Here is a 57671-nt window from a genome sequence, read left to right on the forward strand (position 1 = left end):
CGCACCTCGTCCGCGCGCATGACGTTGGTCAGCGGCAGCGGGTGGGAGGTCGGCGGGACGTCCTGTCCGGCGACCTCGGAAACGCGGGCGACCGCGCCGATGATCACGTCGAGCTGCTCGGCGAAGTGGTCCAGCTCTTCGGGCTTCAGCTCAAGACGCGACAGCCGGGCGAGGTGGGCGACCTCCTCGCGCGTGATGCCAGGCATGCAGCGATCCTCAGGGTGAGTTCTGGTGAGGCCCGGCGGCGCCTGCCGGCGTGCCGGGCCCGGGCAGGAGCAGCCGGGTTCGGCGCTCCGTCCTCGTGGTCTTTGGACCCCATCCTATGGGGCGCGGCCCGGCCACCGGCCAACGAGTGACCCCGGGGCCGCGTCACCGCGGCCGCGCACGGCCCCGCCCCCGCTCCCCCGACCCGCCCGGGGTGCCGGCCGACCGACGGCCGGCCGACGCCCGGGGCGCTCTACTGCGGCCGCACGCGGGCCCACCCCTGGGCGCCGGGCGCCTTGAACTCCAGCTGCGCGGCGGACACCGGCTGGGGCCGCGGCGCCGCCGGGAGGTGGTTGACGTGCGGGGCGTGCTGGACCTGCCTGCCGCTCGGCAGGTGCGGAACGAGCGGGACGTGCTGGGCGGCGGCGGCCGGCGGCAGGACCGGGGGCCGGGCCGGCGGAATCACGGGCGGCAGGACGGGCGGCAGGACGGGCGGCAGCACCGGCTGGACGGCGGCGGCCGCGGGCTGCGCCACCGGCTGGGCGAGCGGCTGCGCCACCGACTGGATCACCGGCTGCGCCACCGGCTGGATCGCCGGCTTCCCGCAGCCCGGCTGGTTCACCGGCCGGGTGACCGGCGAACCGGCCGGGGCGATGCCCAGCCGCTCCGCCGGCGGGGCGCCGGCCGTGCGGTGCACCCGCAGCCAGGCGGTGGCCTGCTCGGCCGGCAGCGCGGCCGACACCAGCCAGCCCTGCACCGCGTCCACGCCCAGCCCGTGCAGCCGCTCCCAGGTCTCGTCGTCCTCGACGCCCTCGGCGACCACCGTCAGCCCGAGCGAGTGGGCGAGCTCCACCGAGCAGCGGACCACCGCCGCGTCGTGGTCGTCGGCGACCATCCGGGAGACGAAGGAGCGGTCGATCTTGAGCTCGCCGACCGGCAGGCTGCGCAACCGCACCAGCGAGGAGTGCCCGGTGCCGAAGTCGTCCAGGGACATCCCGACGCCGTAGCCGCGCAGTTCGGCCAGGGTGTCGGCGGCGCGGCGGGAGTCGTCCAGCAGCAGCCGCTCGGTGATCTCCAGCTGGAGCGCGTGGGCCGGCACCCGGTGCCGGACGAGGTGCCCGGCGACGCGCTGGGCGAAGCCGGGGTTGAGCACGTCGCGCGGCGAGACGTTCACCGCGACCTGCACCTCCAGGCCCTCCTGGCGCCAGCTGGCGAGCTGGCCGACCGCCGCCTCCAGCACGTAGTCGGTGAGCCGGGGCATCAGGCCGCTGGACTCGGCGAGCCCGACGAACTCGTCCGGCGAGACCCTGCCCTGCCCGGGCCGCTCCCAGCGCAGCAGCGCCTCCAGGCCGACCACCCGGCCGTCGAAGGCCACCTTGGGCTGGTAGTGCAGCTGCACCTCGCCGGTCTCCAGCGCCCGCCGGAGGTCGCCGAGCAGCCCGATCCGGTACGGCGTGTCGACGTCCTGCGCCTCGTCGTACTGGGCGACGCCGCTGCAGCCGCGCTGGGCGTGGCCCATCGCGACGTCCGCGCGGCGCAGCAGCGCCTCGGCGTCCTGGGCGTGCTGCGGGTAGACGCAGACCCCGGCGCTGGCCTCCAGGACGAGCAGCAGCCCGTCGAGGCGGATCGGCGCGGCGAGTTCGGCGATGAGCGCCTTGGCGACGCGCTCCAGGCTGTCCGGGCAGTTGATGCCGGGCAGCAGGACGGCGAACTCGTCGCCGCCCATCCGGGCCACCATGGGCCGGCCGCGCCGGTAGTACCGGGGCAGGCCGGCGAAGACGTCGTCGATGGACTCCCGGGTGGCGCTGCCGGCCGGGCCGCCGGAGCGCAGCGCGCGGTGCAGGCGGCGGGCGATGTGCACCAGCAGCCGGTCGCCCGCGGTGTGTCCGAGCGTGTCGTTGAGCGATCGGAACCGATCGAGATCGAGCAGTATCAGACCGACGCTGCACTTCTCGCCGTGCGCGACGATCGCCTCCTGAGCCGCCAGGAGTAACGCCTGACGGTTCGGCAGGTCGGTGAGCGGGTCGGTGAGCTGGTCGCGGGCGCGGTCCCGGGCGATCCGCCAGGCCGCGACCAGCACCGCGAGGGGCACCGCGAACAGCGGCAACAGCTCGGGTTCGTACCGGTAGACCAGGACGGCGAGCGGGATGAGCGGCGCAGCACCGGCCAGCAGTACGCCGAGCAGCAGGACCGCACCTGCCACCCCCTGCGGCGGGCGTGTGGGAGCGCCGCCGGTCGTACGATCCATAAGCCCTGTCCTCCGTCGGGCCCGCCCCGTCAGGCCGCCTTAACGGTGAGGCACCGTGCCGGTACCGACAGCTGCCGGGCATGGAGCGACCCCGAGGAGCCCCGGCTCAGCCGGTGCCCCCACCCCTGCTGACACTCTGTTGCGCTCCAGGGTATGCCGGGGTCCACCCGGTGGGCAGACTTTCGGACAACCGGAAACGCACCACCGCGCCGGGTACCGCACGGTGAAACAATGCCCGATTTCACGATGCGGCACCCGGTGACGTTGCATCAGGACGATAACAAGACGGATTCGGCCATGTGTTGATCGGGTCGGAACTCCGTCCGTCCGGGGGTCAGGACCCGGCCGGGGCGTCCCCCTTCGGCTCCTCGGCCGCCGCCTCCGGCTCGGGCAGCCCCAGGTGGGCGCGGGCCGCGGCCGGCCCGTCCGCGAGCAGCACGGCGAAGCCGGCGTCGTCGAGGACCGGCAGGCCGAGCTGAACGGCCTTGTCGTACTTGGACCCGGGATTGTCACCGGCGACCACGAAGTCGGTCTTCTTCGACACCGATCCGGTCACCTTCGCTCCCCGCGAGGTCAGGGCCTCCTTCGCGCCGTCCCGGGTGTGCCCGGCCAGCGTGCCCGTGACGACCACCGTCAGGCCCTCCAGCGGGCGCTCCGCCTCCTCCTCGTCCGCGAACTCCTCGACGAAGCGGACGCCGGCGGCACGCCACTTCTCCAGGATGTCGCGGTGCCACTCCTCCTCGTGCCACTCCCTGATCGAGCGCGCGATGGTCGGGCCGACGCCCTCGGCCGCCGCCAGCTCCTCCTCGGTGGCCGAGAAGATCCGGTCCAGGTCGCGGAACTCGCGGGCCAGCTCCTGCGCCGCGACCGGCCCCACGTGCCGGATCGAGAGGCCGTTGAGGAAGCGCCAGAGCGGGCGGTCCTTCGCCGCCTCCAGGTTGTCCAGCAGCGTCCGCAGCGACTTCTTCGGCTCGCCCTTGGTGGTCGCGAAGAAGAAGACCTCCTTCTCCTCGCCGGTCTTGTCGTCCAGCTTGGGCATGCCGGTCTTCTGGTCGCGCACCAGCACCCTGATCGGCAGCAGCTGCTCCTCGGTCAGCCCGAAGACGTCCCCCTCGTTGCGCACCGGCGCCTCGGCCGGCTGCAGCGGCTGGGTCAGCGCGGTGGCCGCGACGTAGCCCAGCCCCTCGACGTCCAGGCAGGACCGCCCGCCGAGGAAGGCGATCCGCTCGCGGATCTGGGCCGGGCAGAACTGCGCGTTGGGGCAGCGCAGGTCGATGTCCCCCTCGGACATCGGACGCAGCTCGCTGCCGCACTCGGGGCAGTGCGAGGGCATCACGAAGGCCTGCTCGGTGCCGTCCCGCAGGTCGTAGACCGGGCCGAGGATCTCCGGGATGACGTCACCGGCCTTGCGCAGCACCACGGTGTCGCCGAGCAGCACGTCCTTGGCCTTGACGATCTGCTGGTTGTGCAGCGTCGCGTACTGCACCATCGAGCCGGCCACCTTCACCGGCTCGGCCAGCACCGCGTACGGGGTCGCCCGGCCGGTGCGGCCGATGCCGACCTTGATCTCGGCCAGCTTGCCGGTGACCTCCTCCGGCGGGTACTTCCAGGCGATCGCCCAGCGCGGGGACTTGGAGGTCGCGCCGAGCCGGCCCTGCAGGGCGATCTCGTCCACCTTGACCACGACGCCGTCGATCTCGTGCTCGACGGAGTGCCGCTGCTCGCCGAAGTGCTTGATGAAGGCCCGGACTTCGGCGAGCGTGCCGACCACCTTGTTGTGCCGGGCGGTGGGCAGGCCCCAGTCGTGCAGCAGCTGGTACGCGTGCGACTGGTTGTCGATCTCGAAGCCGACCCGGGCGCCGATCCCGTGCACCACCATGTGCAGCGGGCGGGAGGCGGTGACGTGCGGGTCCTTCTGGCGCAGCGAACCGGCCGCCGCGTTGCGGGGGTTCATGAACAGCCGGATCATCGCCCGGGGCCGCTTGCCCTCCTTGGCGCGCTCCTCGTTCTCCTGCCGGCGGCGCTCGTTCTCCTCCGCGAAGGAGGCGTTGAGGGCGTCGAAGGCCTCGGTCGGGAAGTAGACCTCGCCGCGGATCTCCACCAGCTCGGGGACGTTCTCGCCCGCGAGCTGGTGCGGGATCTCCTTGATGGTGCGGACGTTGGCGGTGATGTCCTCGCCGACCCGGCCGTCGCCACGGGTCGCCGCCTGCACCAACTGGCCGTTCTCGTACGTGAGGTTGACGGCCAGGCCGTCCACCTTCAGCTCGCACAGGTAGTGGTAGTCGATGCCGTGCAGCTCGGTGGCGACCCGGTCGGCCCAGGCGCCCAACTCCTCGTCGTCCATCGCGTTGTCGAGGCTGAGCAGCCGCTCGCGGTGCTCGACGGCGGCGAACAGCGCGGTGGGGGCGCCGCCGACCCGCTGCGTCGGCGAGTCCGGCGTGACCAGGGCCGGGTGCTCGGCCTCGATCCCCTCCAGCTCGCGCATCAGCGCGTCGAACTCGGCGTCGCTGACGACCGGCGCGTCCTGCTCGTAGTAGCGGGCGCGGTGGTCGGTGATCTCCACCGACAGCTCGGCGTGCCGCCTGCGCACCTCCGCCGGGACGTCCTCCCAGCCCTCGACAGCCGTCACCGCAAGCCCTCCTACGTTCTCATTCCGGGTTGTCCACCAGGCTCCGCGCCGCCCGCGCCGCGAGCGACAGCGCCCTGCGCGCGTACTCCGGGGACGCCCCGGCCAGCCCGCAGGTCGGCGTCACCAGCACGCGGCGGCCCAGCAGCTCCGGAGCGAACCCGAGCCTGCGCCACAAGGTCCTGATTCCCTGGACACTACCGGCAGGGTCCGACACTGCCTTTGATTGAGAGGCCGGCTGGTCAGTGGCGGGGACGACGCCGGCGAAGATCGCGGTGCCCGCCTCGACCGCCTCGCCCAGGTCGTCGTCCTGGCGCTCGGTGAGCAGCGAGAAGTCGAGCGAGACGCCGGCCACCCCGGCCCGGCGCAGCAGCGGGATCGGGACGTCCGGCGCGCAGGAGTGCACGACCACGGGCGCGTCCAGGCCGCGGACCAGCTCGCGCAGCACCTCCTCGGCCACCTGCCGGTCCACCGAGCGCAGCCGCTGGAAGCCGCTCGCCGTCTTCACCCGGCCGGCCAGCACGGCGGGCAGGGACGGCTCGTCGAGCTGGAGGACGAGGTGCGCGCCGGGGACCCGCTTGCGGACCTCTGCCAGGTGGCGGCGCAGGCCCTCGGTGAGCGAGCCGGCGATGTCCCGGCAGGCGCCGGGGTCGGCCAGCGCCTTCTCGCCGTGCTTCAGCTCGATGGTGGCCGCCAGCGTCCACGGCCCGACCGCCTGCACCTTGAGCGCGCCGCGGTAGTCCTGGGTGAACTCCTCCAGGGCGTCCAGGTCCTCGCCGAGCCAGGAGTGCGCGCGCCGGGTGTCCCGGCCGGGGCGGTCGGCGAAGCGCCAGCCGCTCGGCTCGGTCTGCGCGAACAGCTCGACGAGCAGGCCGGCGCTGCGGCCGATCATGTCCGCCCCCGGCCCGCGGGCCGGCAGCTCGGGCAGGAACGGCAGGTGCTCGAACGCCCCGGTGGCGGTCCTGGCCGCCTCCCGGGCGTCGGTACCGGGCAGCGAACCGATGCCGGTCGCGGCGCCGATCAGGTCGGGGAACTCGGCCAAGGAGTGCTCGTTGCTCACCCCTCCGAGCCTAGTGCCCGGGGGCGTCAGCGCCCCGGGCGGACGGTGATGTCGGTGATCTCCGCGTCCCGCGAGGCGTCCAGCGCGGCGAGGACCGCCTTCGCGACGGACTCCGGGTCGATCCAGCGGTCGGCGTCGTACGCCTTGCCCTCCTGCTGGTGCACCTTCACCTGCATCGCGGTGGCGGTGCGGCCCGGGTAGACGGAGGTGACCCGGACGCCGTTCGCGTGCTCCTCCTGGCGCAGCGAGTCGGCGAGGGCGCGCAGACCGTGCTTGCTGGCGGCGTAGGCCGACCACTCGGCGTGCGCGTGCAGGCCGGCGCCCGAGTTGACGAACACCACGTGGCCCTTGACCAGGCGCAGCGAGGGCAGCAGCAGCCGGGTCAGCTCGGCGGGGGCGACCAGGTTGACGTTCAGCTGCTCCTGCCAGGCCTTGACCGGCAGTTCGCCGACCCGGCCCAGCTCGACCACGCCGGCGACGTGCAGCAGCGAGTCCAGCTCGACGGGCGGCTGCTGGTGCCCGAACGCCCAGGACAGCTTCGCCGGGTCGCCCAGGTCGCCGACCAGGGTCCGCGCGCCGGGGAACCGCTCGCGCAGCTCGGCGGCCCGCCGCGCGTCCCGGGCGAGCAGCCACAGTTCGTCGCCGCGCTCGGCCAGTCGCTCCGCCAGGACGGCGCCGATGCCGGAGCCCGCGCCCGTGATCAGATGTGCAGCCATGGCCCCGATCCTCTCAGGCCTTGAGCTGCTCGAACACCTCGGCGGGCGTGTCGGCGAAGGTGACCAGCTCGGCGAGCGGCTTCGGCAGGAAGCCCTCGGCGTCCATCCGCTCCAGCTGGGTGCGCATGCCGTCGTAGAACCCCTCGGTGTCGAGGACGACGACCGGCTTGTCGAACATCCCGTGCTTCTTCAGCTCCAGCACCTCGGTGACCTCGTCCAGCGTCCCGAGCCCGCCCACGAGCACCACGATCGCGTCCGCCCGGCCCGCCAGCTCGGCCTTGCGCTCCGCGAGATCGGCCGTCCACACCAGCTCGTCCGCCCCGGCGTACGCCTTGTGCCGCAGCATCTCGACCATCACCCCGACGAGCTTCCCGCCCGCCGCCTTGACGTTGTCGGCCAGCAGCCCCATCAGCCCGGCGTCAGACCCGCCCCACACCAGCGTGTGCCCGCCCTCACCCAGCAGCCGCGCGAACTCGGCGGCGGGGGCGGTGTAGCGGTCGTCGAGCGAGTACGCGGAGCAGAAGACGCAGATGTTCATAGTGCTGACTGGTCTATCACGCCCGGCCGCCCCCACTCATCCCCTTAATCCGGGTACGGCACGAGCTCGGACAGGCCCAGGCTGAAGCCGAACGGCTCCGGGACGGTGATCGCGTCCCCGAACTTCCGGCTGCTCGAACTGCCGGCGCACCTGCGCCACGTTGAGCTGGTGGATGTTGGACGGCGACGCCTGCACGATCAGCGTGTCTCCGGACCACTCGATCCGGACGCCGTCCGGGGCGATCCGCTCCAGCTCCTCGATGAAGTCGCGGTGCTGCTCGTAGAAGGTCATGCCGTCCCCTTCGGATGCGGTTTCCCACTGCCCCCGGAGCCTAGGCCTGAAGGGCGGGCCGTTCGGTCGTGGCGATGGTGGCCGAGCCGACGACGCGGGTGCCGTCGTACAGGACCACGGCCTGGCCGGGGGCGATGCCGCGGGCGGGGGTGTCGAGCCGCACCCGCAGTTCGCCGTCGACGACCGCGGCCGTCACCGGCACCTCCTCGCCGTGGGCGCGGAGTTGGGCGGTGTAGCGGCCGTCGACGAGGGGCTCGGTGCCGCACCAGCGGGGGCGGATGGCGGTGAGCCCGACGACGTCGAGGCCTTCGACCGGGCCGACCGTCACGGTGTTGTTCACCGGGGAGATGTCGAGCACGTAGCGCGGCTTGCCGTCCGCCGCCGGGCGGCCGATGCGCAGGCCCTTGCGCTGGCCGATGGTGAAGCCGTAGGCGCCGTCGTGCTCGCCGAGCTTGGTGCCGTCGACGTCGAGGATGTCGCCGGTGGCCGTACCGAGGTGCCGGGCGAGGAAGCCCTGGGTGTCGCCGTCCGCGATGAAGCAGATGTCGTGGCTGTCGGGCTTCTTGGCCACCGCGAGGCCGCGCTGCTCGGCCTCGGCCCGGATGGCGTCCTTGGTGGTGTCGCCGAGCGGGAAGAGGGAGTGGGCGAGCTGGTCCGCGTCCAGCACGCCGAGGACGTACGACTGGTCCTTGGCGCCGTCGACGGCCCGGTGCAGCTCCCGCGAGCCGTCCGGCAGGTCGACGATGCGGGCGTAGTGGCCGGTGCAGACGGCGTCGAAGCCGAGCGCGATCGCCTTGTCGAGCAGGGCCGCGAACTTGATCTTCTCGTTGCAGCGCAGGCACGGGTTGGGCGTGCGGCCGGCGGCGTACTCGGCGACGAAGTCGTCGATGACGTCCTCGCGGAAGCGCTCGGCGAGGTCCCAGACGTAGAACGGGATGCCGATGACGTCGGCCGCCCGCCAGGCGTCGCGGGAGTCCTCGATGGTGCAGCAGCCGCGGGCGCCGGTGCGGAAGGACTGCGGGTTGGCGGAGAGCGCCAGGTGGACGCCGGTCACCTCGTGGCCGGCTTCGACGGCGCGGGCGGCGGCGACGGCGGAGTCGACACCGCCGGACATGGCCGCGAGCACGCGCAGTCGGCCGGTGGACGGGGTGGTCGGGGCGCCCGGGAAGTCAGTCATGGTGACTACAAGGGTACGGGGCGCCCGAACATGCCCGACAGCCGGAGAGTCACCGCCGGACCGAGGCCAGCCCCGCATTGCGGGCCCGCTGCACGGCCGGCCCGATGGCGTCCGTGAGCGCCGTCACGTCCTCCCGCACCGAGGTGTGCCCGAGCGAGAACCGCAGCGCCGAGCGCGCCAGCAGCGGGTCGACGCCCATCGCGAGCAGCACGTGGCTGGGCTGCGGCACCCCGGCGGAGCAGGCGGAGCCGGTGGAGCACTCGATGCCGGCCGCGTCGAGCAGCATCAGCAGGGCGTCGCCCTCGCAGCCGGGGAAGGAGAAGTGGGCGTTGGCGGGGAGCCGGCCCCCGGCGGCCGGGTCGCCGTTCAGGACGGCGTCGGGGACGGCGGCGAGCACGCCGGCGACGAGCTCGTCGCGCAGTCCGCCGAGCAGGACGGCGTGCTCCTCCCGGTGTTCGACGGCGACGGCCGCGGCGGCGGCGAAGCCGGCGGCGGCGGGGGCGTCCAGGGTCCCGGAGCGGACGTCGCGCTCCTGTCCGCCGCCGTGGAGCAGCGGGACGGGCGTGGCGCCGCGGGTGAGCAGCAGGGCGCCGATGCCGAAGGGCCCGCCGATCTTGTGGCCGGTGACGGTGAGCGCGGTGAGGCCGGACTCGGCGAAGGAGACCGGGACCTGACCGAGCGCCTGCACCGCGTCGGCGTGCATCGGGATGCCGAACTCGGCAGCGACGGCGGCGAGTTCGCGGACGGGCTGGACGGTGCCGACCTCGTTGTTGGCCCACATCACGGTGACCAGGGCGACGGAGGACGGGTCCCGTTCGATCGCGGCGCGCAGGGCTTCGGGGTGCACCCGGCCCAGGGGGTCCACCGGCAGGTACTCGACGTCGGCGCCCTCGTGCTCGGCGAGCCAGTGGACGGCGTCCAGCACCGCGTGGTGCTCGACGGGGCTGCACAGCACCCGGGTGCGGGCCGGGTCGGCGCCGCGGCGGGCCCAGTACAGGCCCTTGACGGCCAGGTTGTCGGACTCGGTGCCGCCGCCGGTGAGGACGATCTCGCTGGGGCGGGCGCCGAGCGACTCGGCCAGCGACTCGCGGGACTCCTCGACCACCCGGCGGGCCCGGCGGCCGGCCGCGTGCAGGGACGAGGCGTTGCCGACCACCCCCAGGTGCGCCGTCATCGCGGCGATCGCCTCGGGCAGCATCGGCGTGGTCGCCGCATGGTCCAGGTATGGCATAACCATCCGATTGTAGAGGGCGGCCGCAAGCAACCGCCGTCGCCTACGCAGCTATCCGGCCACCGGCCGGGCCCGGTGCCGGACATGGGGCTCCGGGTCCGGTTTGCACCACCGCGCCACCGAGCGGCTAGCCTGACGAACGCTTCGCACCGGATCGACGAGCACCGGATCGGCGAGCACCGGACGAGCATCAGACGAGCACCAGACGAGACCACCCCGGGGGGCCGCCATGTCGCAGTCGGTCGACCGCGCGCTGACCCTGCTCGCCGCGCTCGGCGACGGCCCGCTGTCGCTGGAGCAGGCCGCCACCCGCCTGGGCGTGCACAAGTCCACCGCGCTGCGGCTGCTGCGCGACCTGGAGGAGCACGGCTTCGCCCGCCGCGAGCCGGACCTGCGCTACCGGCTGGGCGGCCGGGTGCTGTCGCTGGCGCACCGGGCGCTGGAGGAGATCGACGTCCGGCAGGTGGCCGCGCCGTACCTGGCGGCGCTGAACGCCCGCTGCGGCTTCACCGTCCAGTTGGCGGTGCTGCACGACGGCGAGGTGCTGTACGTGGACGAGGTGGCCGGGCAGCACGCCGCGCGGCCGCCCCGGATCGGGCGCCGGGCGCCGGTGACCGGGACGGCGGTCGGCCGGGTGCTGCTGGCGGGGCTGCCGGAGGACGGGGAGCGCGTGGACGGGCTGCCGCCGGAGCTGGCGGCGGTGCGCCGGCGCGGCTGGGCGGCGGAGTCGGCCGAGCACCGGGAGCCGGTGACGTGCGTGGCGGCGCCGGTGGCCGGCAGCGGCGGCCGGACGGTGGCGGCGTGCGCGCTGAGCGCCCCGGCGAGCCAGGTGCCGCCGGCCGAACTGGCCCGAATGGTGCCGGAGCTGCTGTGCACGGCGGAGGCGATCTCGCTGGCGTACGGCGGCTCGCCTACTCCTCGCTGGTGCGAGAACCGTTGCGGTGCCAGGCCCGCGGGGCGCGCCAGCCGTACTTCAGGGCGAGCATCCGCAGCACGAAGGCGGTGAGCGCGGCGGCGGTGCCGGTGGCGCCGGTGAGGCGGTCCGCGCCGATGAGGAGGGCGACCAGGCCGGAGCCGACCAGCGCGGGGACGGCGTAGATCTCGCGGTCCCAGCGCAGCAGCGCGGGGATCTCCCCGGCCAGCACGTCGCGGATCACGCCGCCGCCGGCGGCGGTCACCATGCCGAGGGCGATGGCGGCGACGGCGCCGAGCCCGTAGTCGTGGGCCTTGGCGGTGCCCGTGACGCAGAACAGGCCGAGGCCGAGCGCGTCGAGGGTCTGCACGGCCCGGTTGATCCGCTCGACCTCGGGGTGCAGGAAGAACACCACGAGCGCGGCGGCGAGCGGGGTGACGAAGTACCCGAGGTTGGTGAAGGCGGCGACCGGGGTGGCCCCGATGACCAGGTCGCGCATCACTCCGCCGCCGAGCGCGGTGACCTCGGCCAGGACGCAGATGCCGAAGATGTCCATGTTCTTGCGGACGGCGAGCAGGCCCCCGGAGAGGGCGAAGACGAAGATGCCGGCGAGGTCCAGGGACTGCTGCACGTCGGTGGGGAAGATCTGCGAGGTCACGGAGACAACTATGACCCGAGCGGAGACCTCCTCCGGCACGAGCGGAACCGCCCGCTCCGCCCGGCCGGATGGTCACGGTCCGGTGGAGAAGCCGCCCGCTCCGGACATTCCATCTCCCCCGAACGACCCCTGCCCCACCGTTTCGGCTAGCCTCCGCCTGTGAAGCTGATCGAACGCGCATCCAGGCGACGCACCGGCGGCCAGGCCGTCGACGGCGCTCCCCCGTCCCCCGCCCCGTCGAGACTCGCCTGGCTCGACGCGCTGCGCGGCATAGCCGCCCTCTCGGTCGCGGTGTACCACCTCGCGCTGCCGTTCTACTGGATACCCCACGGCACCAAGGTCCCCGGCTACGCGGACCCCGGGGTGTTCGGCGTGATGCTGTTCTTCCTGGTCAGCGGGTACATCATCCCGGCCTCGCTGGAGCGGCGCGGTGACGTCCGCGGCTTCTGGGCGGGCCGGTACTTCCGGATCCTCCCGGTGGCCGTCCTGACCGTGGTCGGCAGCCTGCTGATCCTGCCCCGCCCGTACGCGGTGGTCCAGGGCTTCGCCTTCGACCACCCGCTGCTGTCCTCCGTGGCCAACGGCCTGATGCTGCAGGACATGATGGGCGTTCCGAACATCATCGGGGTGATGTGGACGCTCACCTACGAGATGATCTTCTACTACTTCGTGACGGCCCTGTTCGTCATGGGGTGGCACCGCAAGAGCGCGCCCATCGCGATCGGCTTCGCGGGCTTCGCCCTGGTGCTCGGCAGCTGGCTGGCCCTCGGCACCATCTCCACCGACCTGGCCTCGACCCGGCACCTGGTCGCCGCGGCCGCCCTGGTCGTCGTCATGGCGATGGCGTGCATCTTCAGCGGCCGCTTCGACCTGACCCGCTGGGGCGGGCTGATGCTCGGCGGCCTCGGGCTGGCGCTGATCCTGCTGAACAGCCGGGCCGCCGGCTTCGAGACCATGATGATCTTCGCGACGATGTTCGCGGGGACCGTCCTCTACCGGCTGGAGCACGGCCAGATCGACCGGCTCCCCGCCATCCTCACCTGCGTCTTCGTGGCCGCCTCCGGCTTCACGGTCGGCTACCTCTACAACCGCGGCGCGGCCATGGGGCGGACCTTCACCGGCGGCTCGTGGACGTCGTTCTCGTACGCCTACCTCGCCGCCTGGGCGGTGTTCGCGATCGGCATGCTGCTGCGCAAGCGCCGCTGGCCGCGCTGGCTCAGCTGGCTGGGCGCGATCAGCTTCTCCGTCTACCTGCTGCACAACCCGCTGATCCACGGCATGAACTGGATGCTGCAGGGGCACGCGCCGATCGTCACCTGGAAGGACCGGAGCATCCAGTTCGCCGCCTTCATGGGCGCGCTGCTGCTGATCAGCTGGATCGCCTACCGGCTGGTCGAGATCCCGTTCCAGAACCTGGGCCGCAAGGCCGTCAAGGCGCTGAACCGCCGCTTCCCGGCGGGCTTCACCCCGCCGCCCGTCGCCGGCGAGCGGCCGGCCGCCGGCACGGTGGTCGCCCAGGCGGCGCCGATCGAGCCCGAGAAGGCGCTGTCCGGCACCGGCAGCTGACGCCCGGACGAAAGGAGTCCGCCCGCCCCCGGCTGCCGGGGGCGGGCGGACTCCTTTCGCTCGACGACGCTCGGCTCGCCGCGTCAGCCGGGTTCTCCGGGCTGTGCTACTCGTTCCCCTCGCTCCGCTCGGGGAAGTGGCACGCCACCTGGTGCCCCGTCTTCAGCGTCGCCAGCGGCGGCTCCTGCGCGGCGCAGACGTCCTGCGCCTTCCAGCACCGGGTGCGGAAGCGGCAGCCGCTGGGCGGGTTGATCGGCGAGGGGACGTCGCCCTTGAGCAGGATCCGCTCGCGGCCGCCCTGCTGGCGGCGGCGCGGGTCGGGGACCGGCACCGCGGACATCAGGGCGTTGGTGTACGGGTGCATCGGGCCGCTGTAGAGCGAGTCGCGGTCGGCGATCTCGACGACCTTGCCGAGGTACATCACCGCCACCCGGTCCGAGACGTGCCGGACCACCGAGAGGTCGTGCGCGATGATCAGGTAGGTCAGACCGAGCTCCCGCTGGAGGTCGTCGAGCAGGTTGACGACCTGGGCCTGGATCGAGACGTCGAGCGCCGAGACCGGCTCGTCCGCGACGATCATCTTGGGCCGCAGGGCGAGCGCCCGGGCGATGCCGATGCGCTGGCGCTGGCCGCCGGAGAACTCGTGCGGGTACCGGTTGTAGTGCTCGGGGCTGAGCCCGCACAGCTCCAGCAGGTCCTGGACGGCCTTCTTGAGCCCGCCCTCCGGGACCGCGTCCTGCAGCTTGAAGGGCGCGCCGACGATGGTGCCGACGGTGTGCCGCGGGTTCAGCGAGGAGTACGGGTCCTGGAAGATCATCTGGATGTCGCGGCGCAGCGGCCGCATCGCGCCGACGCCCAGGTGGGTGATGTCGGTGCCCTCGAACTCGATCTTCCCGCCGGTGGGCTCGTCGAGCCGGGTGACGAGCCGGCCCATCGTCGACTTGCCGCAGCCGGACTCGCCGACGACGCCCAGGGTCTCGCCGGCGTTGACGGTGAAGTCGATGCCGTCGACGGCCCGGACGGCGCCGGTCTGGCGCCGCAGCAGCCCGCCCTTGATCGGGAAGTGCCGGGTCAGGCCGGTCACCTTCAGCAGCGGCTCGCGCACGTCGGCGGGCGTGGACGACGGGATCGCCGCCGCCTCTGTCGCCTGAGTGTCCGTCATCGGTTCTCTCCAGAATGGTGGTACGAGGCCGGGCTCGCGGAGGCCGTCCTCACAGAGGCCGGGCTCACAGCCGGGGCGCGATCTCTTCGGCGAAGATGCGGTGCCGTTCGGCCACCGGGAGGTGGCAGGCCGCGTGGTGCCCGGGGGCGGCCTCGGTCAGCACCGGCAGCTCGCTGCTGGAGCGCCCGCCGGTCAGGTCGGCGTACGGGCAGCGCGGGTGGAAGGCGCAGCCGCTCGGCACGTTGATCAGGCTGGGCGGGGTGCCCTTGACCGGGACGAGCCGTTCCTGCAGCTCCCGGTCGAGGCGCGGCATGGAGCCCAGCAGACCCCAGGTGTAGGGGTGTTCGGGCGCGTCGAAGAGGGTCTCGGCGGGGCCGCGCTCGATGCACTTGCCGCCGTACATGACCAGGATGTCGTCGGCGAGCTCGGCGACGACGCCGAGGTCGTGCGTGATGATGATGACGGCGGAGCCGAACTCGGCCTGGAGGTCGCGGATCAGGTCCAGGATCTGGGCCTGGACGGTGACGTCGAGGGCGGTGGTGGGCTCGTCGGCGATCAGCAGCGAGGGGTCGTTGACCAGCGCCATGGCGATCATGGCGCGCTGGCGCATGCCGCCGGAGAACTGGTGCGGGTAGTCGTCCACCCGGCGGTCGGGCTGCGGGATGCCGACCCGGTCGAGCATCTCGACGGCGCGGGCGCGGGCCTGCTTCTTGGAGGCCTGGGGGTGGTGCACCCGGTACGCCTCGACGATCTGCTGCCCCACCGTGTAGTAGGGGTGCATCGCGGTCAGCGGGTCCTGGAAGATCATCGCCAGTTCCCGGCCGCGCAGTTGGCGCACCCGGTCGGGGCCGGCCGCGATCAGGTCCTCGCCGTCGAGCCGGATCTCGCCGGTGATGCCGGCCCGCTTGCTGCGGTGCAGGCCCATGATGGCGAGCGAGGTGACGGACTTGCCGGAGCCGGACTCGCCGACGATGCCGAGGGTGCGGCCCTTGTGCAGGTCGAAGCTGACGCCGTCGACCGAGCGGACCAGGCCGTCGTCGGTGTCGAAGTGGACGCGCAGGTCGCGGACGGAGAGGAACGGGTCGCCGGCCGGGGCCGGGTTCCGGGGGGCGTCCTGCACGGCGTCCGCCGCGGTCTTGTTGAGGTCGGTCACGAGAGCCTCACCCGGGGGTCGACGAGCGCGTACAGGAGGTCGACCACGAGGTTGCAGACGACGATGAAGAAGGCGGCGAGCAGGGTGACGCCGAGGATCTTGGGCAGGTCGTTGTCGGAGATCGCCTGGACGGCGAACTGGCCGACGCCCTTGAGCGAGAACACCTGCTCGGTGATGAGCGCACCGCCGAGCAGCAGGCCGAGGTCCATGCCGAAGATGGTGATGATGGGCGTGAGCGCGGAGCGCAGCCCGTGCTTGACGACGACCTTGCGCTCGGCCAGGCCCTTGGCCCGGGCGGTGCGGATGTAGTCCTCGCTCATGGTCTCCAGCATTCCGGCGCGGGTGAGCCGGGCGTAGAGCGCGGAGTAGAGGAAGGCCAGCGAGACCCACGGCAGGATCAGGTTGCGGGCCCACATCAGCGGGTCGTCGGTGAAGTCGACGTACTCGAGGTTGTCCAGGATCGGCCACTCGTAGCTGAACAGCGTCAGCAGCAGGGCGCCGGTGAAGAAGACCGGCAGCGAGACGCCGGCCAGGGCGACGCCCATGGAGAGCCGGTCGAAGATCGACCGCGGCTTGAGGGCGGAGATCACGCCGGTGGTGACACCGGAGACCAGCCAGAGCACCGCCGCGCCGATGGCGAGCGAGATGGTGACCGGGATCCGGCTGGTCATCTCGGGCCAGACCTCGAGGTGGTTCTTGAAGGAGTAGCCGAAGCAGGGCACGTGGCAGGTGGCCGGTTCCGGGCCGAACTTGTACTCGGCGCCGCTGACCAGGGCCTTCAGGAAGTTCCAGTACTGGGTGTACAGCGGCTGGTCGAGGCCGAGGTTCGACTTGACCGCCGCGATCGCCTCGGGGGACGGGTTCTTCCCGATGTACTGGGCGGCCAGCTGGTCGGTGGTCTCGCCGGCGAAGCGCGGGAGCAGGAAGAAGATCGCGAAGGTGACCGCGCTGACCACCAGCAGCAGCACGACGGCCGCGAAGATCCTGCGAATGATGTAGGCAAACACAGTTGGGCGGCTCGGGCGCCCGCCGCCGTCCGGGATCTTCCGGACGGGCGGCGGGCGCCGCTGCCTTCACCTGCCTTCAGGGATGCGGAGCCGCTCGTGCTCTCGCTCGGGCTCTTACTTGGTGGTGCCGATGTTCAGGTAGTCGTACTCACCCGAGAAGGCCGGGGTGGACGCGATGTTGGTCGCGTTGTCCGGGCGGTAGAGGAAGACCTTGAAGTCGGTCAGCGGGACGTAGGTCGCGGACTCCATGACCTTCTTGTCGATGTCGCCGTAGATCTTCTCGCGGGCGGCCCGGTCGGGGTTGACCGCGGCGTCGTCGAGCAGCTTGTTGACCGCCGGGTCGTTCAGCTGGGCGAGGTTGCTGTTGCCGGAGGGCTTGATCGCCCGGCCGTCGACGATCTGCTGCAGGAAGCCGTAGCCGGTCGGCCAGTCGGCGCCCCACTGCATCATCATCAGGCCGATGTTGTGGTCCTGGGTGAACTGCGGCGCGCCGGCCGAGTCGGTCAGGTACTTGCCCTGCGGGAACTGCTGGATCTCGACGTTGATGCCGACCTTCTTCAGCTGCGCCTGGATCTGGGTGGCGGCAGCGACCTCGGTGGCACGCTCGGTGCGGGCGGACAGGACGGTGCTGATGCTGTCCTTGCCGCAGGCCTTCAGGGCGTCCTTGGCCTTGGCCTCGTCACCCTTGTTGTCCTTGGTCTCGTACAGGTTGAAGTCCTGGTGGCCCGGGATGTCCGGCGGGAGCACGGTGTTGGCCACCTGGCCGCGGATCGGGCCGCCGAGCGCGGTCTGCACCGCGACCTTGTCGATCGCGAACTGGACGGCCTTGCGGCACTCGATGTTGTCGAACGGCGCGACCTTGCTGTTGATCGCCATGTAGACCAGGCGGCCGCCGTAGGCGTTGTCGGTCTTGGCCTTGAGCTTGTCGTCGCGCAGGATCTGCGCCTGGGTCTGCGGGTCGACGCCGCCGCCCACCAGGTCGACCTGGGCGTTGCCGGCCAGCAGGTCCTTGTCGATGGTGGCCTGGTCGATGTTCATCTTGAGCACGATCTTGTCCGCGAGCTGCTTGCGGATCGGGTCGGTGCTCTTGTCCCAGTTGGTGTTCGGCACCAGGACGGCCTGCTTGCCGTCCTCGTAGGACTCGAACTTGTAGGAGCCCGAGGCCGCGATGTGCTTCACGTAGTCGGCGCCGGTGTCCTTGGCCTGCGGGACCGGCACCGTCTGCGGGGCGCTGACCAGGTAGTCGAAGTCCGCGAACGGGTGCTGCAGGTGGAAGATGATCGTCGTGTCGTCCGGCGTCTCGATCGACTTCAGGTCGCCGGACTTGTCCTTGTACGGGCCCTGGTACTTGTCCGGGTTGTCGACCAGCAGGTCGTGGAAGTACGTCGGGCCGTTGGAGTTCACCTCGGGCGCGAAGTTCGAGCGCTCCACGGCGTACTTGACGTCCTTGGAGGTGATCGGGGTGCCGTCGTCGTACTTCAGGCCGGCGCGCAGCTTGTACGTCCAGGTCAGGCCGTCCGCGCTGGGCTGGCCCAGGGACTCGGCGAGGTCCGGGACGAGCTTGTTGCCGTCCTCGCCCGCGGCCGGGTTGAAGGTGGTCAGCGGACGGCCGTACAGGCGCGAGAAGTTGTAGATGTAGGCGTAGTACGTGTTGCCCGGGTCGAGGGAGTCCGGGGTGCCCTTCATCTCGTAGGTGACCGTCCCGCCCTTCTTGTCCGAGGCGTTGACGATGTTCTTGACGGCCGCGTTGGCGCCGCCGGCGTTGGCGTCGTTGGCGCCGGCCGAGGACTTGCCGCTGCCGCCCTTGGCGCTGGACGAACAGCCGGTGACGACCATGACCACGGCGGCGGCCGCGGCGGTCAGCGCGAGGGTGCGGGACCTACGCATGGGTGAGATCAACCCCTTGAGGATGTGGAGGAGGGAGGTTCCTGACGCAGAGTCAGTTGCTCTTGGGATCGAGGGCGTCACGCAGCCCGTCGCCGAGCAGGTTGAACGCGAGCACGGTGATGAAGATCGCCAGGCCGGGCACCACCATGTACTGGGGGTCCACCTGGTAGTAGTTCTTCGCGTCGGCCAGCATGCCGCCCCAGGAGGACTGCGGGGGCTGGATGCCGACGCCGAGGAAGCTCAGACCGGCCTCGAAGAGGATGTTGGTCGGGATCAGCAGGGTCGAGTAGACCAGGATCGGACCGACCAGGTTCGGCAGCAGCTCCTTGAACAGGATGAACGGGCCGCGGGCCCCGAGGCTGCGGGCCGCGTGCACGAACTCCCGCTCGCGCAGCGAGAGGGTCTGTCCGCGCACGATCCGGCCCATGTAGGGCCAGTTGAAGAACCCGATCACGAAGATCAGCACCATGATGTGCAGCGGGAGGCCGTGCAGGCCGAACGCGCCGCCCTGGAGCGAGGCGGAGATCGCGATGGCGAACAGCAGCAGCGGGAACGCCAGGAAGACGTCCATCAGCCGGCTGATCAGGGTGTCCACCCAGCCGCCGTAGTAGCCGGCCATCACGCCGAGCACGGCGCCGAGGGTGTTGGACAGGAGGGTCGCGCCGAAGGCGACCAGCAGGGAGACCCAGGAGCCGTCGATCACGCGGGCGAGCAGGTCACGCCCCTGCAGGGGGTCGACGCCGAGCGGGTGGTCGCCGCTCATCCCGCCCCAGTCGCCGAACGGCAGGCCGCCGAGGTCGGCGTCCAGCAGGTCCGTGTTCGAGGCGTCGGGGTCGAGCCCGAACAGGGACTCGATCGGCTGGGACAGCAGGGCGAGCAGGATCAGCAGGATCACCACGACGCCGCCGGCGACGGCGGCCTTGTCCCGCTTGAAACGGGTCCAGGCGATCCGGCCGAGGGAACGGCCCTCGATCGTCTTGGCCGGGCTCGGGGAGGCCGGTGCCTCCGGCTCGTTCCCGGCGGTAGTGATGGGTGCGGTCATGGTCAGTAGATCCCCTCGCCGACGGTGGCCGGCCCACGGGCGCCGGACGCCGGGGGTCGGCGGTGCGGCTGCGGACGTGCGGAGGTGCAGGAGTTGCTTGGCAGTTGTGCGCGGCGGTGCGTCGTGCACGAGTTACTTCCCCCGTGCGGGATGGGCGTCACACGGCGGATCGAGCGGTCGGCGTGCGCGTTCACCTTCGTGGGGTAACCAGTACGCGCTTTGCGTTGCGCAGAACTCTCTGCCATCCGAACTGGCTTGCGCCAGCCCTGACAACCGACAGATGCCCAACTGTGATCTGCGTGCATGCACCACGGGATTCGGTGGCATATCCCTCTTCACACCGCTGTAACAGCCATGTCAAGATGCCTGGACGGCAATCGACCCGAATTCGACCGGAAAACACCGAAGCCGACCTGATGCGAAATCAAGTCGGCTTCGTGCGAACGTGTTTGGTGATTCAGCGCCCCGGGTATCCGGGCCACTGCCCCGGCGGCGGCTGCTGCCCGGTCCAGCCCGGCGCGGGCGGCTGCGTGCCGTAGTAGCCGGGCTGCCCGTGGTACGGCGGCGCCGGCGGGTGGTACGTCCCGGCCGGCGGGCGGCCCGCCTCCCGGTCGAAGAACGGCCGCGCGTTGGCGCGCATCCACAGCGCCACCGGGTCGTACTCGTCCGCCATCGCCACCGTGGACACCGCCAGCCCCTCCGGGGCCACCGCGATCGCCCGCTGCATCAGCGCGCGCACCGCCTCCACCGCCGGCGGCGAACTCTCGTACAGCTCCAGCCCGATCGCCAGGTACGGCTCCCCCACCGCCGGCTGCACCCAGGCCCGGCGCAGCGCGCGCACCGCGCGCACCTCGCCCGCCTGCCGCGCCAGCAGCGCGAAGAACTGCTCGGCGTTCACCTGCGGCTCGCTCAGCTTCAGCGGCCCGGCCGGCAGCCGGTCCAGGCCCGCCGCGATCCGCCGCAGGTCCGCCCAGGGCACGCCGACGCCGCCGCCCGGCGCGTGCGGGTTGAGCCACAGGCCCCAGCGGGTCCGGTACAGCGAGGCGGCGATCTCCCGACCGGAGATGACCTCGTGGGCCCTCGCCCAGCCGGAGGCGGTCAGCTGCTCGGCCGAGGTGACGGCCGGCGCGTAGCCGTGGCCGCTGATCTCCATGTTCCCGTACTGGGCGTCCGGGCTGCCCGGCGTGCCGTGCCAGAGCAGCATCCACACCTGGCCGTCCGCCAGGGCGCGGAGCAACTGCTCGTACGCGTCGTAGCGTTCCGGCGCGACCTCGCGCAGGGCGCGCTCCAGCGCACCCGGGTCCGCCCCGGGGCGCCCGGTCGGCGCCTGGCCCCAGGGCCCCGGTCCACCCACCGCTCCCGCTCCCGCACTCATGCGCCCACCTCGCCGCGCCTCTTTCGCTCTTCCCGCCGGCCGTCAGCCGTCTGCACGCACCCTATGGCGCGGCACCGGCCACCGCCACGGCGACGTGCCTGTGAACCGACCCCGCTCACACCCGCGAGTAGAACGGCATGACCCGGGTGAGCAGCCACTCGACCACCGGGTCCTCGGCGAGGTCGAGCAGCACGAGGTGGACGCCACCGGGCAGCGGCGCGGTTCCCAGCGCCCGGCCGAGCGCCTCGTTCACCGCCGCCGGGTCGGCCGGGGCCGCCAGGTCGAGCTGGACGCCCACGAACATCACGGTCGGCTCGCCCTCGACGCTCGCCAGCGCCCGACGCGCGGTCAGCACCCCGGGCAGGGCCGCGAGTTCGGCCCGGCAGGCGGCCAGGAAGTGCTCCGGGTCCTCGCCCGGCACCGGCTCGCGCAGCGCCACCCGGCCGCCGGTCAGGGCGTCGGCAGCGCCTTCGGGAAGCTCCCAACGAGCGGCGTCCCGGGGGCCACGGCGCAGCTCGGCCACCCCCTGCGGCGGCACCGGAATCCCCACCGCCGCCTCCGGGTTGACCGCGATGCCCACGCCCAGCGGCAGCCCGCGGGCGAACTCCCACACCGGCGCGACCGCGAACGCCATCCCCGGCGCCTGCTGCAGGAACACCTCCTGCGAGGAGAACACCGGCACGTACGGCTCGCCGCCCAGCTCGATGGTCGGCAGGTCCAGCGACCGCCCCTGCGGGTCGCCCCCGGCGGGCAGCGGGATCCACACCTGGCTGCGGGCCAGCACCTCGATCACCCGCGGCGTCGCGCCCGGGTCGCCCAGCGCGGCGGTCAGCACCTGCTCCAGCTCGTTGGCCGGCCACGTGCCGCCCTGCGGCGCCGAGTCCGGACCGCCCCACCCCTGCTGCTGCTCCACCGGGCACCCCGTCCGCCGCCGCTCCGCCGCCGGCCGCCCTGTGCCGCACCGACGCGGAGCAGTTTAGAGGGCGTGTTCGGTGCTGGGGCCGGGTGTGACCCAGCCCCCTCTCCCTTCGCCGCCCCGGACGTGCCATGATGTGCGCGTCCGACGGCATGCGCCGCGGGCTCCACAACTCCACACCGGCCGCTCGAACCCGCGCGGGAGAGCCCGGAGTGCCGCCACGGCGGCACAGCCGGCGCCGAAGGAGCAAGTCCTCCCCGGAATCTCTCAGGCCCCCCTACCGCACGGGTTAGGCACATCTGGAAAGCGGCGCACGGCCCGGTCGCGCGCCCACCCACGGTGCAAGCCGCCATGCTGTCCCCGATGCTGGAAACCAGCACCGGGCAGTGGGCGGTGAAGCTCTCAGGTTCGACGACAGATGGGGAGACCCACGCCGCCGCATGCCCGCGCGCAGGGTCGGCCCCCGAGCGGGTCCGGTCCGGCACGCGCACCCCTGAGTGCCCCGACCGAGGAGTTCCTGGCCATGTCGTCCCTCCGCCTGACCGCGCTCGACGCGCTGCACCGCGCCCTCGGCGCGACCATGACCGACTTCGCCGGCTGGGACATGCCGCTGCGCTACGGCAGCGAGCGCGAGGAGCACCTCGCCGTCCGCACCAAGGCCGGCCTGTTCGACCTCTCGCACATGGGCGAGATCACCGTCACCGGCCCGCAGGCCGGCGAGATGCTGGACCACGCGCTGGTCGGCTTCGTCTCCGCGCTCGGCGAGCTGCGCGCCCGCTACACCATGATCTGCGCCGAGAACGGCGGCATCCTGGACGACCTGATCGTCTACCGCCTGCGCGAGGACGCCTTCCTGGTCGTCGCCAACGCCTCCAACGCCCAGCTGGTCCTCGACGAGCTGATCGCCCGCGCCAAGGGCTTCGACGCCGTCGTCACCGACGACCGCGACACCTACGCGCTGATCGCCGTCCAGGGCCCGGAGGCCACCGGCATCCTGGCCGGGACCACCGAGGCCGACCTGCCCGGCCTGAAGTACTACGCGATCCTCCCCGCCCAGGTGGCCGGCCGCGACGTGCTGCTGGCCCGCACCGGCTACACCGGCGAGGACGGCTTCGAGATCTTCTGCGCCCCGGCCGACGCCGAGGCGATCTGGCAGGCGCTGACCGAGGCCGGCGAGGGCCGCGGCCTGGTGCCGTGCGGCCTGTCCTGCCGCGACACGCTGCGCCTGGAGGCCGGCATGCCGCTGTACGGGCACGAGCTGTCCACCGACCTGACCCCGTTCGACGCGGGCCTGGGCCGGGTCGTCCGCTTCGACAAGACCACCAACGACGGCGCCTTCGTCGGCCGCGCCGCCCTGGAGCGGGCCGCCGCCGCGGCCGAGACCAACCCTCCGAAGGTCCTGGTCGGCCTGGTCTCCGAGGGCAAGCGGGTGCCGCGCGCCGAGTACACCGTGGTCTCCACCGAGGGCGCCCCGATCGGCCGGATCACCTCCGGCGCGCCGTCCCCGACGCTGGGCCGGCCGATCGCGATGGCCTACGTGGACGCGGCCCACGCCGCCCCCGGCACCACCGTCGCGGTGGACGTGCGCGGCAAGCACGAGCCGGTGCAGGTCGTCGCGCTGCCGTTCTACAAGCGCGCGCGCTGACCCCTCCCCGCTCCCCCCGCTTTCCCATACGCGCACGTCGCAGCCGTCCGAGTGGCGGCCCGCTTCGTCGTACCCGCTTCCCATCCTGGAGAATGACGCCATGAGCAACCCCCAGCACCTGCAGTACACCAAGGAGCACGAGTGGCTGACCGCCGCTGAGGACGGTGTCTCCACGGTCGGCATCACCAAGCACGCCGCCGACGCCCTCGGCGACATCGTCTACGTGCAGCTGCCCGAGGTCGGCGACACCGTCGAGGCCGGCGAGACCTGCGGCGAGCTGGAGTCCACCAAGTCGGTCAGCGACCTGTACTCCCCGGTGACCGGCGAGGTCGTCGAGGTCAACCAGGACGTCCTGGACGACAACGCCCTGGTCAACAGCGCCCCGTTCGAGGGCGGCTGGCTGTTCAAGGTCCGCGTGGAGTCCACCGACGAGCTGCTCAGCGCCGCCGAGTACGACGCGCTCACCAACCCGCAGGGCTGAGCCCCCGCAGGGGCGGGCCGCGGCAGCGCGGCCCGTCCCGCCCCGGCCCCTTTCCCTCCTCCTCCCGGGAAGACCACACCATGACGGTTCTGAACCAGTCCCTGCACGCCCTCGACCCGGAGATCGCCGCCGCGGTCGACGCCGAGCTGCACCGCCAGCAGACCACCCTGGAGATGATCGCCTCCGAGAACTTCGCCCCGGTGGCGGTCATGGAGGCCCAGGGCTCGGTGCTCACCAACAAGTACGCCGAGGGCTACCCCGGCCGCCGCTACTACGGCGGCTGCGAGCACGTCGACGTGGTCGAGCAGATCGCGATCGACCGCATCAAGGCCCTGTTCGGCGCCGAGCACGCCAACGTCCAGCCGCACTCCGGCGCGCAGGCCAACGCCGCCGCCATGTTCGCGCTGATCCAGCCGGGCGACACCATCCTGGGCCTGAACCTGGCCCACGGCGGTCACCTGACCCACGGCATGAAGATCAACTTCTCCGGCAAGCTCTACAACGTGGTCGCGTACCACGTCGACGAGAAGACCGGCCAGGTCGACATGGCCGAGGTCGAGCGCCTCGCCAAGGAGCACCAGCCGAAGCTGATCATCGCCGGCTGGTCCGCCTACCCGCGCCAGCTCGACTTCGCCGAGTTCCGCCGGGTCGCCGACGAGGTCGGCGCCCTGCTCATGGTGGACATGGCGCACTTCGCCGGCCTGGTGGCCGCGGGCCTGCACCCCAACCCGGTGCCGTACGCGGACGTCGTCACCACCACCACCCACAAGACCCTGGGCGGCCCGCGCGGCGGCGTCATCCTGTCCAAGGCCGAGTGGGCCAAGAAGATCAACTCCGCGGTCTTCCCGGGCCAGCAGGGCGGCCCGCTGGAGCACGTGATCGCGGGCAAGGCCGTCGCCTTCAAGGTCGCCGCGTCCGAGGAGTTCAAGGAGCGCCAGCAGCGCACCCTGGAGGGCGCGCGGATCCTGGCCGAGCGCCTGCTGCGGGCCGACGTCGCCGAGGCCGGCGCCAGCGTGCTCTCCGGCGGCACCGACGTCCACCTCGTCCTGGTCGACCTGCGCAACAGCCAGCTCGACGGCCAGCAGGCCGAGGACCGCCTGCACGAGGTCGGCATCACCGTCAACCGCAACGCCATCCCGAACGACCCGCGCCCGCCGATGGTCACCTCCGGCCTGCGCATCGGCACCCCGGCCCTGGCCACCCGCGGCTTCCGGGCCGAGGACTTCCGCGAGGTCGCCGACATCATCGCCGAGGCGCTCAAGCCCGCCTTCGACGAGACCGTCGCCGCCGCGCTGAAGGCCCGCGTCACCGCGCTGGCCGAGAAGTACCCGCTGTACCCGAACCTCGCCAACCAGGAGTAGTGCGGCCGGGCCGGGGTGACCTGTCTCACCCCGCCGGCGTACCTGGGGCCCCGGGGCACCGCGCACACTGGAAGTGCGCGCGGTGCCCCTCCTCATGCGGCGCCCCGCTCCCCCTCCACGCTCCAGTCCTTCCACGAGACCAGACAAGGACGTCCCCCCGTGGCCATCAGCGTCTTCGACCTCTTCTCCATCGGCATCGGCCCGTCGAGCTCCCACACCGTCGGCCCGATGCGCGCCGCCCGGATGTTCGCCCGCCGGCTGCGGACCGAAGGCCTGCTGACCCAGGTGACGGCCGTCCGCGCCGAGCTCTACGGCTCGCTGGGCGCCACCGGCCACGGCCACGGCACCCCGAAGGCCGTCCTGCTCGGCCTGGAGAACAACTCGCCGCGCACCGTCGACGTCGACCAGGCCGACAAGGACGTCGAGCGGATCACCGCCGAGAAGCGGATCAACCTGCTCGGCGAGCACCCGATCGACTTCGACCCCGACAGCCAGCTGATCCTGCACCGCCGCCGCTCGCTGCCCTACCACGCCAACGGCATGACCCTCTGGGCGTTCGCGGCGGACGGCTCGACGCTGCTGGAGAAGACCTACTACTCGGTCGGCGGCGGCTTCGTCGTCGACGAGGACGCGATCGGCGCCGACCGGGTCAAGCCCGACGACACCGCGCTGCGCTACCCCTTCCGGACCGGCGAGGAGCTGCTCCGCCTCACCCGGGAGACCGGGCTGTCGATCTCCGGCCTGATGCTGGAGAACGAGAAGGCCTGGCGCAGCGAGGAGGAGATCCGCACCGGGCTGCTGGAGATCTGGTCCGTGATGCAGGAGTGCGTGCGGGCCGGCATGACCCGCGAGGGCATCCTGCCGGGCGGCCTCAAGGTCCGCCGCCGGGCCGCCTCGGGCGCCCGGGCGCTGCGCGCCGAGGGCATCGGCCCGGCCAACGCGATGGAGTGGGTGACCCTCTACGCGATGGCCGTGAACGAGGAGAACGCCTCCGGCCGGCGGGTCGTCACCGCGCCGACCAACGGCGCGGCGGGCATCATCCCGGCCGTCCTGCACTACTACCTGAACTTCATCCCGGGCGCGGACGACGACGGCATCGTCCGCTTCCTGCTCGCGGCCGGCGCCATCGGCATGCTCTTCAAGGAGAACGCCTCCATCTCCGGCGCCGAGGTCGGCTGCCAGGGCGAGGTCGGCTCCGCCTGCTCGATGGCCGCCGGCGGCCTCGCCGAGGTGCTCGGCGGCACCCCCGAGCAGGTCGAGAACGCCGCCGAGATCGGCATCGAGCACAACCTCGGCCTCACCTGCGACCCGGTCGGCGGCCTCGTCCAGATCCCCTGCATCGAGCGCAACGGCATGGCGTCCGTCAAGGCCGTCACGGCGGCCCGGATGGCGCTGCGCGGGGACGGGCGGCACCACGTCTCGCTGGACAAGGCGATCAAGACGATGAAGGAGACCGGGGCCGACATGAAGATCAAGTACAAGGAGACGTCGCGGGGCGGGCTCGCGGTCAACGTCATCGAGTGCTGATCGTCGAGTGCTGATCGTCGAGTGCTGATCACGCGGCCGGGAGGGCCGCGCCGGGGGCTTCCGGCGCGGCCGGGCGTTCTGCCACGGTAGTCTCCGGTCTCGGCCGAGCGGTCGGTCACGGACTTCGGGGGGGCGTTGGTGGGGGAGATCTGGGACGCGCAGCGGCAGCAGTGGGTGCCGGCACCGCCGCCCCCGCCGCCGCTCGGGGCCGTGCCGCCTCCGGTCGGGGCGGTTCCGCCGCCGCTGACGGCGCCGCTGCTGCGGGCGCCGGCGGGGCCCCGGCCGACGCCGCCCCCGGACCGTCCCGGCGGGCGGCGGCGGCCCGTGCTGGTGGCGGCGCTCGTCGGCGTGCTGCTCGGGGCCGTCGCGGGTGGCGGCGGGTGGTACCTGTACGGGCGGCACGACGACCACGCGAAGGCGACGGCCACCCCGCTCGGCACGCCCCTGCCGAGCACCAGGGCCTCGGACGCTCCGCCGCCCTACCCCGAGTTCACCTTCCCGGCGACCCCGTCCGGCGGCCCCACGCCCACGGCCACGCCCACGCCGTCCGCCACGCCCACCACCGGGCTGCACACCACGCCCACCCAGGACGCCGCCGGCTTCACCCTGCCGGTGCCGGACGGCTGGCAGCGCCGCGTCGACGGCACGTCCGTCTTCTACGACTCGCCGGACGGCAACAGCCTGATCCAGGTGTTCTCGATGGGCGGCGACAGCCCGTACGCCCAGGCCACCTCCACCGACAGCAGCCTCGCCGCCGACTCCGGCCGCTTCCCCGGCTACCGGCGCCTGCGGCTGGACCGGACGCCGGGCGGCGGCGCGGTGCTGGAGTACTCCTACGACCTGGCGGGGCGCGGCGTCCGGCACACCGTCGACCAGATCGTCACCGGCCCGGACGGCCAGGCGTACGCCCTGCTCGTCGCCGGCCCCGAGACCAGCTGGCCCACCCCGCTGCGGGACGTCCAGGCGAGCCTCGTCGCCGGCTTCTGCCTCAGCGGGCACTGCCCGGCCACTCCGGCCGGCTGAGCCCGGCCAGGGCTCAGTCCGAGGCGGGCTCAGTCCGAGTTGGGCCAGACCAGCACGCCGGGCCCGTCCGGGGTGACCACCGGCACCCACGCCTCGTCGATCTCCCGGGCCCGGCCCTCGTCCACCCGCAGCGCGTGCGGCTCCTCGGCCCGCCCGTCGCACGCCCAGTAGACGATGCCCGCCACGAGCGCGCGCAGCCTCCGGTCCCGGGCGTCGGCGCCGCAGGGCTCGCCCCCGCCCTCGAACAGCTCGCGCAGGCCGGCCGCCGCGCCGGGGCCGCACACCGGGACCAGGAAGCCCTCCACCCGGCCCTGGCGGCACGCGGTGCCGCCGTACTGGTGCCGGTGGACGACCCCGGTCGGAGCCTCGACCACCACGTACAGCCAACCGCTCTCCGCCATGCCGTCAGGGTCGAGGGACACGAAGCGTCGAAAGCCCATGGGCGGCAGTCTTCCCGACCGCCGCCCACGGGCTCAACGGCTTTGCCGGCCCCGGGCTCCCGGTCAGGCCGGTTCCGCCAACTTCGCTGCCACGGCGGCCAGTCGGCCGGTTCCGGCGGCCACGCCGAGGCCGTCCATGTAGTCGCGGACGTGCACGATCCGGCCGCCCCGGGCCCGGAGCACCAGCAGCCCGGGGAACGCGAACGGCTTGCCCGTCCCGCTGATCGTGCCGTGCACCACCTGCTCGACCACCACCACCTCCGGGTCCGCGCCCGGGTGCGCGGCCACCTCGCGGATCTCCGCCACCCGTGCCGCACTCGCCCCCCACGCGGCCCGGTACCCGGCCCGCACCTCCTCCCGGCCGCGGTAGGCCTCGGGCATCCCGGGGAACAGGAACGGGAACTCGTGCACGGCGTCCTCGGCGTAGAGGTCGGCGAGCGCGTCCGCGTCCATGTCGAGCATCGCCTGCCGGTACCGCGCGAGGAGCTCGAACGGTCCCGGCCCGGTGGGGTGTTGGTCGGTCATGGCTGCCACTCCTCCGCTGGTCCGGTGATCACCCCACCCTAGGCCGACTGTCTACGTGACCAGGCGGAAGGCCGGGTGCCGCAGCCAGGCCGCCAGGAACTCCGCGTCGCCGACGTGCCGGAACCACCGCTCGCCGCCGCCGGTGTCGTACGGGACCTCCACCACCCGGCCCGGGAGGGCGGCGACCAGCGCCCGCGCCCCGGCCGGCAGCGCCTCGTCGCCCGCGTCGTCGCGCGGTGTGCGATAGCCCAGCACGCCGTCGAAGTCGACCAGCGCGCCGAGGCGTTCGGCGAGCGCGAGGGCCAGGTGGTCGAGCATCCGGTGGTTCGCCGGGCCGGAGCAGCCCGCGCCGAGCACCAGGCCCTGCACCGGCGGCCGCGGGAACGCCGAGTAGTCCTCGTCCTCCGCCGGCATCTCCTCGTCCTCCGACAGGAAGAACACCCCGAGGTCGGCGAGGTCCGGCACCACCGGCCCCAGGGCCGTGGCGTCCCGCACCCGGAAGTCCAGGTCGCCGCCGACCCCGGTCTCGACCGGCGCGCAGAAGCCCTCCAGCCACGCGGCCGCCTCGGCCCGGACGTCCCCGAACTCCCGCCGCTCGAACAGCCACAGCCCCGCTGCCGGTCCCGCCATGCCGCCCACCCTTCCCCGCCCACCATCCTGCCTTCCCCGCGCGCCCGTTGTCAGGGCCGTCACGTACGCTCTGGCCAGTCATCGGATCGGAGGGGGAGTCATGACGGACCGTACGGGCATCGCCGCGCTGCCGGCGAGCGGCGCCTTCCTGGAGTTCCGCTCCCCCGGCACCGCGCCGGCCGGGGGCGGGCGGTGGACCGTCCTCGGCGGGACGGCCTACTGCGGCAGCCTGGTCGTCCTCGACGGCGAGACCGGCGAGGTCCGGCTCGCCGAGGAGTCCGGCCGGGAGGACGAGGGCGACCTGCTCGCCTCCTCGCTGCCCGCGCTCGCCGCCCTGGTGCGGGAGGTCGAGGCGGTCGCGACCGGCGCCGCCGACCGCGCGGCGTTCGGCGGCCGCCGGGGTGCCGCGGTGGCGGACGCCGTGCGATCGGCGGCCGAGCAGCGGATGCGGGCGCTCGACCCGGAGCTGTTCACCCGGGGCGCCCCGCCCCCGCACTGGCACACCGCGCTGCTGATCGCCGCCCTGGCCTGGGGCGCCCGCCCCGGCGAACCGGACGGCCTCGCCTACGACTTCGAGCCGGACCTCGTCGCCGACCTGGCCCGCCTGCTCGACGAGGAGGACGCCGCCGTCCGCCGCTACCGCCCCGAGGAGCTGCCCGCCGAGCTCACCCACGAGCCGACCCGCCGGCTCCTCGTCGAGGCCGGCCTGCCCCTGGAGGGCGAGATGCTCGGCGTCCACCCGGACGCCCCGCTCACCACCATGGCCGCCAGGTACCCCGACGACTTCGCCGAGCTCACCCACCACCTCGCCCTCGGCTACTGGCCGCACGACCTGGTGATCGCGCTCGACGGCACCACCGGCCGCCTCGAACTCCCCGGCCTGCACGGCGCCGACGACCCCGCCCGCTACCTCAACCGCGACCTCTCCGCCCTCCTCTACGCCCTGTGGACGTACGAGCGGGTGCGCGCCCACTGGGACCGCTGGGAGTACGGCGGGCAGGACTGGCACGACGGGGACGGCGACGACGACTGGACGGTCTTCGACCCGCACTCCTTCCTGCGCACCGAGGTCGACGGCCTGGTCGAGGCCGTCGACCCGGAGTCCTTCGCCACCCCCCGGCACTCCTGGCGGCTCCTCGCCGAAGACCCCTACACCGGCGGCCTCCTGGCCTGACCGGGCCGGTCAGCGGTCAGCGGTCAGCCAGGTCAGCCGTTCCGAGGCCCGCGCTTGCGGAGGAGTTCATCGTCCATGCAGGTCTGGTCCGGGTCCATGACGAGGCAGAGGTCGTACCCGTCGTCGTCGCGCTGCACCTTCACGAAGACCGAGCAGGCGCGGGGGTAGCCCACGTCCGGCTTCAGCTCCAGGTCGACGGCATCGCTCCCGGTCAGCGGCTCAGGGGGCGGGGAGGTCCGGCGTGAGCCCTTCGGTTCGAGGAAGCTCCACGTCCCGACCGACACGGTCATCGGGCATCCGTTGTCGGGCACGGCTTGGTCGAGGCCGCTGATGGACACGCTGTGCTCGCCCGCGATGTGCAGTCGGGTGCCGTCCCGGTTGCCCCAGTCCCCCACCAGGTCGGCCTGCTCGATCACGGCGCGGTCGCCCCCGGCCTCCATGACCGCACAGGCGGCGTAGAGGGCCAGGCCCCCCACCGCCACCGCGCCCCACCGGACGAGCCGGCCGGCCCGCGTCCCTGAAACCACGTCTCCCCCACAGATCCGCGGGCCCGCGCCGCGCCCCCAGCGGTACGAACGATCGGCCCGCCGCCAGCCTGGCACGCCCCTTGAACACGTTCAACCATGCGGACGGCAACCGGCCACCGCACCGGGGCTCAGCGGCCGGACGAGTGCGCCGGCGCGTCCCGAGCCAGTCGGAGGGCTTCGGCCCTGATCTCCGCGTCGACCTCCGCGGCGGCGCGCCCGGCCCCGAGGTGGACCAGGTCGTACTCGTCGTCGAGCTCGGCGAGCCGTTCGGCCAGGGGCAGCCGGTGCCCGAAGTGCAGGTGGATCCGGGAGGCGAGCTCCCGGGGAGTCAGCCGACCGGCCAGCGTCCGGTTCGCGAGTGCCCGGACGGCGGCTTCCCGGCAGGCCTCGCTGCCGACCGGGTGGAAGGTCAGGCCGAGCTCGTCGAGCGCGGCCGGCAGGATCTCCGGCACGTCGCAGTCCGCCTCGCCGCGCGTGCACGCGGCCAGGGCCCACAGGGCGGGGCCGCCGAGTCCGGCGACGAGTGCGTCGCAGGCGGCGTCGACGACCTCGTGGGCGCGGACCTCGCCGATGGTCCAGAGGGCGGCGCGCTCCTGGAGCTCCCGGGCGGCGGGTTCGGTGGACGACATCCGCCCATGGTCCCCGTACGGGTGCGGCGCGGTCGAGCGGGTTTCGCCGCGGGTGCCCGCCGCACAGGAAGTCGGCCGGGCCGACTTCCCGCGCGGGCGGGGGCTCAGCGGCGGGCGGGGAGGGCGAGCACCGTGAGGCCGGCGGCGAGGACGGCCAGGCCGCACCAGGAGGCGGCCGGGAGGCGTTCGCCGAGGGCGGCGACGCCGAGGAGGGCCGCGACGGCCGGTTCGGCGAGGGTGAGGGTGGTGGCGGTCTGGGCGATGGTGTGGCGCAGGCCGCGGCCGAAGAGGCGGTACGCGAGGAGGGTGGTGATCACCCCGAGGTGCAGGACCACGCCGGCGCCGCGCGGCGTGAGCAGCCAGCCCGCCCCACCGCCGCCGCCGAGCAGCAGCAGCACCGGCGAGACCAGCAGCGCGGCCCCGCCGAACATCGCGCCCATCACCCCGCCCGAGGGCCGCCCGTTCGCGATCAGCCGGCCGCCGATCAGCGAGTACACCGCGTACGAGAGCCCGGAGAGCGCCGCGAGCAGCACCCCCAGGAGGTCCACCGCCCCGCCCCCGCCCGCGAGTTCGGGGCCGAGGACGAGGACGGCGCAGCCGAGCACGGCGAGCCCGGTGGCTCCGGCCCAGCGCCCGCCGGGCCGGCCCTGCCGGGTGAGCCACCCGAGCAGCCCGGTGAACACCGGCGCGCTGCCGAGCGCGATCACCGTGGCGACGGCGACGCCGGTGCGGGCGACTGCCGGGTAGAAGGTCAGCGGGTAGCCGACCACCGCCACCGCCCCGAGCGCGAGCAGCCGGCGTTCGCGGGCCCCGCAGGTGCGGGGCAGGGTCCGGGCGGTGCGGTCGGTGAGGAACAGCAGCAGTCCGCCGAGCACCAGGGCCGCCGCCCCGATCCCGGCGGCCGGGGCGGCGGCGGGTGCGAGGGAGGCCGCCGTCCCGGTGGTGCCCCAGAGCAGGGCGGCCGCCAGGATCGGCAGCGCGCCGCCGGCCGGCCGGCCGGACGCGGGCACGGGCGTGGAGGTGGGCAGGGGCGTGGGCACGGGCGTGGACAAACGATTCGGCACAGTCGTGAACTTCCGTCGTCGAAAACCGTCAGTGGGAGTGGTTTCGAGAACGGGCGCACGCCGCAACGACACCCGGCGGCCTCAGCGGGCCGAACCGGAGCTCGGGAAGGGGTCTGACGACCACCGCGTACGCCCGATCAGGCGCAGAGCGGTGGCAGCACGGCGTGCCAGTAGAGGTTCACGCCCCCGATGCTACGGCCGGGCCGCACCCATGCCTAGCTCGTTCGGGTGAAGGTTCGTCTCCGATCGACGGCGCGCCGGTGGCCCGCCATAGCCTCGGGAGACCGCAGGACTCGCCGGCCTCGCCGGACTCGCACAACTCCTCGCCAGGGAAGACCACATGACGCACTCGCCCGCCGGGAACGACCTCACCCGCCGCAAGGTCCTCAAGCTCGGCATCGGCGTCGCCGTGGGAGCGGGGGCCTTCGCGGCCGGCGCTCCCGCCGCGATCGCCGGCGGCCCGAACGACCCGACCGCTCCCACCATCGCGACCAAGGTGAAGAACCTCAGCGGCCTCGCCGAGACCGGGCCGTTCGGCGCGCCGTGGACGGACCTCGGCATCCCCGTGCGGTGCCCGGACGGCACGATGCTCTTCGTCTGCGGCGACACCTTCGACGGCAGCGGCGTGGGCGACGGCGACTGGTACGCCCCGGTGGGCCTGCGCTCCAGCAGCGCGGACCCGAACAACCTGCGCATCGACGGCGTCGTCGGCGGCGACCACGCCCGCAGCCTGGTCGACGAGCCGCACACCTGGGTCGGCGACAAGCGCACGACGGCGATCCCGTCCGACGCGTTCGTCGTCAACGGCGTGATGTACATGCACCTGATGCGCGGCGTCATCTACGACACCCACCACACGGACTTCTGGCGCTCCACCGACAACGGCGAGACCTGGGAGTACCTGTGCCAGTGGCCGGCCGACCTGTACGGCGGCCAGTTCCAGCAGAAGACCTACGCCGTGGCCGACGACGGCTACTGCTACGTGCTGTCGACGGTCTTCAACCGCGACGTCGAATCCGGGATGCTGCTGCACCGGGTGCGCCAGGACAGCCTCGGCAACCCGGACGCCTACGAGCCGTGGGGCTTCACGGACAGCGGCTGGCAGTGGAACGCGCCCGCCCCGACGACGGTCTTCGGCACCCGCAAGTGGGGCGAGATCTGCTTCCGCGCCATGGACGGCAAGTACGTCCTCACCTGGCTGAACATGGACCCGCTGTCGATCAGGGCGATGGTCTTCCCGCTCCCGACCTCGGACCTGACCAGGACGCTGGAGCAGACCATGATCCTCCCCTGCGCCCCGGGCCAGGAGGCCGGCAACCTCGTCCTCAGCCCGTACGGCGGCTTCGTGGTCCCCGGCTCGACGTTCGGCGACTTCCACATCGTCGTCAGCCAGTGGTACGTCCCGGACCCGACGATCTACCGGATCATGCAGTACCGGATCGCGATGCCCTCCTGAACCCTGCGATCATGAATATTCACAGGTTGCAGCGTTAACCTATGCAAAATCCAAAGGTGAAGTAGGTTACAAACCTTTCATTCCAAGTCGCGCGGTTTGCCCACATGCTGAGATCCGTGCGATAGTCGACGCAACGAAGACTTCGGCGGGCCCGACCTGGCACTGCCGACGCCCATCGTGCGGCACGCACCCCCTTGGCCGGCGCGATGACTTGCAGGGGCCCCCATCGCCGGATCACGGCGAACCCGGGGGCCCTGCGCGTATCCCCGGCCGGTCGCACCGGCCGGCCGGGCGGCTCAGTTCCGGTCGCGCACCTTCAGCTCGAACCAGACGCCCTTCCCGCGCGGCAGCAGGTCCGCGCCCCAGCGGTCGGCCAGGTCGTCGACGACCTTCAGCCCCCGCCCGCGCTCGTTCACCGGCCGCGGCTCGGCGAGGATCATGCAGGGCAGCGACCGCGAGGAGTCGCGCACCTCGATCCGCACCCACCCGGGCTTTCGGCCCACGTACAGGCCGATGGTGCGCCCGCCGGCGTGCCGGACGGCGTTGGCGACCAGCTCGCTGGTGAGTAACTCCCCCGCCTCCAGGTGCTGGTGGAGGCCCCAGGACGCCAGCGCGGAGAGCACCAGCCGCCGGGCCACCTTGGCCGACGCCGGCCGGGACGGCAGCCGCACCTCGTTCGGCGAGGACTGGCCGCACAGTCTGGGGGAGTACATCTCCTCCAGCTCCGCCGAGCTGAGCCGCTCCAACTCCGAGAGTGTGCCCGGAACGTCCGCCCAGGCCGCCTCCGCGACCGCGCCGGCCACGGTAACCACTGACTGATCTGTTTCGCCCCAACCCGCCATGCGGACCATCATTGCGGAACGCAAGCGGCCGCGTACGGACAATGAGCAAACGATCACGCCCAGTTCGGCATATGCCGGGAGCAATCCGGAACCACCCGGCGATCGTCCGAACAGGCGTCGGAAAACGCGTCGGGGCCACCCCGGTCAAACCCGGGTTGACCCCGACGCCCGCTCACCAGCGGCTCAGCGCCCGCCTACCACTGGCTCCAGCCCAGGTTCCAGCCGCTGAGCCCGTTGTCCGGCTCCAGCGTCTCCTTCTTGATCGAGTTCTTGACGATCACGACGTCGCCGACGATCGAGCTGTCGTAGAACTTCCCGGCGGTGGTGGAACTGCCGCCGCCCTCCGCGTCCTTGAGCCCGACGCAGCCGTGGCTGACGTTGTCCCCGCCGAACACGCCGTTGCGGGCCCACCAGTTGCCGTGCACGTACGTCCCGGACGTGGTGAGCCGCATCGAGTGCGGCACCTGCAGGTCGTACGGCGCGCCGGTCATGCCGGGCAGGGTGCTGGACTGCATCCGCACCGTGCCCTCCTTGGACATGACGACCATGGTGCCGTTCCAGGTCGGGTGGTCGTCCGAGCCGGAGGTGATGTCGATCTGCTCGGTCTTGCCGTTGTCCCCGACGACGGTCATCTGGTGCGCGGCGGCGTCAACCGTCGAGACCTGGCTTCGCCCGATAGTGAAGGGCTCGTCCCGGTCCGAACCGCCGTAGACGCCCGGCGCGATCTCCACGCTCTTCAGCCGGTAGTGCACCGTCACCTTGGTGCCCGGCTTCCAGTAGTTCTCCGGGCGGAAGTCCAGCCGCCGGTCGCCGAACCAGTGGCCCTTGACGACCGTGCCGTTGTCGGTCTCGAAGGAGATGCCCTTGGCGACGGCGTCCTTGTTCTTGACGTCCTTGGTGAACTCCACCGAGACGATCATGCCGACGCCGTACGTCGCGTTGTCGTCGACGTTGTCGGCGGCCTTGGCCTGCACCTCCGGCGTCAGCGTGGTGAAGCTGCTGTCCGCCTCGGCGACCACGCCGTTGGCGTCCGCCGCCATCGCGCTGACCTGGTAGGCCGTGCCGACCGAGAGGCCGGCGGTCGGGGTCCAGCTCAGGCCGTCCGCGGCGATGGTGCCGGGCACCTCCTTGCCGGACTTGTCGCTCACCTTGACGGTGGTGAGCTTGCCGCCCGTCGCGCCGACCTTGAGCGCGGTCGGCGCCACGTCCACCGAACCGGTCTTCGGCTCGATGCTCACCGCGGCCTGCGACACCTTCGGCGCGGCGCTGCCCGGCGTTGCCGCCGCCGCCGGGGCGGGGGCCGCGCCGGCCCCGATGTCGGCCTTGGCCGCGCTGCCGCCGCCGCTGCCGCCACTGCTGCAGGCCGCCGTCAGCACCATCGCCCCGCCGACCACACCGGCGGCCACCACTCTGCGTATCGACCTCACGTCGATCCCTCCCTCTGCTCCCCTGGGGCCCGTGGGCCCCGACCGCTAGATGCGCCGGCCCTCCGGAAAGGTTGCGCCATTCGAGGGGCTCATCGCCCCGAAAACCGGAACGGCCCGACCCCAACGGGTGAGGATCGGACCGCCCCGGCATGAAACCCGCCGGCACGGTGCCGGCATGAGAACCAACGGAATCCCCCGGTCGCCCGGGTTCATCGAACCCGCGGACCGGTACGGCCTACCAGTTCGCCCAGGCCACGTTCCAGCCGCCCAGCCCGTTGGACGGGGCGACGGTCTTCTCCTTGGTGTTCACGATCTTCACGACGTCGCCGACGATCGAGTCGTTGAAGAACTTGCCGGCCACCGAGGAGTCGCTGCCGCCCTTCTCGTCGGCCATCGACACGCAGCCGTGGCTGGCGTTGGTCTTGCCGAACGGGCTGGACCAGTAGTTGCCGTGCACGAAGGTGCCGGAGGTGGTCAGCCGCATCGCGTGCGGCACGTCCTGGATGTCGTACTCGCCGCCGAGGCCGACGGTCTGCGAGTTCATCCGGGTGACCTTCTCCTTGGACATGATCACCATCGTCCCGCCCCAGGACGGCGTCGCGTCCGCGCCCAGGGTGACCGGCACGGTGGTGACCTTGCCGCCCTGGTCGACGGTCATCTGGTGCGACTTGGCGTCCGCCGTGGCGATCCGCGAGCGGCCGATGGTGAACGGCTCGTCCTTGTCCACGTCGCCGTAGACGCCCGGGGAGACCTCGACGTTCTTCAGCCGGTACTTGATGACGACCTTCGTGTTCGGCTTCCAGTAGTCGGCCGGGCGGAAGTCCACCCGCCGGTCGCCGAACCAGTGGCCCTTCACCTCGGTGCCGCCGGCGTCGATGGTGATGCCCTTGAGGACGGCGTCCTTGTTCTTGACGTCCTTGGTGAAGTTCACCGAGACGATCATGCCGACGCCGTAGGTGGCGCCGTCGCTGATGTTGTCGTTGGTGGAGACCTTCTTCTCCGGCGTCAGCGTGGTGAAGGAGGTGGTGGACGCGGCCACCAGCCCGTCCGCGTCCTTGGCCTGCGCGTTCACCTTGTAGGCCGTGCCGACCGCGAGGCCCGCCGCCGGCTTCCAGCCGGTGCCGTCCGGGGTGATCGCACCCTCGACCGGCTTGCCGTCCTTGTCGGTCACCTCGACGGTGGTCAGCTTGCCGTTGGAGACGGACACCTGCAGGCCGGTCGGCGCGACGTCCTGGGCGCCGTCCTTCGGCTCGACGTTCAGCACCGCGGCCGAGGTCTTCGGCGCCGCCGACGCACCGCCGGCGTCCGCCGGGGCCGAGGCGGCGTTGTCGCCACCGGAGCCCCCGGAACCTCCGCCCGAACCGCCCTTGTCGTCGTTGCAGGCCGCGGTCAGCAGCAGCACCCCGCCCATGACCAGCGCAGCAGCTCCCCTGCGCCCGAACCGGCTGGTGCGTATCGCGGCGCCGGCCGCCTTACCCGTCTTCACGGTCTCTCCCCTCCCGTTGTCCACTCTCTTGACGCGTCGAGTGCCCCTGGGAGTTGCACCCGGGCGCCGATCTTCCCCAGCAGGGGCACGACGCGCCGGAGCAGGATAACTGGGCCATCCGGGTGAATCCGGAGGGGAGGTGGGTGGAGCGGGGGTGAACCCCCCGTGAAGCCCGCCGGGCGGGGCCTAGCGCAGCGCGCTGCCGGCCAGCCACTGCTCCCAGGGCAGGTTCCACCCGTTGAGACCGTTCGAGGGCGGCACGAAGTCCCCCGCGGAGGCCTTCACCTCCAGCACGTCACCGGGGATCGTGTGCTCGAACAGCCAGCCCGCCGGGGTGTCCTTGCTGCTGCCGCCCTTGGTGTCGGCCAGGCCGATGCACCCGTGGCTGGTGTTGGCGGTGCCGAAGACCCCGGGGTTCGCCCAGTAGTTGCCGTGCACGAAGGTGCCGGAGCCGGTCAGCCGCATCGCGTGCGGGACGTCCTTGATGTCGTACTCGTCGCCCATGCCCACGGTCTGCGAGTTCATCCGGGTCACCTGGTACTTCTCCGACACCACCAGCACCCCGCGGTAGGTGGAGTGCTCGGGGCTGCCGCCGGACACCTTGAGCACCCGGACCACCTTGCCGCCCTGCCCTCCTCGGACGGTCAGCGTGTGCGCGTCCAGGTCCACGGTGGAGACCTGCGCCCGGCCGATGGTGAAGTGCAGGTCCCGGTTCTGGCTGCCGAAGTCGCCCGGCGCGCCCTGCACGTCCTTCAGCCGCAGCGCCACCGCCACCTTGGTGCCGGCCGCCCAGTACTGCTGCGGCCGGAAGTCCAGCCGCTGGTTGCCGAACCAGTGCGCGGCCACCGGCACCGGCGGGTCCGCGGTCACCTGCACCGCCCGCTCGACCGCCGCCCGGTCCGCGATCGGGCGGCTGAAGCGCAGCGACACCGGCATCCCCACCCCGACCGTCGACCCGTCCTCGGGCGTGAAGAACGCGACGAAGGTGTGCGCCCGGGCGACGGTCGAGAACTCCGCGTGCTGGGCCGCCTTCTGCCCCTGGTCGTCCTCCGCGACGGAGTCCAGCGTGAACGCCGTACCCAGCGGCAGCGGCCCGTCCGGCGCCCACGAGGAGCCGTCCGCGGCGATCGTCCCGGGCAGCTCCGCCCCCCGGGCGTCGGCCAGCCGGACGGACAGCAGCTTCCCCTGCGCCGCCGCCACCTTCACCGCCCCCTCCGGCGGCACGTCCTGCGCGCCGTCCGCGGGCTGCACCGTGAGCACCGCCCGCGACGGCGGCGGAGGCGGCGCGACGACCGTGGCCGAGGCGCCGTCCCCGACCGGGGCGCCCGCCGAGCCGCCGCACCCCGCCAGGACGGCCAAGCAGCAGCCCACCGCCGCCGCATGCCGCGCCCACACCCGTACTCGGCGCCGCATCGGGGCCTCCCACCGTCCGGTTCCAACGCCGGGAACAACGACCCCCGGCCAGCCGAGGACACGCCCTCGCCCCGCCCTCCGGAGCACGCCCCCCGGACAGCCATCCGCTGGTAAGCCCCCGTTCAACGGCTTCCCCCCGCCGCATTCCGGGAAGGAAACAACGGCACGGGGTCCGGGACACCCCGTCCAGGGAGGGCAGGGCCATGGAGCTGGAAGCCGGGACGAGGCCAGGAAGCCCCCACCCCCTCGGTGCCCGTTTCCGCCCGGACGGGCCGTGCGGCCCCGGCACCAACTTCGCGCTGTGGGCGGCCGGCGCCGAGGCCGTCGACCTGTGCCTGTTCGACGAGGACGGCCGGGAGACCCGGCACCGCCTCACCGAGCAGGACGTCCAGGTCTGGCACGGCTTCCTGCCGGGCGTGCGCCCCGGCACCCGCTACGGCTACCGCGTGCACGGCCGGTGGGACCCGTGGACGGGCGCCCGCTGGAACCCGGCGAAGCTGCTGCTCGACCCGTACGCCCGCGCGATCGACGGCAACTACACCGCGCACGACGCGGTCTGCGCCGCCGTCCGCAACTGGCCGGAGGCCGACGTCGCCGACACCGTCCGGGACAACCGCGACTCGGCCGCCCACGTGCCCAGATCCGTGGTCGTCGCGGACGACGACCACCGGTCCGACGGCCCGTCCGACGACCACCGCCCGCGGACCCCGTGGTCCGAGACCGTCCTCTACGAACTGCACGTGCGCGGCTTCACCATGCGCCACCCCGACGTCCCCCCGGCCCTGCGCGGCACCTACGCCGGCCTCGCCCACCCCGCCGCGCTCGCCCACCTCACCCGCCTCGGCGTCACCGCCGTCGAGCTGCTGCCCGTCCACCACCACGTCAGCGAGGACCACCTCCAGGCGCGCGGCCTGGTCAACTACTGGGGCTACAACACGATCGGCTACTTCGCCCCGCACGCCGGCTACTCCGCCTCGGGCTCGCGCGGCGGCCAGGTCGGCGAGTTCAAGCGGATGGTGCGCGCCCTGCACGCCGCCGGGATCGAGGTGATCCTCGACGTGGTGTTCAACCACACCGCCGAGGGCGCCGAGCTGGGCCCGACGCTCTCCCTGCGCGGCGTCGACAACGCCGCCCACTACCGCCTCGCCCCGCACCGCCCGCGCGGCTACGCCGACTACACCGGCTGCGGCAACACCCTGGACACCCGCCGCCCGCAGGTGATCCGGCTGATCACCGACTCGCTGCGCCACTGGGTCGCCGAGATGGGCGTGGACGGCTTCCGCTTCGACCTCGCCGCCGCCCTGGCCCGGGCCTCGGACGGCGTCGACCCGGAGCACCCGTTCCTCAGCGCCGTCGCCCAGGACCCGCTGCTGTCCCGGGTGAAGCTGATCGCCGAGCCGTGGGACGTCGGCCCGGGCGGCTACCGGCTGGGCGGCTTCCCGCCGCTGTGGGCCGAGTGGAACGACCGCTACCGCGACACCGTACGGGACTTCTGGCGCGGCGCCCGCCCGGACGTCCGCGAGCTCGGCTACCGCCTCTCCGGCTCCTCCGACCTCTACCAGCGCGACGGCCGCCGCCCGTACGCCTCCGTCAACTACGTGACGGCGCACGACGGTTTCACGCTGCGCGACCTGGTCTCCTACGACCGCAAGCACAACGAGGCGAACGGCGAGGGCGGCCGGGACGGCACCGACGACAACCGCTCCTGGAACCACGGCGCCGAGGGCGAGACCACCGACCCGGAGGTCACCGCCCTGCGCCTGCGCCAACTGCGCAACCTGATGGCCACGCTGCTGCTCTCCACCGGCGTCCCGATGATCACCGCCGGGGACGAGCTCGGCCGCACCCAGGGCGGCAACAACAACGCCTACTGCCAGGACAACGAGGTCGGCTGGGTCGACTGGTCGACACTGGAACGGCCCGAGTGGCGCGAACTGTGCGAGCTGACCGCCCGGTTGGTCCGGCTGCGCCGGGCCCACCCGGTGCTGCGCCGGCGGGCGTTCTTCTCCGGCCGGGCCGCCGCCCCCGGCGGGCGCCCGGACCTCGCCTGGTTCACCCCGCTCGGCAAGGAGATGACCGAGGCCGACTGGTTCGCCCCGACCGCCTGCCTCGGCATGCTGCTGTCCGGCAGCGCGATGTCCGAACGGGACGCCACCGGGCGGCCGGTGCGGGACGACGACTTCCTGCTGCTCCTCAACGCCGGCCACGAACCGGTGGTGTTCACCCTGCCCGGCGAGCCCTGGGCGGCGCCGGAGGCCCGCTACGAGACCGTCGTCGACACCGCCGGAGCGGGCGAGCCGCACCCGGCCGGCGCGGTGGTGCTCGGCGGGCGCGCGCTGCTCCTGCTGCGCGCGCCCGCCGCACTCCCCTGACGTGTGGCTCAGCTGCGGGCGTGCCCGACCTCGACGTTCTCCAGCACCCCGATCGCGTCCGGCACCAGCACCGCCGCCGAGTAGTAGGCGCTCACCAGGTAGGAGGTGATCGCCTTCTCGTCGACGCCCATGAACCGGACGTTCAGCCCCGGCTCGACCTCGTCCGGGATGCCGATCTGGTGGAGGCCGACCACGCCCTGGTTGTCCTCGCCGACGCGCATCGCGAGGAAGGAGGTGGTCTGGTTGTCCGCCACCGGGATCTTGTTGCACGGGAAGATCGGCACCCCGCGCCAGGCCGGCCGCCGCTTGCCGAGCACCTCGGCCGTGCCGGGGTAGACGCCGAGCCGGTTGCACTCCCGCTCGAACGCGGCGATCGCGCGCGGGTGGGCGAACAGGTAGTCGGTGTCGCGGCGCATCGCGAGCAGGTCGTCCAGGTCGTCCGGCGTGGGCGCGCCGGAGTGCGTCTGGATCCGCTGGTCGAAGTCGGTGTTGCCGAGCAGCCCGAACTCCGGGTTGTTGATCAGCTCGTGCTCCTGGCGCTCGCGCAGCGCCTCGATGGTCAGCCGGAGCTGGTGCTCGGTCTGGTTCATCGGCTGGTTGTAGAGGTCGGCGACCCGGGTGTGCACCTTGAGGATCGTCTGCGCGACGCTCAGCTCGTACTCGCGCGGCTTCAGCTCGTAGTCCACGAAGGCGCCGGGCAGCTCGACCTCGCCCTCGTGGCCCGCCGACAGGTCGATGTCCGCCTCGCCGTGCGCGTTCTGCGCCTGCGCGGCGTCGGCCGCGAAGCCCAGCAGGTGCTCGCGCAGCTCCGCGGAGCGGTCGGTGAGCTCCTGGAACTGCGACCACGGCAGCGCCATCGCCACGCCCGCCGTCGCCGCCCGCACCGTGTACGGCCAGTTGCCGGACGCCTCGGTCAACGCCTCGTCGCCGATGTGGTCGCCATCGGCCAGGGTGCCGACCACCGTCTCCTCGCCGTACTTGCCGGTGCCGAGGCGCTCGACCTTGCCGTGCGCGATCAGGAACACCTCGCTGATCGGCTCGCCCTCGCGCACCAGCAGGTCGCCCGGGGCGAAGTCCCGCTGCACGAACCGGCGGGCCAGCTCCTCCAGCACCGCCTCGTCCCCGAAACCGCGCAGCGCGGGCACCTCGGTCAGCGACGGGGCGATCACGCTCACCGAGGTGCCGGTCTTGGCGAAGCCCACCCGGCCGCGCCCGGTGGCGTAGCTGAGCCGCCGGTTGACCCGGTACGTCCCCGCGCTGACCTGCACCCAGGGCAGCATCTTGAGCAGCCAACGGGAGGTGATCTCCTGCATCTGCGGCGCCGACTTGGTCGTCGTCGCCAGGTTCCGCGCCGCCGCCGTGCTGAGGCTCAGCTGCGCCCGCACCTGCACCAGCGCCGCCGCGCCGCCGGCCGGGCCGGACTCGGTGTCGACCGTCATGTCCTTCATCTCCCGTCACTCGGTTCCCGAACTCGGGCATCCGTCAGGAGATGTAATCGGCCGATGCGGTGGCGCCCGCAAGAGGCGCACGACGCACTCCTTCCTGCACGAACGGCCGTACGCGCCCCTTCGCCCGCTCCCGCACCGCCCGTACGGGTGGCCGGTTCTCGTCGGGCGGCACCGTCAGGGGTGAAAAACCGGATGAGATATGACGCGGACCGGGCCTACCCTCACCGCGATGGCCGAGAACCGACATGACGACAAGACCGCCGGGCGCGGGCGCCGCTCCACGGTCCGCTCGCTGCTGCGCCTGTGGCCCTACGCGCGGGCCGTCCGCGGCCGGCTGGCCGTCTCGGCCACCGCCGCGACCCTCGGCATGCTCACCACCCTCGCCGTCCCGGTGGTGCTCGGCCGGATCGTCGACGGCCCGGTCGCCGACCACGACTCCGGCGCACTGTGGCCGCTGGTCGGCCTGGTGCTCGCCCTCGGCCTGATCGAGGCCGGGCTGTTCTACACCCGCCGGGTGGTGCTGTCCCGCCCGCTCGCCGACCTCGAAGCGCGGATGCGGGCCGACCTCTTCGGCAAGCTCCAGCGCCTCCCGGTCGCCTTCCACGACCGCTGGGGCTCCGGCCAGTTGCTCAGCCGGGCCGGGTCCGACCTCTACGTCATCCGGCTGTTCCTGGCCTTCGCCCTGGTCTTCCTGGTCGTCAACTCGCTGACCTTCCTGGCCGGCGCGGCGGTGATGTTCAGCCTGGACTGGCGGCTCGCCCTGATCTTCCTGGCCCCCGCCGTCCCGCTGCTCCTGATCACCCGCCGCTTCGAGGGCCGCTACTCCGACGCGTCCCGGCGCGCCCAGGACCAGAACGGCGACCTCGCCACCGTGGTCGAGGAGTCCGTGCTCGGCATCCGCATCCTCAAGGCCTTCGGCCGGCACCGCTCGATGGCCGACCGCTTCCGGGAGCAGTCCCGCGAACTGCGCCGCACCGAGCTGCGCAAGGCCCACCTGCTCGCCAACCTGTGGTCCGTCGTCACCGGCCTGCCCGAACTCGCCGTCTGCTGCGCCCTCGCGGTCGGCTCCTACCTCGTCGCCCACGACCAGCTGAGCGCGGGCGACCTGGTCACCTTCCTGTCCACCGCGCTCGCGCTGCGCTTCCCGGTCGAGTCGCTGGGCTGGCTGCTCGCCTACGCCAACGAGGCCTCCACCGCCGCCGACCGCGTCTTCGAGGTGCTGGACACCCCCGAGGCCGACGACCCGGGCACCCGCGCCGACCTCGGCACCGAACCGGACGGCATCCGCCTCACCGGCGTCCGCTTCCGCTACCCCGACGCCCCCGAGGACAGCCCCGACCTGCTGGCCGGCGTCGACCTGCACATCCGCAGCGGCGAGACGATGGCCCTGGTCGGCGCCACCGGCAGCGGCAAGACCACCCTCACCGCGCTGCTCCCCCGACTGTACGAGCCCACCGCCGGCACCATCACCCTGGACGGCCGGGACATCCGCGAGCTGCCCCGGCAGCGGCTGCGCGAGCTGGTCGCCGTCGCCTTCGAGGAGCCCACCCTGTTCTCCGCGACCGTCCGGGAGAACGTCCTGATGGGCGCCCCCGACGCGAGCGAGGCGCAGCTGCGCTCGGCCCTCGCCACCGCCCAGGCCGGCTTCGTCGACCGACTCCCCGAGGGGGCCGGGACGGAGGTCGGCGAGCAGGGCCTGAGCCTGTCCGGCGGGCAGCGCCAGCGGCTCGCGCTGGCCCGCGCCGTGGTCGGCGACCCGGCGTTCCTGGTCCTGGACGACCCGCTGTCCGCGCTGGACGTGCACACCGAGGCGCTGGTCGAACGGGCGCTGCGCGAGGTGCTGGGCTCCACCACCGCCCTGGTGGTCGCCCACCGCCCCAGCACCGTGCTGCTGGCCGACCGGGTCGCGGTGCTGGCGGACGGCCGGATCGAGGCGGTCGGCACCCACCAGGAGCTGCTGCGCGACTGCCCGCACTACCGCGAACTGATGTCGGGCGAGGCCGCCCCCGTCCCCGAGGGGAGCAGCGCCCGATGACCACCACCACCGAGCCGGTCGACGAGCTCGAACCGGTCGAGGAGGAACTGCTCCCGCCCCCGGCCGACGAGGAGGACATCCCCGTCCCGCCCGGCGCGCCGCGGGCGCTGCTGCGCTCCCTGCTCGGCCCGCACCGGGGCCGGATCGCCGTCGCGATGACGGTGATCCTGCTCCAGCAGGCCGCGTTGCAGTCCGGGCCGCTGCTGGTGGCCGTCGCGATGGACCGGGGCATCCCGGCGCTGCGCGAGCACGACGCCGGCCCGCTGATCGCGGTGATGGCCGCCTACCTGTGCTGCGCGCTGCTCGGCCCGGTGCTGGAGTGGGCGTTCGTCAAGATCAGCTCCCGGATCAACCAGGACGTGCTGCTGGACCTGCGCGGCCGGATCTTCCGGCACGCCCAGCGGCTCAGTCTGGACTTCCACGAGCGCTACACCTCGGGCCGGATCATCTCCCGCGCCACCAGCGACATCGACGCGCTGCGCGAGCTGCTGTCCGAGGGGCTGCAGGAGCTGCTGCTCGTCGTCCTGTCGACCTGCTACATCTCGGTGCTGCTGCTGGTGCTGGACTGGCGGCTCGGCCTGGTCTCGCTGGCGTCCCTGCTGCCGCTGGCGCTGATCGCCCGCTCGTTCCGCAACCGCTCGATCCGGGTCTACCGCCGCTCCCGCACGTCCGCCGCCTCGATGATCGTCCGCTTCACCGAGACCATGAACGGCATCCGCCCGGTGCAGGCGTTCCGCCGCGAGAAGGCCAACGACGCCGCCTACGCGGTGGTCAACCGGACGGCCGCGACCACGACCGCGGACGGCCTGCTGGAGATCGCCCGGTACGTCGGCCTCTCCCGGGTCACCGCCAACCTGTGGATCACCGGCGTGGTGCTGCTCGGCGCCCAGCTGGTGATGCACGACGCGCTGGAGCTGGGCGTGCTCACCGCCGTCGTGCTCTACCTGCGCCGGCTGCACGACCCGATCGACCAGCTGGCGATGTTCCTGAACGGCTACCAGTCGGCGGCCGCCGCCCTGGAGAAGATCGCCGGCCTGCTCGCCCACGAGCCGACCGTCACCGAGCCGGCCGAGCCCCGGGAGCTGCCGGCCCTCCCGGCGAGCGGGCGAGTGGCGGCCGGGGGGCGCGAAGTGCGCTTCGAGCGGACGCGGTTCGCCTACCGCACCGGCAAGGAGGTGCTGCCGCCCTTCGACCTGGTGATCCCGGCCGGGCAGACCGTCGCGGTGGTCGGTGCGACGGGCGCGGGCAAGTCGACGGTCGCCAAGCTGCTGGCCCGGTTCTACGACCCGACCGGCGGCCGGGTCCGGCTGGACGGCGTGGACCTGCGCGAGCTCGCCACGCCGGAGCTGCGGCGCGGGGTGGTGATGGTGACCCAGGAGTCGTTCCTGTTCTCCGGCACCGTCGCCGAGAACATCGCGATCGGCCGCCCCGCCGCGACCCGCGAGGAGGTCGAGCGGGCCGCCCGGGACATCGGCGCGTACGAGTTCATCGCCGCGCTGCCGGACGGCTTCGACACCGACGTGCGCAAGCGCGGCGGCCGGATCTCCGCCGGGCAGCGCCAGCTGGTCGCCTTCGCCCGCGCCCTGCTGGCCGACCCGGCGGTGCTGATCCTGGACGAGGCGACCAGCTCGCTGGACGTCCCCGGCGAGCAGGCCGTCCAGCGGGCGATGCGCACGGTGCTGGCCGGCCGGACGGCGGTGATCATCGCGCACCGGCTCTCCACCGTGGAGATCGCCGACCGCGTCCTGGTGATGGACCAGGGCCGGATCGTCGAGGACGGCTCCCCGCAGGAGCTGATCGACGGCACCGGCCGCTTCGCCACCCTGCACCGCGCCTGGCGGGACAGTCTCGTCTGACGCGGGCCATGGTTCAGCCCGGCCGGGTGCGCCGTCACGCACCCGGCCGGGCCGCTTTGTCCGGGGGGTGGTTCAGTCCACCGTCACCGCGTAGTCGGCGTGCCAGTCCGGCGACGGGCAGTCCTCCACGGCGGCCACCACGTCGATCGTCCCGCCGGGGAGCACCTGCCCGGCCGTCGTCGCCGGGTCGATCACCACGGCCGGGTCGATGAAGATCGCGTCCTTGTAGCGCGGCCCGCTGGGGTAGTTGCAGTCCAGCGTGCGCGGCGAGGTCGAGGTGCAGCGGTACGGCGGCGGGTCGGCGAGCGCGGTCCCCTCGGGCACGGTGATCCGCACCTCGATCGGCTGCCGCGAGTAGGACGGCCCGGTGTTGAACACCCACAGCGGCAGGTGGACGGTCGCGCCGGGCTTGCCGGTGAGGTCGCCGGGCTGCGGGTCGGGGCGGCCGTCGCCCGTGATCGCGGAGGAGGCGCCGACCGTGAAGTGCGCCTTGGTGTCGGCGGTGGTGAAGCTGTACGGCGTGGTGTGGCCGGACTGGTCCGGGTCGCCCGGGTAGAAGGCCTGGACGTCGCCGTCGATCGTGATGAACGGCGAGGTGATCGGCGCGACGCGCAGGGCCAGCTTCTCCACCGAGGCGGCCCCCGGCGCCAGGCCGGCCGGGATCTTGTAGGAGCTGCCGGTGCCGAAGTAGGTCAGGGTGACCGGCGGGTCGGCGGACTGGACCACGCCGGGCGACGGGAAGTGCACGACCACCAGGGTCTCGTCGGTGGTGGTCGACGGGCCGTTGTTGGTGATCCTCACTTCGAGCGTGCCGCTCTCCCCGGGGACGACCGGGCCCGGCGGCGACAGCTCGACCGAGATCCGCGCCTCGGCGGGCGGTGCGGCCTGGGGGTGGGCGGCGGCCTGCGCCGGTGCCGCGAGGAGGACTACGGAGAGCGCGGCGAGGGCGACCGCGCGCAGGGTTCGCATCATGCTGCCCACGCTCCCGCCGGCCCGCACACCGGGCAACCGGACGGCTGCCGTCCGTAGTACTCGGTCGGAGTACCACGAACGGCAGCGCGGACGACCGTGCCTGCGGCGCGGAGGATCAGCGCAGCAGCCCGGCGTCCATCCCGGCCGACTCGGCGGGCAGGGCGACCAGCCCCAGCTCGGCCGGCGAGGCCAGCCGGGGGTGCGCGGGCAGCACCCGGACGGTGTAGCCGAACGGGCCGGTCCGGGCCAGCTCCAGCGAGCCCTCGTAGCGGGTCCGCCCGTCCAGGTCGGGCCCGCCGACCGGCTTGAGGGCGAGCACGGCGGCGTCCGAGATGCCGTCCGTCTCGTCCACCCGCCCGGAGACGGCCTGCACCTCGACGTCGCCCGGCTCCAGCGCCCCGAGCGCGACCTGCACCCGCAGCTCCAGTGCGCTGCCCAGCTCCTGGGCCTCGCCCGGGCCCTCCGCCTGGACGTGCTCGACCCGCACGGCCGGCCAGGCCGCCCGGACCTTGGCCTTCCAGGCCGCCAGCTCCCGCGCGCCGCGGTGGCCGCCGGCGGCGAGCTCCCGCTGGGCCAGCGCCGCCGGGGCGTACAGCCGGTCCACGTACTCGCGGACCATCCGGCCGGCCAGCACCTTGGGCCCGAGGGTGACCAGGGTGTGCCGGACCATGGCGATCCAGCGGTGCGGCAGCCCGTCGCCGGCCCGGTCGTAGAACCGGGCGGCGACCTGCTCCTCGATCAGGTCGTAGAGCGCGGCGGCCTCGATGTCGTCGCGCCGCTCGGCCTCGCCGCTGTCCGGGTCGAGCACGCCGGCGCCCTCGTCGGCGGTGGGGATCGCCCAGCCGTTCTGGCCGTCGTACCACTCGTCCCACCAGCCGTCCAGGACGGACAGGTTGAGGCAGCCGTTCAGCGCGGCCTTCATCCCGGAGGTGCCGCAGGCCTCCAGCGGGCGCAGCGGGTTGTTCAGCCAGACGTCGCAGCCCGGGTAGAGGTGCCGGGCCATGTCCATGTCGTAGTCCGGCAGGAAGACGATCCGGTGCCGCACGGCCGGGTCGTCGGCGAAGGCGACCATCTGCTGGATCAGCCGCTTGCCGCCGTCGTCGGCCGGGTGGGCCTTCCCGGCGACCACGATCTGCACCGGTCGGGTGGGGTGCAGCAGCAGGCCGCGCAGCCGGTCCGGGTCGCGCAGCATCAGGGTGAGCCGCTTGTAGGAGGGCACCCGGCGGGCGAAGCCGATGGTGAGCACGTCCGGGTCGAGCACCGAGGAGACCCAGCCGAGTTCGGCCTCGCCGGCGCCGCGCTGGCGCCAGGAGGCGCGCAGCCGGTGCCGGGCCTCGTCGACGAGTTGGGCGCGCAGGCTGCGGCGCAGGTCCCAGATCTCGGTGTTGCCGATCCGCTCCAGGCCGGTCCAGCGCCGGGTCTCGCCGGTGGTCATCGCCTCCTCGGCGCGGTCGGCGCCGATCTCGGCGGCGCCCAGCCGGACGACGGCCGGGTCGATCCAGGTGGCGGCGTGCACGCCGTTGGTGACGGAGGTGATCGGTACCTCGGCGGCGTCGAAGCCGGGCCACAGGCCGTTGAACATGGCTCGGCTGACCTCGCCGTGCAGGGTGGAGACCCCGTTGGCGCGCTGGGCGAGCCGCAGGCCCATGGCGGCCATGTTGAACAGCTTCGGGTCGCCGCCGGGCCAGGTCTCGGCGCCGAGCGCGAGCACCTGGTCGGCCGGGACGCCGGGCAGGGCGGCGTCGCCGCCGAAGTGGCGGGCGACCAGCTCGCGGTCGAAGCGGTCGATGCCGGCCGGGACGGGGGTGTGGGTGGTGAACAGGGTGCCGGCCCGGACGGCCTCCAGGGCGGCGGCGAAGTCGGGCCCCTCGGCGTCGCGGCCGGCGGCTTCGGCCTCGCGGCCGGCGGCCCGGTCGGCGCTCTGCTCGGCGCACCGGTCGGCGACGAGTTCGCGGATCCGCTCGATGCCGAGGAAGCCGGCGTGGCCCTCGTTGGTGTGGAAGACCTCGGGGGCGGGGTGCCCGGTGAGCCGGCAGTAGGCGCGCACGGCCCGGACGCCGCCGATGCCGAGCAGCATCTCCTGGAGCAGCCGGTGCTCGCTGCCGCCGCCGTACAGCCGGTCGGTGACGTCCCGTTCGGCGGGCGAGTTGGCCTCGATGTCGGAGTCGAGCAGCAGCAGCGGGACGCGGCCGACCTGGGCCTTCCAGATCCGGGCGGCCAGGGTGCGGCCACCGGGCAGGGCGAGGTCGACCCGGCTGGGCGTGCCGTCCGGCTCGCGGAGCAGGCTGACGGCGAGCTCGTCCGGGTCGAGCAGCGGGTAGCGCTCCTGCTGCCAGCCGTCCCGGTTCAGGGACTGCCGGAAGTAGCCGTGGCGGTAGAACAGGCCGACGCCGATGAGCGGGACGCCGAGGTCGCTGGCCGCCTTGAGGTGGTCGCCGGCCAGGATGCCGAGCCCGCCGGAGTACTGCGGCAGCGCGGCGGCGATGCCGTACTCGGGGGAGAAGTAGGCGATCGCGGCGGGCGGCGGGGTCGGACCGTCCTCGGCCCGGGACTGGTACCAGCGCGGGCCGGTCAGGTACTCCTGCAGGTCGTCGGCGAGGTCGCCGAGTCTGCGGAGGAAGCGCCGGTCGGCGGCGAGCGCGGCGAGCCGGGCGGCCGGGACCTCCCCGAGCAGCCGCACCGGGTCCTCGCCGGTCGCGGCCCAGACCTCCGGGTCCACGGACCGGAAGAGGTCCCTGGTCTCGGGGTGCCAGGACCAGCGCAGATTGAGGGCCAGCTCGTGCAGCGGCTGGAGTTGTTCGGGCAGGACGGTGCGGACGGTGAATCTGCGGATTGCCTTCACGGCGTGAAGCGTAGCCCCGACGGCCGTCATGGCAGTGCGTCAAGCGGGCTATTGGGCATCCGTTCGGCCTATTGATGAGATCGCATTCGGCGCATCGATCCGTACGGGGGGCGCACGAGGCGCACATTTCCGGGAGGCGCGCTACCAATGCGTGAACTCTTCGGTACGGATCCATTTCCGATGGTGCGTCCGCCCGGGGCGATGCCCGAAACTCCTGTCGTACTGCTGCAAAAACCTTGTCCCCGGTGCGAGGATGACCGAAGGTCGTTGATGCCGTGGGGAGTGCGGCGACGGGTGGCGTCCCCCTCAGGCAGCACGTCCGGAACCCTTTTCGTGTCGGTCGTTCCCCTTCTTCCTTAGCCCATTCGGCGTTCGCCGCGCACCGGTGCGTGTCCTCGTGCCCGGCCTGCTCGTTCACGGGTGGACCGGATCGCCCAGGGGCGCGCCACCGGGCGACGTGCGCCCGGGACGCGCGCGGCTCCGGGGCGTCCCGCAGCCGGCTCGGCGGGCACCGGGCAGGTTGTTCGGGGACAGCGGCACGGACAGGTCATCCGGTCGCACGTCCTCCCCCACCCAGCAGTCCTCCCGGTAGTCCTCCCTGCCCGGCCCCGGGCGGCGGGGGTTGCCGCCGACCTCGGGCAGGAGCTTGGCATGCACGGCGACACGCGGGACCAGTCCACACCGGTGGCCGACGATCTCAACGCAGCGGTCGCGACGTCCGCCGGACGGACGGATCCTGACCCTCGGACGGATCCGGCGATGCCGGCGCCCCGGGCGGCCGGGGCGGTCCGCACCGAGCCGGCCGAGGCGGCCCCGCGACCCGGGGCCGAGCCGGGCCGGACGGCACCCCCGCGCCGGCGCACCACCACCACGCGCCGCACCGCCGCGACGGCCGCCGGGGCCGAGCCTCCCGCCGCGAAGTCCCCTGCCGGGAAGACCCCCGCCGCGAAGACCCCCGCCGGGAAGACCCCTGCCGGGAAGGCCGCGCCGGCCCGCAAGGCGCCCGCCCGCAAACCCGCCGCCCGCAAGACGACAGAGAGCGACACCGTGATCGGCCGCATCCCCGTCCTGGACGTCAGCCCCCTCGTCGACTCCGGCCGCCGCCCCGCCAAGGCCGTCGTCGGCGAGACCTTCCTGGTCACCGCGACCGTCTTCCGGGAGGGCCACGACGCCGTCAACGCCAACGTGGTGCTGCGCGACCCGCGCGGCCGCAGCGGCCCGTGGACGCCGATGCGCGAGCTGGCCGAGGGCACCGACCGCTGGGGCGCGTACGTCACCCCGACCGCGCCCGGCCGCTGGTCGTACGCCGTCGAGGCGTGGAGCGACCCGGTCGCCACCTGGCGCAAGGCCGCGGCGGTCAAGCTGCCCGCCGGGATCGACACCGCGCTGGTGCTGGAGGAGGGCGCCCGGCTGCTGGAGCGGGCCGCCGCCGGGGTGCCGAAGAAGGAGGGCCGGGCGCACGTGCTGGCCGCCGCCGACGCGCTGCGCGACCCGGGCCTGCCGCCGCTGTCCCGGCTGGCCGCCGCGCTCGCCCCCGAGGTGCTGGAGCTGCTGGCCCGTTACCCGCTGCGCGAGCTGGTCAGCGCCTCCCGTCCGCTGCCGCTGCAGGTGGACCGCGAGCGCGCGCTGTTCGGCTCCTGGTACGAGTTCTTCCCGCGCTCCGAGGGCGCCGTGGTCGATCCGAGCGGGGTCGAGCCGCCGCGTTCGGGGACGCTGCGCACGGCGGCCGAGCGGCTGCCGGCCGTCGCCGCGATGGGCTTCGACGTGGTCTACCTGCCGCCGGTGCACCCGATCGGGCGGGCCTACCGCAAGGGCCCGGACAACGCCCTGACGGCCGGTCCGCACGACGTCGGCTCGCCCTGGGCGATCGGCTCCCCCGAGGGCGGCCACGACGCCGTCCACCCGGACCTCGGCACCATCGAGGACTTCGACCACTTCGTCGCCGAGGCGCAGGCGCTGCACCTGGAGGTGGCGCTCGACTTCGCCCTCCAGTGCTCGCCCGACCACCCGTGGGTGAACAAGCATCCGGAATGGTTCAGCCACCGCGCGGACGGCACCATCGCGTACGCCGAGAACCCGCCGAAGAAGTACCAGGACATTTATCCGATCAACTTCGACCAGGACATGGACGGAATCGTCAAGGAAACGCTCCGAATCCTGCGGTTCTGGATGGCCCACGGCGTGCGGATCTTCCGGGTCGACAACCCGCACACCAAGCCGGTGCTGTTCTGGGAGAAGGTGCTCGCCGACATCGCCCGCACCGACCCCGACGTGGTGTTCCTGGCCGAGGCCTTCACCCGCCCCGCGATGGTCCACGCGCTCGGGAAGATCGGATTCCACCAGTCGTACACGTACTTCACCTGGCGCACCACCAAGAACGAACTCACCGAGTACCTCACCGAACTCACCGGCGACGCGGCCGCCTACATGCGCCCCAACTTCTTCGCCAACACCCCCGACATCCTGCACGCCTACCTCCAGCACGGCGGCCGGGCCGCCTTCGCCGTCCGCGCCGTCCTCGCCGCCACCCTCTCCCCCAGCTACGGCGTCTACGCCGGCTACGAGCTGTGCGAGAACGAGCCGGCCCACCCGGGCTCCGAGGAGTACCTGCACTCGGAGAAGTACGAGCTGCGCCCGCGCGACTGGAACCGCACCGACACCCTGGCCCCGCTGCTGACCGTGCTGAACCGGCTGCGCCGCCGTCACCCCGCCCTGCGGCAGCTGCGCGACCTGCGCTTCCACCCCACCGACAACGACCAGGTGATCGCCTACTCCAAGACCGCGACCACCGAGGACGGACTCACCGACCAGGTCGTCACCGTGGTGAACCTCGACCCGCACCACGTGCAGGAGGCCACCGTCACCCTGGACGGCGACGGGCCCTTCCCGGTGCAGGACGAGCTGACCGGCGCCGCCTACACCTGGGGCCGGCACAACTACGTCCGGCTCGATCCCTCAGCCGAGCCGGCTCACCTCCTCACGGTTCGGAGGAACCCAGCGTGACAGTGAACGAGCCCGTCCCCGACACCTTCCCCGAGACCTCGAAGAAGAACCTGGACCCGGAGTGGTTCAAACGTGCGGTCTTCTACGAGGTGCTGGTGCGGTCCTTCCAGGACAGCAACGGCGACGGGACCGGGGACCTCAAGGGGCTCACGGCCAAGCTCGACTACCTGCAGTGGCTCGGCGTCGACTGCCTCTGGCTCCCGCCCTTCTTCGCCTCACCCCTGCGCGACGGCGGGTACGACGTGGCCGACTACAAGTCGGTGCTGCCCGAGTTCGGCGACCTCGCCGACTTCATGGAGTTCGTCGACGCCGCCCACGCCCGCGGCATGCGCGTCATCATCGACTTCGTCATGAACCACACCAGCGACCAGCACCCGTGGTTCCAGGCCTCCCGCTCCGACCCGGACGGGCCCTACGGCGACTTCTACATGTGGGCCGACGACGACAAGCAGTACCCCGACGCCCGGATCATCTTCGTCGACACCGAGACCTCCAACTGGACCTACGACCCGGTCCGCAAGCAGTACTACTGGCACCGGTTCTTCTCGCACCAGCCGGACCTCAACTACGACAACCCGCGCGTCCAGGACGAGATGATCGCCGGGCTCCGGTTCTGGCTCGACCTCGGCATCGACGGGTTCCGGCTGGACGCGGTGCCGTACCTGTTCGCCCGCGAGGGCACCAACTGCGAGAACCTGCCGGAGACCCACGAGTTCCTCCAGCGGGTCCGCAAGGAGATCGACGCCGACTACCCGGACACCGTCCTGCTCGCCGAGGCCAACCAGTGGCCGGAGGACGTCGTCGACTACTTCGGCGACTTCGCGGCCGGCGGCGACGAGTGCCACATGGCGTTCCACTTCCCGGTGATGCCGCGGATCTTCATGGCGGTGCGGCGCGAGTCCCGCTACCCGGTCTCGGAGATCCTGGCCAAGACCCCGGCGATCCCGGGCGGCTGCCAGTGGGGCATCTTCCTGCGCAACCACGACGAGCTGACCCTGGAGATGGTCACCGACGAGGAGCGCGACTACATGTACGCGGAGTACGCCAAGGACCCGCGGATGCGCGCCAACGTGGGCATCCGGCGCCGGCTCGCCCCGCTGCTGGAGAACGACCGCAACCAGATCGAGCTGTTCACCGCCCTCCTCCTCTCCCTGCCCGGCTCCCCGGTGCTCTACTACGGGGACGAGATCGGCATGGGCGACAACATCTGGCTCGGCGACCGGGACGGCGTGCGCACGCCGATGCAGTGGACCCCGGACCGCAACGCGGGTTTCTCCTCCGCCGACCCGGGCAGGCTCAGTCTGCCGCCCATCATGGACCCGGTGTACGGCTACCAGGTGACCAACGTCGAGGCGCAGCAGAGCAGTTCGAGTTCGCTGCTGCACTGGACGCGTCGCATGATCGAGATCCGCAAGCTCAACCCGGCGTTCGGCCTCGGCAGCTACACCGAGCTGCCGTCCAGCAACCCGGCCGTGCTGGCCTTCGTGCGCGAGCACGAGGGCGACCTGGTCATGTGCGTGAACAACTTCTCGCGGTTCGCGCAGCCGACCGAACTCGACCTGCGGCAGTACGGCGGGCGCTACCCGGTCGAACTGATCGGCGGGGTGCGCTTCCCGTCGATCGGCGAGTGGCCGTACCTGCTCACCCTCGCCGGACACGGCTTCTACTGGTTCCAGCTCCGGCAACCCCCGCGCCTGAGCGGCAGCAGGCGCCCGAAGTAACGATCCACCGCACCCGACTGCGGACCGGACGGCACCACCAGACCCTCCGGGGGCGCGAGTTGAACCCCGCGCCCCCGGAGTTCGCCGCACCACCGTGTACGACACCGCGTACGGAGAACAGCCCAACGGCCACCCACACGAAGGCGTGACACCCGAGCCGCGCTCGCGTGCCGCGACCTCCGCGCCGTCGAAATCCGGAAGACTGACGGACCCGGCCACGACCCGTCGGGCCGTCCGCGTGCTTCCGGGGAAAGGGAGTCATGTCCGAAACCTCCCGCTCGCAAGCCCATGTGCAGCACGACCCGCCGGCGGGCCCGCGCGGCGCCGGGGCCCGGAGAACCGCCCTGGGGGTCAGCGAACTCGTCCAGGCGGCGCTGCCGCTGATCGCCGAGTGGCTCCCCACCCAGCGCTGGTACGCCGGGAAGGGCCGGCCGATCACCGGCCTCACCCCCGTCGTCGGCACCCCGCTGCAGGTCGGCGACCCAGCCCTGCTGCACCTGCTGCTGCGGGTCGACCACGCCACCCCGGCCGGCCTCCCCCACGGCGACATCTACCAGCTGCTGCTCGGCATCCGCTCCGGCGGCCCGGCCGGCATCGAGCCCAGCGCCGTCCTCGGCCGGCTCAGCCAGGGCCCGTACGACGGCGCCGCCCTCTACGACGCGGTGCACGACCCCGACCTCACCGGGCGGCTGCTCGAACACCTCGCCACCGGCGACCGGTTCGGCTCCCTCGCCTTCCGCCGCACCCCCGGCTCCGGGCTGCCCACCAACCTCCCCGGCCGCGCCTCCACCGCCGAGCAGTCCAACAGCTCGGTCATCTACGGCACCTCGTACATCCTCAAGCTGTTCCGCCGCATCCACCCCGGCACCAACCCCGACCTCGAACTCTCGCTCGCCCTCTCCCGGGCCGGCTCCACCCGCATCCCCCGGGTCGCCGCCTGGTTCGAGAGCCGGATGGAACGCGCCGAACCCGCCACCCTCGGCCTCCTCCAGCGCTACCTGCCCGACGCCGAGGACGGCTGGGAGCTCGCCCTCGACCAGGTCGGCCGGCTCAAGGGCGACCCCTCCCCCGGCAACTTCGCCATCGAGGCGCACCGGCTCGGCCGGGCCACCGCCGAGGTGCACCGGGTGCTCGCCCGCTCCATGCCCGTCGCCCGGCTCGACCGCGCCCAGACCCGGATGCTCGCCACCGCCATGGCCGACCGGCTGGACAGCGCCGTCGCCGCCGTCCCCGGCCTGCTGCGCTTCCGCGCCGCGCTGCGCAGCGCCTTCCAGCAGCTCGCCGACGCCCACCCGGACGGCCTGCCCGTCCAGCGCATCCACGGCGACCTGCACCTCGGGCAGGCCATGCGCACCCCGCACGGCTGGGTGCTGCTCGACTTCGAGGGCGAGCCCGCCAAGTCCGTCAACGAGCGCCGCGAGCCGCAGCCCGCGCTGCGCGACGTCGCCGCGATGCTGCGCTCCTTCGACTACGCGGCCGCCCACCTCCTCGCCGGCGGCCCGGTCGACCCCGAGCTGGCCCACCTCGCCGCCGCCTGGGCCCAGCGCAACCGCACCGCCTTCTGCGCCGGCTACACCGCCGGCGGCGGCGCCGACCCGGCCGCCTCGCCGGAGCTGATGCGGGCACTGGAGATCGACAAGGCGGTCTACGAGGTGGTGTACGAGGCCCGGCACCGGCCCAGCTGGCTGCCGATCCCGCTGGCCGCGATCAACCGGCTCGCCCTCACCGTCTGATCCCGCCCGCCCCACGCCTGTCCCGCACCGCCCGCAGGAGTTCGCCCACCCCCGCCGCAGGAGGACCACGCCGTGACGCCGCCCGACCCGACCGGCCGCCCCACCCGCCCCGTACCGGCCACCTTCCTGGCCGGTACGGACACTCCCGGAGCGGCCCGTCCCGGGCCCGCGCCCAAGGCACCCGTCCGGGCCGAACGGGCCGTCCGGGCCGAGCGGCCGCAGGACCCGCCGGAGGCTCTGCCGGCGGCCGTACGGCTGCCCGAGGCACC

46 protein-coding genes and 1 riboswitch (2 of these 47 cut by a window edge) are annotated in these 57671 nt (G+C 73.0%); of the genes, 16 read left to right on the forward strand and 30 right to left on the reverse strand.

Annotation, left to right across the window (positions count from 1 at the left end; genetic code table 11):
• From gatC to AB2U05_RS10975, 9 genes are all read right to left on the reverse strand, one after another.
• Nucleotides 1-206 carry the 5' portion of an Asp-tRNA(Asn)/Glu-tRNA(Gln) amidotransferase subunit GatC gene (gene gatC / locus AB2U05_RS10935; protein WP_030057414.1) on the reverse strand. The gene continues 91 nt to the left of window position 1, outside the view, so only the first 206 of its 297 coding nucleotides appear in the window; it begins with the start codon at nt 204-206; its stop codon lies off the left edge, out of view.
• Between the two features lie 251 nt (nt 207-457).
• Nucleotides 458-2452 carry a putative bifunctional diguanylate cyclase/phosphodiesterase gene (locus AB2U05_RS10940; protein WP_369183112.1) on the reverse strand — a complete coding sequence of 665 codons (1995 nt, stop codon included), beginning with the start codon at nt 2450-2452 and terminating at the stop codon, nt 458-460.
• Nucleotides 2453-2786: 334 nt separating this feature from the next.
• Nucleotides 2787-5081 carry an NAD-dependent DNA ligase LigA gene (gene ligA, locus AB2U05_RS10945; RefSeq protein ID WP_045709672.1) on the reverse strand — a complete coding sequence of 765 codons (2295 nt, stop codon included), beginning with the start codon at nt 5079-5081 and terminating at the stop codon, nt 2787-2789.
• Between the two features lie 19 nt (nt 5082-5100).
• On the reverse strand, nt 5101-6138 hold the full coding sequence (locus AB2U05_RS10950) for a methionine synthase (RefSeq protein WP_369183113.1): 1038 nt from the start codon (nt 6136-6138) through the stop codon (nt 5101-5103).
• Between the two features lie 26 nt (nt 6139-6164).
• A complete protein-coding gene (locus AB2U05_RS10955) occupies nt 6165-6854 on the reverse strand; it encodes an SDR family oxidoreductase (RefSeq protein ID WP_045709674.1) in 690 nt (229 codons plus the stop codon).
• A gap of 13 nt (nt 6855-6867) precedes the next feature.
• A complete protein-coding gene (locus tag AB2U05_RS10960; RefSeq protein WP_045700025.1) occupies nt 6868-7392 on the reverse strand; it encodes a TIGR00730 family Rossman fold protein in 525 nt (174 codons plus the stop codon).
• Nucleotides 7393-7428: 36 nt separating this feature from the next.
• Nucleotides 7429-7683: a hypothetical protein gene (locus tag AB2U05_RS10965; RefSeq protein WP_369183114.1), complete on the reverse strand. Its 255-nt coding sequence runs from the start codon at nt 7681-7683 to the stop codon at nt 7429-7431.
• A gap of 40 nt (nt 7684-7723) precedes the next feature.
• Nucleotides 7724-8860: a tRNA 2-thiouridine(34) synthase MnmA gene (gene mnmA / locus AB2U05_RS10970; protein WP_208615518.1), complete on the reverse strand. Its 1137-nt coding sequence runs from the start codon at nt 8858-8860 to the stop codon at nt 7724-7726.
• A gap of 49 nt (nt 8861-8909) precedes the next feature.
• A complete protein-coding gene (locus tag AB2U05_RS10975) occupies nt 8910-10091 on the reverse strand; it encodes a cysteine desulfurase family protein (protein ID WP_045700027.1) in 1182 nt (393 codons plus the stop codon).
• A gap of 229 nt (nt 10092-10320) precedes the next feature.
• On the opposite strand from AB2U05_RS10975, the gene AB2U05_RS10980 reads away from it, so the two are divergent.
• Nucleotides 10321-11097, forward strand: a complete 777-nt coding sequence (locus AB2U05_RS10980; protein ID WP_045700028.1) for an IclR family transcriptional regulator — start codon at nt 10321-10323, stop codon at nt 11095-11097.
• Here the strand turns inward: AB2U05_RS10980 and AB2U05_RS10985 are convergent.
• Nucleotides 11003-11662, reverse strand: coding sequence for a trimeric intracellular cation channel family protein (locus AB2U05_RS10985; protein ID WP_045700029.1), 660 nt, complete (start codon nt 11660-11662; stop codon nt 11003-11005). The genes AB2U05_RS10980 and AB2U05_RS10985 overlap by 95 nt on opposite strands.
• A gap of 159 nt (nt 11663-11821) precedes the next feature.
• On the opposite strand from AB2U05_RS10985, the gene AB2U05_RS10990 reads away from it, so the two are divergent.
• The gene (locus AB2U05_RS10990; RefSeq protein ID WP_369183115.1) at nt 11822-13228 is read left to right on the forward strand and encodes an acyltransferase family protein; all 1407 of its coding nucleotides are present in this window, start codon (nt 11822-11824) and stop codon (nt 13226-13228) included.
• Between the two features lie 106 nt (nt 13229-13334).
• On the opposite strand, the gene AB2U05_RS10995 is transcribed toward AB2U05_RS10990, so the two are convergent.
• The 7 genes from AB2U05_RS10995 to AB2U05_RS11025 all read right to left on the reverse strand — a co-directional run bounded on the left by AB2U05_RS10995 (nt 13335) and on the right by AB2U05_RS11025 (nt 21767).
• On the reverse strand, nt 13335-14390 hold the full coding sequence (locus AB2U05_RS10995; protein WP_045700030.1) for an ABC transporter ATP-binding protein: 1056 nt from the start codon (nt 14388-14390) through the stop codon (nt 13335-13337).
• Between the two features lie 64 nt (nt 14391-14454).
• Nucleotides 14455-15543, reverse strand: coding sequence for an ABC transporter ATP-binding protein (locus AB2U05_RS11000; protein ID WP_045700031.1), 1089 nt, complete (start codon nt 15541-15543; stop codon nt 14455-14457).
• Nucleotides 15540-16550, reverse strand: a complete 1011-nt coding sequence (locus AB2U05_RS11005; RefSeq protein ID WP_045700032.1) for an ABC transporter permease — start codon at nt 16548-16550, stop codon at nt 15540-15542. The genes AB2U05_RS11000 and AB2U05_RS11005 overlap by 4 nt, the downstream gene beginning before the upstream one ends.
• A gap of 114 nt (nt 16551-16664) precedes the next feature.
• Nucleotides 16665-18437 carry an ABC transporter substrate-binding protein gene (locus AB2U05_RS11010; RefSeq protein ID WP_045700033.1) on the reverse strand — a complete coding sequence of 591 codons (1773 nt, stop codon included), beginning with the start codon at nt 18435-18437 and terminating at the stop codon, nt 16665-16667.
• A 52-nt stretch (nt 18438-18489) separates the two neighbouring features.
• Nucleotides 18490-19479, reverse strand: coding sequence for an ABC transporter permease (locus AB2U05_RS11015; RefSeq protein ID WP_045700034.1), 990 nt, complete (start codon nt 19477-19479; stop codon nt 18490-18492).
• Nucleotides 19480-19936: 457 nt separating this feature from the next.
• A complete protein-coding gene (locus AB2U05_RS11020) occupies nt 19937-20854 on the reverse strand; it encodes an enhanced serine sensitivity protein SseB C-terminal domain-containing protein (protein ID WP_078860424.1) in 918 nt (305 codons plus the stop codon).
• Between the two features lie 115 nt (nt 20855-20969).
• Nucleotides 20970-21767 (reverse strand): enhanced serine sensitivity protein SseB C-terminal domain-containing protein, encoded by a 798-nt coding sequence (locus tag AB2U05_RS11025; RefSeq protein ID WP_369183116.1) that lies wholly within the window; start codon nt 21765-21767, stop codon nt 20970-20972.
• A gap of 191 nt (nt 21768-21958) precedes the next feature.
• Nucleotides 21959-22063, forward strand: a riboswitch (glycine riboswitch).
• 230 nt (nt 22064-22293) lie between these two features.
• Here AB2U05_RS11025 and gcvT point away from each other — a divergent pair.
• From gcvT to AB2U05_RS11050, 5 genes are all read left to right on the forward strand, one after another.
• Nucleotides 22294-23415, forward strand: a complete 1122-nt coding sequence (gene gcvT / locus AB2U05_RS11030; protein WP_045709677.1) for a glycine cleavage system aminomethyltransferase GcvT — start codon at nt 22294-22296, stop codon at nt 23413-23415.
• A gap of 100 nt (nt 23416-23515) precedes the next feature.
• Nucleotides 23516-23896, forward strand: a complete 381-nt coding sequence (gcvH, locus tag AB2U05_RS11035) for a glycine cleavage system protein GcvH (RefSeq protein WP_045700037.1) — start codon at nt 23516-23518, stop codon at nt 23894-23896.
• Between the two features lie 80 nt (nt 23897-23976).
• The gene (glyA, locus tag AB2U05_RS11040; RefSeq protein WP_045700038.1) at nt 23977-25257 is read left to right on the forward strand and encodes a serine hydroxymethyltransferase; all 1281 of its coding nucleotides are present in this window, start codon (nt 23977-23979) and stop codon (nt 25255-25257) included.
• Between the two features lie 159 nt (nt 25258-25416).
• Nucleotides 25417-26784, forward strand: coding sequence for an L-serine ammonia-lyase (locus tag AB2U05_RS11045; RefSeq protein WP_045700039.1), 1368 nt, complete (start codon nt 25417-25419; stop codon nt 26782-26784).
• Nucleotides 26785-26922: 138 nt separating this feature from the next.
• Complete coding sequence (locus tag AB2U05_RS11050) at nt 26923-27807, forward strand: hypothetical protein (RefSeq protein ID WP_369183117.1); 885 nt, start codon at nt 26923-26925, stop codon at nt 27805-27807.
• 29 nt (nt 27808-27836) lie between these two features.
• Here the strand turns inward: AB2U05_RS11050 and AB2U05_RS11055 are convergent, their stop codons facing one another.
• The 3 genes from AB2U05_RS11055 to AB2U05_RS11065 form a co-directional block, all read right to left on the reverse strand.
• Complete coding sequence (locus AB2U05_RS11055) at nt 27837-28208, reverse strand: DUF6210 family protein (RefSeq protein WP_369183118.1); 372 nt, start codon at nt 28206-28208, stop codon at nt 27837-27839.
• 102 nt (nt 28209-28310) lie between these two features.
• A complete protein-coding gene (locus AB2U05_RS11060; protein WP_045700041.1) occupies nt 28311-28772 on the reverse strand; it encodes a nuclear transport factor 2 family protein in 462 nt (153 codons plus the stop codon).
• A gap of 51 nt (nt 28773-28823) precedes the next feature.
• Nucleotides 28824-29402, reverse strand: coding sequence for a DUF6368 family protein (locus AB2U05_RS11065; RefSeq protein WP_369183119.1), 579 nt, complete (start codon nt 29400-29402; stop codon nt 28824-28826).
• A gap of 100 nt (nt 29403-29502) precedes the next feature.
• Here AB2U05_RS11065 and AB2U05_RS11070 point away from each other — a divergent pair, with 100 nt between their 5' ends.
• Nucleotides 29503-30576 (forward strand): SUKH-4 family immunity protein, encoded by a 1074-nt coding sequence (locus tag AB2U05_RS11070; RefSeq protein ID WP_045709680.1) that lies wholly within the window; start codon nt 29503-29505, stop codon nt 30574-30576.
• 32 nt (nt 30577-30608) lie between these two features.
• On the opposite strand, the gene AB2U05_RS11075 is transcribed toward AB2U05_RS11070, so the two are convergent.
• From AB2U05_RS11075 to AB2U05_RS11085, 3 genes are all read right to left on the reverse strand, one after another.
• Nucleotides 30609-31103: a hypothetical protein gene (locus tag AB2U05_RS11075; protein ID WP_369183120.1), complete on the reverse strand. Its 495-nt coding sequence runs from the start codon at nt 31101-31103 to the stop codon at nt 30609-30611.
• 128 nt (nt 31104-31231) lie between these two features.
• Nucleotides 31232-31732 (reverse strand): hypothetical protein, encoded by a 501-nt coding sequence (locus AB2U05_RS11080; protein WP_369183121.1) that lies wholly within the window; start codon nt 31730-31732, stop codon nt 31232-31234.
• Between the two features lie 104 nt (nt 31733-31836).
• Entirely contained in the window at nt 31837-32772 is a 936-nt protein-coding gene (locus AB2U05_RS11085; RefSeq protein ID WP_369183122.1) for a DMT family transporter, read from the reverse strand.
• A 364-nt stretch (nt 32773-33136) separates the two neighbouring features.
• Between AB2U05_RS11085 and AB2U05_RS11090 the strand changes: the two genes are divergently transcribed.
• A complete protein-coding gene (locus tag AB2U05_RS11090) occupies nt 33137-34252 on the forward strand; it encodes a DUF4185 domain-containing protein (RefSeq protein WP_369183123.1) in 1116 nt (371 codons plus the stop codon).
• A gap of 296 nt (nt 34253-34548) precedes the next feature.
• On the opposite strand, the gene AB2U05_RS11095 is transcribed toward AB2U05_RS11090, so the two are convergent.
• From AB2U05_RS11095 to AB2U05_RS11110, 4 genes are all read right to left on the reverse strand, one after another.
• Nucleotides 34549-35064, reverse strand: a complete 516-nt coding sequence (locus tag AB2U05_RS11095; RefSeq protein ID WP_244178913.1) for an ATP-binding protein — start codon at nt 35062-35064, stop codon at nt 34549-34551.
• Between the two features lie 224 nt (nt 35065-35288).
• Nucleotides 35289-36521, reverse strand: a complete 1233-nt coding sequence (locus AB2U05_RS11100; protein WP_369183124.1) for an Ig-like domain-containing protein — start codon at nt 36519-36521, stop codon at nt 35289-35291.
• 235 nt (nt 36522-36756) lie between these two features.
• Entirely contained in the window at nt 36757-38007 is a 1251-nt protein-coding gene (locus tag AB2U05_RS11105; protein WP_244178914.1) for an Ig-like domain-containing protein, read from the reverse strand.
• Nucleotides 38008-38193: 186 nt separating this feature from the next.
• Nucleotides 38194-39420, reverse strand: a complete 1227-nt coding sequence (locus tag AB2U05_RS11110; protein WP_052706475.1) for an Ig-like domain-containing protein — start codon at nt 39418-39420, stop codon at nt 38194-38196.
• A 203-nt stretch (nt 39421-39623) separates the two neighbouring features.
• Here AB2U05_RS11110 and glgX point away from each other — a divergent pair, with 203 nt between their 5' ends.
• Entirely contained in the window at nt 39624-41792 is a 2169-nt protein-coding gene (gene glgX / locus AB2U05_RS11115) for a glycogen debranching protein GlgX (RefSeq protein WP_045709685.1), read from the forward strand.
• Nucleotides 41793-41800: 8 nt separating this feature from the next.
• Here the strand turns inward: glgX and AB2U05_RS11120 are convergent, their stop codons facing one another.
• The gene (locus AB2U05_RS11120; RefSeq protein ID WP_369183125.1) at nt 41801-43231 is read right to left on the reverse strand and encodes a family 2B encapsulin nanocompartment shell protein; all 1431 of its coding nucleotides are present in this window, start codon (nt 43229-43231) and stop codon (nt 41801-41803) included.
• A gap of 238 nt (nt 43232-43469) precedes the next feature.
• On the opposite strand from AB2U05_RS11120, the gene AB2U05_RS11125 reads away from it, so the two are divergent.
• Both AB2U05_RS11125 and AB2U05_RS11130 read left to right on the forward strand, forming a co-directional pair.
• Nucleotides 43470-45275 carry an ABC transporter ATP-binding protein gene (locus AB2U05_RS11125; RefSeq protein WP_045694914.1) on the forward strand — a complete coding sequence of 602 codons (1806 nt, stop codon included), beginning with the start codon at nt 43470-43472 and terminating at the stop codon, nt 45273-45275.
• Nucleotides 45272-47131 carry an ABC transporter ATP-binding protein gene (locus tag AB2U05_RS11130; protein ID WP_045694910.1) on the forward strand — a complete coding sequence of 620 codons (1860 nt, stop codon included), beginning with the start codon at nt 45272-45274 and terminating at the stop codon, nt 47129-47131. Before AB2U05_RS11125 ends, AB2U05_RS11130 begins: the two co-directional genes overlap by 4 nt.
• A 72-nt stretch (nt 47132-47203) precedes the next feature.
• Here AB2U05_RS11130 and AB2U05_RS11135 read toward each other — a convergent pair whose 3' ends face one another.
• Nucleotides 47204-48103, reverse strand: a complete 900-nt coding sequence (locus AB2U05_RS11135) for a hypothetical protein (protein ID WP_369183126.1) — start codon at nt 48101-48103, stop codon at nt 47204-47206.
• Nucleotides 48104-48218: 115 nt separating this feature from the next.
• Nucleotides 48219-50945: an alpha-glucan family phosphorylase gene (gene glgP, locus AB2U05_RS11140; RefSeq protein ID WP_369183127.1), complete on the reverse strand. Its 2727-nt coding sequence runs from the start codon at nt 50943-50945 to the stop codon at nt 48219-48221.
• 1047 nt (nt 50946-51992) lie between these two features.
• Between glgP and AB2U05_RS11145 the strand changes: the two genes are divergently transcribed.
• The 4 genes from AB2U05_RS11145 to glgB form a co-directional block, all read left to right on the forward strand.
• Entirely contained in the window at nt 51993-53948 is a 1956-nt protein-coding gene (locus AB2U05_RS11145) for an alpha-1,4-glucan--maltose-1-phosphate maltosyltransferase (protein ID WP_045694961.1), read from the forward strand.
• Entirely contained in the window at nt 53945-55669 is a 1725-nt protein-coding gene (gene treS / locus AB2U05_RS11150) for a maltose alpha-D-glucosyltransferase (RefSeq protein WP_369183128.1), read from the forward strand. The genes AB2U05_RS11145 and treS overlap by 4 nt, the downstream gene beginning before the upstream one ends.
• A gap of 260 nt (nt 55670-55929) precedes the next feature.
• Nucleotides 55930-57402 (forward strand): phosphotransferase, encoded by a 1473-nt coding sequence (locus tag AB2U05_RS11155; RefSeq protein WP_369183129.1) that lies wholly within the window; start codon nt 55930-55932, stop codon nt 57400-57402.
• Nucleotides 57403-57474: 72 nt separating this feature from the next.
• Nucleotides 57475-57671: the 5' portion of a 1,4-alpha-glucan branching enzyme gene (gene glgB, locus AB2U05_RS11160; protein WP_078859788.1), read on the forward strand. The gene runs 2173 nt beyond the window's last position; 197 of the gene's 2370 nt are visible here — the first part of the coding sequence; it begins with the start codon at nt 57475-57477; its stop codon lies beyond the right edge, outside the window.

The organism is Streptomyces sp. Y1 (assembly GCF_041053115.1).
In the GTDB taxonomy this organism is placed as follows: Bacteria; Actinomycetota; Actinomycetes; order Streptomycetales; family Streptomycetaceae; genus Kitasatospora; species Kitasatospora rubellomurina.

Excerpts from the sequence above, each read along its gene's own strand:
- AB2U05_RS10940 (WP_369183112.1), bottom strand. The coding sequence starts at position 2,452 with ATGGATCGTACGACCGGCGGCGCTCCCACACGCCCGCCGCAGGGGGTG.
- AB2U05_RS10955 (WP_045709674.1), bottom strand. The coding sequence starts at position 6,854 with ATGGCTGCACATCTGATCACGGGCGCGGGCTCCGGCATCGGCGCCGTC.
- AB2U05_RS10960 (WP_045700025.1), bottom strand. The coding sequence starts at position 7,392 with ATGAACATCTGCGTCTTCTGCTCCGCGTACTCGCTCGACGACCGCTAC.
- AB2U05_RS10965 (WP_369183114.1), bottom strand. The coding sequence starts at position 7,683 with ATGACCTTCTACGAGCAGCACCGCGACTTCATCGAGGAGCTGGAGCGG.
- mnmA (WP_208615518.1), bottom strand. The coding sequence starts at position 8,860 with ATGACTGACTTCCCGGGCGCCCCGACCACCCCGTCCACCGGCCGACTG.
- AB2U05_RS10975 (WP_045700027.1), bottom strand. The coding sequence starts at position 10,091 with ATGCCATACCTGGACCATGCGGCGACCACGCCGATGCTGCCCGAGGCG.
- AB2U05_RS10980 (WP_045700028.1), top strand. The coding sequence starts at position 10,321 with ATGTCGCAGTCGGTCGACCGCGCGCTGACCCTGCTCGCCGCGCTCGGC.
- AB2U05_RS10995 (WP_045700030.1), bottom strand. The coding sequence starts at position 14,390 with ATGACGGACACTCAGGCGACAGAGGCGGCGGCGATCCCGTCGTCCACG.
- AB2U05_RS11010 (WP_045700033.1), bottom strand. The coding sequence starts at position 18,437 with ATGCGTAGGTCCCGCACCCTCGCGCTGACCGCCGCGGCCGCCGCCGTG.
- AB2U05_RS11015 (WP_045700034.1), bottom strand. The coding sequence starts at position 19,479 with ATGACCGCACCCATCACTACCGCCGGGAACGAGCCGGAGGCACCGGCC.
- AB2U05_RS11020 (WP_078860424.1), bottom strand. The coding sequence starts at position 20,854 with ATGAGTGCGGGAGCGGGAGCGGTGGGTGGACCGGGGCCCTGGGGCCAG.
- gcvT (WP_045709677.1), top strand. The coding sequence starts at position 22,294 with ATGTCGTCCCTCCGCCTGACCGCGCTCGACGCGCTGCACCGCGCCCTC.
- gcvH (WP_045700037.1), top strand. The coding sequence starts at position 23,516 with ATGAGCAACCCCCAGCACCTGCAGTACACCAAGGAGCACGAGTGGCTG.
- glyA (WP_045700038.1), top strand. The coding sequence starts at position 23,977 with ATGACGGTTCTGAACCAGTCCCTGCACGCCCTCGACCCGGAGATCGCC.
- AB2U05_RS11055 (WP_369183118.1), bottom strand. The coding sequence starts at position 28,208 with ATGGCGGAGAGCGGTTGGCTGTACGTGGTGGTCGAGGCTCCGACCGGG.
- AB2U05_RS11060 (WP_045700041.1), bottom strand. The coding sequence starts at position 28,772 with ATGACCGACCAACACCCCACCGGGCCGGGACCGTTCGAGCTCCTCGCG.
- AB2U05_RS11065 (WP_369183119.1), bottom strand. The coding sequence starts at position 29,402 with ATGGCGGGACCGGCAGCGGGGCTGTGGCTGTTCGAGCGGCGGGAGTTC.
- AB2U05_RS11070 (WP_045709680.1), top strand. The coding sequence starts at position 29,503 with ATGACGGACCGTACGGGCATCGCCGCGCTGCCGGCGAGCGGCGCCTTC.
- AB2U05_RS11080 (WP_369183121.1), bottom strand. The coding sequence starts at position 31,732 with ATGTCGTCCACCGAACCCGCCGCCCGGGAGCTCCAGGAGCGCGCCGCC.
- AB2U05_RS11090 (WP_369183123.1), top strand. The coding sequence starts at position 33,137 with ATGACGCACTCGCCCGCCGGGAACGACCTCACCCGCCGCAAGGTCCTC.
- AB2U05_RS11110 (WP_052706475.1), bottom strand. The coding sequence starts at position 39,420 with ATGCGGCGCCGAGTACGGGTGTGGGCGCGGCATGCGGCGGCGGTGGGC.
- glgX (WP_045709685.1), top strand. The coding sequence starts at position 39,624 with ATGGAGCTGGAAGCCGGGACGAGGCCAGGAAGCCCCCACCCCCTCGGT.
- AB2U05_RS11120 (WP_369183125.1), bottom strand. The coding sequence starts at position 43,231 with ATGACGGTCGACACCGAGTCCGGCCCGGCCGGCGGCGCGGCGGCGCTG.
- AB2U05_RS11125 (WP_045694914.1), top strand. The coding sequence starts at position 43,470 with ATGGCCGAGAACCGACATGACGACAAGACCGCCGGGCGCGGGCGCCGC.
- AB2U05_RS11130 (WP_045694910.1), top strand. The coding sequence starts at position 45,272 with ATGACCACCACCACCGAGCCGGTCGACGAGCTCGAACCGGTCGAGGAG.
- AB2U05_RS11135 (WP_369183126.1), bottom strand. The coding sequence starts at position 48,103 with ATGATGCGAACCCTGCGCGCGGTCGCCCTCGCCGCGCTCTCCGTAGTC.
- AB2U05_RS11155 (WP_369183129.1), top strand. The coding sequence starts at position 55,930 with ATGTCCGAAACCTCCCGCTCGCAAGCCCATGTGCAGCACGACCCGCCG.